The 55,878-nt window shown below is 59.8% G+C and carries 57 protein-coding genes (2 of these 57 running past the window's edge); 29 read left to right on the top strand and 28 right to left on the bottom strand.

Annotated features, from left to right (window positions below; genetic code table 11):
• The 3 genes from M9827_RS15450 to M9827_RS15460 all read left to right on the top strand — a co-directional run.
• Window positions 1-1,417 carry the 3' portion of an MltF family protein gene (locus tag M9827_RS15450; RefSeq protein WP_250606075.1) on the top strand. Its footprint begins 5 nt before the window's first position, so 1,417 of the gene's 1,422 nt are visible here — the last part of the coding sequence; its start codon lies off the left edge, out of view; the stop codon is at window positions 1,415-1,417.
• Between the two features lie 112 nt (window positions 1,418-1,529).
• Window positions 1,530-1,964 carry a DoxX family protein gene (locus M9827_RS15455; RefSeq protein WP_158959291.1) on the top strand — a complete coding sequence of 145 codons (435 nt, stop codon included), beginning with the start codon at window positions 1,530-1,532 and terminating at the stop codon, window positions 1,962-1,964.
• A 248-nt stretch (window positions 1,965-2,212) separates the two neighbouring features.
• Window positions 2,213-2,521: a class I SAM-dependent methyltransferase gene (locus M9827_RS15460; protein WP_250606076.1), complete on the top strand. Its 309-nt coding sequence runs from the start codon at window positions 2,213-2,215 to the stop codon at window positions 2,519-2,521.
• Window positions 2,522-2,527: 6 nt separating this feature from the next.
• Here M9827_RS15460 and greB read toward each other — a convergent pair whose 3' ends face one another.
• The 3 genes from greB to M9827_RS15475 are packed head-to-tail and all read right to left on the bottom strand — an operon-like array spanning window position 2,528 to window position 6,247.
• Window positions 2,528-3,025, bottom strand: a complete 498-nt coding sequence (greB, locus tag M9827_RS15465; protein WP_003226818.1) for a transcription elongation factor GreB — start codon at window positions 3,023-3,025, stop codon at window positions 2,528-2,530.
• 34 nt (window positions 3,026-3,059) lie between these two features.
• Window positions 3,060-5,564 (bottom strand): ABC transporter permease, encoded by a 2,505-nt coding sequence (locus M9827_RS15470; protein WP_250606077.1) that lies wholly within the window; start codon window positions 5,562-5,564, stop codon window positions 3,060-3,062.
• Window positions 5,564-6,247, bottom strand: coding sequence for an ABC transporter ATP-binding protein (locus M9827_RS15475; protein WP_007908572.1), 684 nt, complete (start codon window positions 6,245-6,247; stop codon window positions 5,564-5,566). Before M9827_RS15475 ends, M9827_RS15470 begins: the two co-directional genes overlap by 1 nt.
• Window positions 6,248-6,257: 10 nt before the next feature.
• Between M9827_RS15475 and M9827_RS15480 the strand changes: the two genes are divergently transcribed.
• From M9827_RS15480 to M9827_RS15490, 3 genes are all read left to right on the top strand, one after another.
• Window positions 6,258-6,863, top strand: coding sequence for an arylesterase (locus M9827_RS15480; RefSeq protein WP_250606078.1), 606 nt, complete (start codon window positions 6,258-6,260; stop codon window positions 6,861-6,863).
• A 57-nt stretch (window positions 6,864-6,920) separates the two neighbouring features.
• A complete protein-coding gene (locus M9827_RS15485) occupies window positions 6,921-7,214 on the top strand; it encodes a hypothetical protein (RefSeq protein WP_003226812.1) in 294 nt (97 codons plus the stop codon).
• A gap of 136 nt (window positions 7,215-7,350) precedes the next feature.
• Window positions 7,351-8,322: a L,D-transpeptidase family protein gene (locus M9827_RS15490; protein WP_194934000.1), complete on the top strand. Its 972-nt coding sequence runs from the start codon at window positions 7,351-7,353 to the stop codon at window positions 8,320-8,322.
• A gap of 126 nt (window positions 8,323-8,448) precedes the next feature.
• Here M9827_RS15490 and oprI read toward each other — a convergent pair whose 3' ends face one another.
• The gene (gene oprI / locus M9827_RS15495) at window positions 8,449-8,700 is read right to left on the bottom strand and encodes an outer membrane lipoprotei OprI (protein ID WP_003199355.1); all 252 of its coding nucleotides are present in this window, start codon (window positions 8,698-8,700) and stop codon (window positions 8,449-8,451) included.
• A 639-nt stretch (window positions 8,701-9,339) separates the two neighbouring features.
• Between oprI and M9827_RS15500 the strand changes: the two genes are divergently transcribed.
• Complete coding sequence (locus M9827_RS15500) at window positions 9,340-9,621, top strand: GNAT family N-acetyltransferase (RefSeq protein WP_003226804.1); 282 nt, start codon at window positions 9,340-9,342, stop codon at window positions 9,619-9,621.
• A gap of 62 nt (window positions 9,622-9,683) precedes the next feature.
• On the opposite strand, the gene M9827_RS15505 is transcribed toward M9827_RS15500, so the two are convergent.
• Window positions 9,684-10,760, bottom strand: a complete 1,077-nt coding sequence (locus tag M9827_RS15505) for a 3-deoxy-7-phosphoheptulonate synthase (RefSeq protein WP_003226802.1) — start codon at window positions 10,758-10,760, stop codon at window positions 9,684-9,686.
• A gap of 143 nt (window positions 10,761-10,903) precedes the next feature.
• On the bottom strand, window positions 10,904-11,347 hold the full coding sequence (locus tag M9827_RS15510) for a PilZ domain-containing protein (RefSeq protein ID WP_250606079.1): 444 nt from the start codon (window positions 11,345-11,347) through the stop codon (window positions 10,904-10,906).
• Between M9827_RS15510 and M9827_RS15515 the strand changes: the two genes are divergently transcribed.
• The 5 genes from M9827_RS15515 (at window position 11,346) to cysB (ending at window position 15,313) form a co-directional block, all read left to right on the top strand.
• Window positions 11,346-11,732 carry a thioredoxin family protein gene (locus M9827_RS15515; protein ID WP_250606080.1) on the top strand — a complete coding sequence of 129 codons (387 nt, stop codon included), beginning with the start codon at window positions 11,346-11,348 and terminating at the stop codon, window positions 11,730-11,732. The genes M9827_RS15510 and M9827_RS15515 overlap by 2 nt on opposite strands.
• The gene (locus tag M9827_RS15520; RefSeq protein WP_250606081.1) at window positions 11,729-12,685 is read left to right on the top strand and encodes a putative 2-dehydropantoate 2-reductase; all 957 of its coding nucleotides are present in this window, start codon (window positions 11,729-11,731) and stop codon (window positions 12,683-12,685) included. Before M9827_RS15515 ends, M9827_RS15520 begins: the two co-directional genes overlap by 4 nt.
• Before the next feature lie 32 nt (window positions 12,686-12,717).
• Window positions 12,718-13,623, top strand: coding sequence for a 5'-nucleotidase (locus M9827_RS15525; RefSeq protein WP_122844743.1), 906 nt, complete (start codon window positions 12,718-12,720; stop codon window positions 13,621-13,623).
• A 98-nt stretch (window positions 13,624-13,721) separates the two neighbouring features.
• Window positions 13,722-14,225 (top strand): universal stress protein, encoded by a 504-nt coding sequence (locus tag M9827_RS15530; RefSeq protein ID WP_250606082.1) that lies wholly within the window; start codon window positions 13,722-13,724, stop codon window positions 14,223-14,225.
• 113 nt (window positions 14,226-14,338) lie between these two features.
• Complete coding sequence (gene cysB / locus M9827_RS15535) at window positions 14,339-15,313, top strand: HTH-type transcriptional regulator CysB (protein ID WP_003183769.1); 975 nt, start codon at window positions 14,339-14,341, stop codon at window positions 15,311-15,313.
• A gap of 9 nt (window positions 15,314-15,322) precedes the next feature.
• On the opposite strand, the gene M9827_RS15540 is transcribed toward cysB, so the two are convergent.
• Window positions 15,323-15,805: a GreA/GreB family elongation factor gene (locus tag M9827_RS15540; RefSeq protein ID WP_095120480.1), complete on the bottom strand. Its 483-nt coding sequence runs from the start codon at window positions 15,803-15,805 to the stop codon at window positions 15,323-15,325.
• 2 nt (window positions 15,806-15,807) lie between these two features.
• Complete coding sequence (locus M9827_RS15545; RefSeq protein ID WP_250606083.1) at window positions 15,808-16,215, bottom strand: hypothetical protein; 408 nt, start codon at window positions 16,213-16,215, stop codon at window positions 15,808-15,810.
• 124 nt (window positions 16,216-16,339) lie between these two features.
• Between M9827_RS15545 and earP the strand changes: the two genes are divergently transcribed.
• Both earP and M9827_RS15555 read left to right on the top strand, forming a co-directional pair.
• Complete coding sequence (earP, locus tag M9827_RS15550) at window positions 16,340-17,482, top strand: elongation factor P maturation arginine rhamnosyltransferase EarP (protein ID WP_250606084.1); 1,143 nt, start codon at window positions 16,340-16,342, stop codon at window positions 17,480-17,482.
• A gap of 48 nt (window positions 17,483-17,530) precedes the next feature.
• A complete protein-coding gene (locus tag M9827_RS15555; protein WP_003226785.1) occupies window positions 17,531-18,100 on the top strand; it encodes an elongation factor P in 570 nt (189 codons plus the stop codon).
• A 184-nt stretch (window positions 18,101-18,284) separates the two neighbouring features.
• Here the strand turns inward: M9827_RS15555 and M9827_RS15560 are convergent, their stop codons facing one another.
• From M9827_RS15560 to M9827_RS15575, 4 genes are all read right to left on the bottom strand, one after another.
• Window positions 18,285-19,295 carry an alpha/beta hydrolase gene (locus M9827_RS15560; RefSeq protein ID WP_250606085.1) on the bottom strand — a complete coding sequence of 337 codons (1,011 nt, stop codon included), beginning with the start codon at window positions 19,293-19,295 and terminating at the stop codon, window positions 18,285-18,287.
• 34 nt (window positions 19,296-19,329) lie between these two features.
• Window positions 19,330-19,749 (bottom strand): organic hydroperoxide resistance protein, encoded by a 420-nt coding sequence (locus tag M9827_RS15565; RefSeq protein WP_077573935.1) that lies wholly within the window; start codon window positions 19,747-19,749, stop codon window positions 19,330-19,332.
• Window positions 19,750-20,076: 327 nt separating this feature from the next.
• Window positions 20,077-20,532 (bottom strand): MarR family winged helix-turn-helix transcriptional regulator, encoded by a 456-nt coding sequence (locus M9827_RS15570; protein ID WP_250606086.1) that lies wholly within the window; start codon window positions 20,530-20,532, stop codon window positions 20,077-20,079.
• A gap of 72 nt (window positions 20,533-20,604) precedes the next feature.
• Entirely contained in the window at window positions 20,605-21,561 is a 957-nt protein-coding gene (locus tag M9827_RS15575; protein WP_250606087.1) for a LysR family transcriptional regulator, read from the bottom strand.
• 110 nt (window positions 21,562-21,671) lie between these two features.
• On the opposite strand from M9827_RS15575, the gene M9827_RS15580 reads away from it, so the two are divergent.
• On the top strand, window positions 21,672-22,421 hold the full coding sequence (locus M9827_RS15580) for a sulfite exporter TauE/SafE family protein (RefSeq protein ID WP_250606088.1): 750 nt from the start codon (window positions 21,672-21,674) through the stop codon (window positions 22,419-22,421).
• Here the strand turns inward: M9827_RS15580 and M9827_RS15585 are convergent.
• A complete protein-coding gene (locus tag M9827_RS15585) occupies window positions 22,411-23,265 on the bottom strand; it encodes a LysR substrate-binding domain-containing protein (protein WP_026000633.1) in 855 nt (284 codons plus the stop codon). The genes M9827_RS15580 and M9827_RS15585 overlap by 11 nt on opposite strands.
• 97 nt (window positions 23,266-23,362) lie before the next feature.
• Between M9827_RS15585 and M9827_RS15590 the strand changes: the two genes are divergently transcribed.
• Both M9827_RS15590 and M9827_RS15595 read left to right on the top strand, forming a co-directional pair.
• Window positions 23,363-23,584, top strand: a complete 222-nt coding sequence (locus M9827_RS15590; RefSeq protein ID WP_123453015.1) for a DUF1127 domain-containing protein — start codon at window positions 23,363-23,365, stop codon at window positions 23,582-23,584.
• Between the two features lie 64 nt (window positions 23,585-23,648).
• Window positions 23,649-24,875: a winged helix-turn-helix domain-containing protein gene (locus M9827_RS15595; RefSeq protein ID WP_250606089.1), complete on the top strand. Its 1,227-nt coding sequence runs from the start codon at window positions 23,649-23,651 to the stop codon at window positions 24,873-24,875.
• A gap of 132 nt (window positions 24,876-25,007) precedes the next feature.
• Here the strand turns inward: M9827_RS15595 and M9827_RS15600 are convergent, their stop codons facing one another.
• Window positions 25,008-26,354, bottom strand: a complete 1,347-nt coding sequence (locus tag M9827_RS15600; protein ID WP_250606090.1) for a class II 3-deoxy-7-phosphoheptulonate synthase — start codon at window positions 26,352-26,354, stop codon at window positions 25,008-25,010.
• Window positions 26,355-26,507: 153 nt separating this feature from the next.
• Between M9827_RS15600 and M9827_RS15605 the strand changes: the two genes are divergently transcribed.
• Window positions 26,508-27,263, top strand: coding sequence for a spermidine synthase (locus M9827_RS15605; protein WP_250606091.1), 756 nt, complete (start codon window positions 26,508-26,510; stop codon window positions 27,261-27,263).
• A 132-nt stretch (window positions 27,264-27,395) separates the two neighbouring features.
• On the opposite strand, the gene M9827_RS15610 is transcribed toward M9827_RS15605, so the two are convergent.
• On the bottom strand, window positions 27,396-28,187 hold the full coding sequence (locus M9827_RS15610) for a crotonase/enoyl-CoA hydratase family protein (protein ID WP_250606092.1): 792 nt from the start codon (window positions 28,185-28,187) through the stop codon (window positions 27,396-27,398).
• Window positions 28,188-28,610: 423 nt separating this feature from the next.
• Here M9827_RS15610 and M9827_RS15615 point away from each other — a divergent pair, with 423 nt between their 5' ends.
• Window positions 28,611-30,284, top strand: coding sequence for a DEAD/DEAH box helicase (locus M9827_RS15615; RefSeq protein WP_250606093.1), 1,674 nt, complete (start codon window positions 28,611-28,613; stop codon window positions 30,282-30,284).
• 166 nt (window positions 30,285-30,450) lie between these two features.
• Here M9827_RS15615 and M9827_RS15620 read toward each other — a convergent pair whose 3' ends face one another.
• Window positions 30,451-31,218 (bottom strand): DODA-type extradiol aromatic ring-opening family dioxygenase, encoded by a 768-nt coding sequence (locus tag M9827_RS15620; RefSeq protein ID WP_250606094.1) that lies wholly within the window; start codon window positions 31,216-31,218, stop codon window positions 30,451-30,453.
• 103 nt (window positions 31,219-31,321) lie between these two features.
• Here M9827_RS15620 and M9827_RS15625 point away from each other — a divergent pair, with 103 nt between their 5' ends.
• A complete protein-coding gene (locus M9827_RS15625; protein WP_250606095.1) occupies window positions 31,322-31,978 on the top strand; it encodes a thiopurine S-methyltransferase in 657 nt (218 codons plus the stop codon).
• Window positions 31,979-32,087: 109 nt separating this feature from the next.
• Here M9827_RS15625 and htpX read toward each other — a convergent pair whose 3' ends face one another.
• Together htpX and M9827_RS15635 are read right to left on the bottom strand one after the other, a co-directional pair.
• Entirely contained in the window at window positions 32,088-32,975 is an 888-nt protein-coding gene (gene htpX, locus M9827_RS15630; protein ID WP_007908619.1) for a protease HtpX, read from the bottom strand.
• A gap of 303 nt (window positions 32,976-33,278) precedes the next feature.
• Entirely contained in the window at window positions 33,279-34,490 is a 1,212-nt protein-coding gene (locus M9827_RS15635; protein ID WP_007908620.1) for a pyridoxal phosphate-dependent aminotransferase, read from the bottom strand.
• Between the two features lie 224 nt (window positions 34,491-34,714).
• On the opposite strand from M9827_RS15635, the gene msrB reads away from it, so the two are divergent.
• From msrB to M9827_RS15650, 3 genes are all read left to right on the top strand, one after another.
• Window positions 34,715-35,110, top strand: a complete 396-nt coding sequence (gene msrB / locus M9827_RS15640) for a peptide-methionine (R)-S-oxide reductase MsrB (protein ID WP_250606096.1) — start codon at window positions 34,715-34,717, stop codon at window positions 35,108-35,110.
• Between the two features lie 107 nt (window positions 35,111-35,217).
• Complete coding sequence (locus M9827_RS15645; protein ID WP_007908624.1) at window positions 35,218-35,703, top strand: glutathione peroxidase; 486 nt, start codon at window positions 35,218-35,220, stop codon at window positions 35,701-35,703.
• Window positions 35,700-36,161: a MarR family winged helix-turn-helix transcriptional regulator gene (locus M9827_RS15650; protein WP_250606097.1), complete on the top strand. Its 462-nt coding sequence runs from the start codon at window positions 35,700-35,702 to the stop codon at window positions 36,159-36,161. Before M9827_RS15645 ends, M9827_RS15650 begins: the two co-directional genes overlap by 4 nt.
• Here M9827_RS15650 and M9827_RS15655 read toward each other — a convergent pair.
• Window positions 36,145-38,466: a hybrid sensor histidine kinase/response regulator gene (locus tag M9827_RS15655; RefSeq protein ID WP_250606098.1), complete on the bottom strand. Its 2,322-nt coding sequence runs from the start codon at window positions 38,464-38,466 to the stop codon at window positions 36,145-36,147. The genes M9827_RS15650 and M9827_RS15655 overlap by 17 nt on opposite strands.
• 166 nt (window positions 38,467-38,632) lie before the next feature.
• On the opposite strand from M9827_RS15655, the gene M9827_RS15660 reads away from it, so the two are divergent.
• Both M9827_RS15660 and msrC read left to right on the top strand, forming a co-directional pair.
• Window positions 38,633-39,523: an ATP-binding protein gene (locus M9827_RS15660; RefSeq protein ID WP_250606099.1), complete on the top strand. Its 891-nt coding sequence runs from the start codon at window positions 38,633-38,635 to the stop codon at window positions 39,521-39,523.
• Window positions 39,520-40,002, top strand: coding sequence for a free L-methionine (R)-S-oxide reductase MsrC (msrC, locus tag M9827_RS15665; protein ID WP_250606100.1), 483 nt, complete (start codon window positions 39,520-39,522; stop codon window positions 40,000-40,002). The genes M9827_RS15660 and msrC overlap by 4 nt, the downstream gene beginning before the upstream one ends.
• Here the strand turns inward: msrC and M9827_RS15670 are convergent, their stop codons facing one another.
• The 8 genes from M9827_RS15670 to M9827_RS15705 all read right to left on the bottom strand — a co-directional run bounded on the left by M9827_RS15670 (window position 40,003) and on the right by M9827_RS15705 (window position 51,364).
• Window positions 40,003-42,948: an HD domain-containing phosphohydrolase gene (locus tag M9827_RS15670; RefSeq protein WP_250606101.1), complete on the bottom strand. Its 2,946-nt coding sequence runs from the start codon at window positions 42,946-42,948 to the stop codon at window positions 40,003-40,005.
• A 47-nt stretch (window positions 42,949-42,995) separates the two neighbouring features.
• The gene (locus M9827_RS15675; RefSeq protein WP_250606102.1) at window positions 42,996-46,640 is read right to left on the bottom strand and encodes a transporter substrate-binding domain-containing protein; all 3,645 of its coding nucleotides are present in this window, start codon (window positions 46,638-46,640) and stop codon (window positions 42,996-42,998) included.
• Between the two features lie 8 nt (window positions 46,641-46,648).
• Window positions 46,649-47,275, bottom strand: coding sequence for a response regulator transcription factor (locus M9827_RS15680; RefSeq protein WP_034155223.1), 627 nt, complete (start codon window positions 47,273-47,275; stop codon window positions 46,649-46,651).
• 358 nt (window positions 47,276-47,633) lie between these two features.
• Window positions 47,634-48,962 carry a deoxyguanosinetriphosphate triphosphohydrolase gene (locus M9827_RS15685; protein ID WP_250606103.1) on the bottom strand — a complete coding sequence of 443 codons (1,329 nt, stop codon included), beginning with the start codon at window positions 48,960-48,962 and terminating at the stop codon, window positions 47,634-47,636.
• Between the two features lie 76 nt (window positions 48,963-49,038).
• Window positions 49,039-50,202 (bottom strand): EAL domain-containing protein, encoded by a 1,164-nt coding sequence (locus tag M9827_RS15690; RefSeq protein WP_250606104.1) that lies wholly within the window; start codon window positions 50,200-50,202, stop codon window positions 49,039-49,041.
• A 123-nt stretch (window positions 50,203-50,325) separates the two neighbouring features.
• Complete coding sequence (locus M9827_RS15695; RefSeq protein WP_093435122.1) at window positions 50,326-50,664, bottom strand: hypothetical protein; 339 nt, start codon at window positions 50,662-50,664, stop codon at window positions 50,326-50,328.
• Window positions 50,661-51,047 carry a phage holin family protein gene (locus tag M9827_RS15700; RefSeq protein ID WP_007908652.1) on the bottom strand — a complete coding sequence of 129 codons (387 nt, stop codon included), beginning with the start codon at window positions 51,045-51,047 and terminating at the stop codon, window positions 50,661-50,663. Before M9827_RS15700 ends, M9827_RS15695 begins: the two co-directional genes overlap by 4 nt.
• 2 nt (window positions 51,048-51,049) lie before the next feature.
• Window positions 51,050-51,364 carry an ElaB/YgaM/YqjD family protein gene (locus M9827_RS15705; protein ID WP_038364228.1) on the bottom strand — a complete coding sequence of 105 codons (315 nt, stop codon included), beginning with the start codon at window positions 51,362-51,364 and terminating at the stop codon, window positions 51,050-51,052.
• Between the two features lie 305 nt (window positions 51,365-51,669).
• On the opposite strand from M9827_RS15705, the gene M9827_RS15710 reads away from it, so the two are divergent.
• On the top strand, window positions 51,670-52,878 hold the full coding sequence (locus M9827_RS15710) for an ammonium transporter (RefSeq protein WP_250606105.1): 1,209 nt from the start codon (window positions 51,670-51,672) through the stop codon (window positions 52,876-52,878).
• On the opposite strand, the gene M9827_RS15715 is transcribed toward M9827_RS15710, so the two are convergent.
• Window positions 52,875-54,587: a cation:proton antiporter gene (locus M9827_RS15715; RefSeq protein ID WP_250606106.1), complete on the bottom strand. Its 1,713-nt coding sequence runs from the start codon at window positions 54,585-54,587 to the stop codon at window positions 52,875-52,877. The two genes, M9827_RS15710 and M9827_RS15715, sit on opposite strands and share 4 nt — an antisense overlap.
• Before the next feature lie 207 nt (window positions 54,588-54,794).
• Between M9827_RS15715 and M9827_RS15720 the strand changes: the two genes are divergently transcribed.
• From M9827_RS15720 to M9827_RS15730, 3 genes are all read left to right on the top strand, one after another.
• On the top strand, window positions 54,795-55,031 hold the full coding sequence (locus tag M9827_RS15720; protein WP_250606107.1) for a glutaredoxin family protein: 237 nt from the start codon (window positions 54,795-54,797) through the stop codon (window positions 55,029-55,031).
• A 112-nt stretch (window positions 55,032-55,143) separates the two neighbouring features.
• Window positions 55,144-55,461 carry a transcriptional regulator gene (locus tag M9827_RS15725; protein ID WP_093435111.1) on the top strand — a complete coding sequence of 106 codons (318 nt, stop codon included), beginning with the start codon at window positions 55,144-55,146 and terminating at the stop codon, window positions 55,459-55,461.
• Between the two features lie 70 nt (window positions 55,462-55,531).
• Window positions 55,532-55,878, top strand: partial view of a pseudouridine synthase gene (locus tag M9827_RS15730; protein WP_250606108.1) — the 5' end (the start) only. The gene runs 544 nt beyond the window's last position; 347 of the gene's 891 nt are visible here — the first part of the coding sequence; its start codon is at window positions 55,532-55,534; its stop codon lies beyond the right edge, outside the window.

Genomic DNA, 55,878 nt, shown 5'->3' on the forward strand with positions numbered 1-55,878 from the left:
TCGTCCCTCGGTTTTGCTCCTGTTGTGTGGCTCGCTGCTATTGCCGATGACGGCGGTCGCGCGCCTGCCCGGGCCGCTGCAAGCCGTGCCAGCCGCCAAAGTGCGGGATTTATCCGAGATTCGCAGCAGCCGCGTGTTGCGCGTGCTGGTCAACCAGAGCCGCAACAGCTCCGGCGAAGTGCAGGGCCAGGCCATTGGCGTCGAATACCATCGTCTGCGCGCCTTCGAGCAATACCTCAATGGCTACGCCCGCGACGGCCAGGAAATCACCCTCAAGATCATTCCCAAAGCCAAGGATCAATTGCTCGGCGCTTTGCAGCGTGGCGAGGGTGATCTGGTCGCGCCGGGCGAACTGCTCGATCTGCAATCGGGCTACGCCGTGGCCAGTAGCGAACCGATCGCCAGCAATGTGCCGCTGGTGCTGGTCGGGATCAAGGGCGAGCGGCGCTACACCAAGGTCGAGCAGCTGTCCGGCAAAACCCTGGCGTTGCCCACTGGCAGTGCGGCGGGGGAGGCGGTCAGTCAGCTCAATCAGAAACTGGCGTTGCACAAACTGGCGCCGATCAAGATCGAATGGGTCGATCCGACCCTGGCGGTCGAAGATGTGCTGGAGATGGTGCAGGGCGGGATTTTCCACCTGACCATCGTCGAGCAACCCATTGCCGAGCGCTGGGGCAAGATCTTGCCGAAGCTGCGTTTTGACCGGCAACTGATGATCAGCGAGCCGGGCGAGGAGTACTGGTTCGTACGCCGCGACGCCTCGATGTTGCGCGCAAGCATCGACCGCTTTCTCGGCGGTTACAAGAAGCCATCCAATGAAGACGCCGCGTTTCTGCGCATCTATCGGCGTCTCTATCAAGTCCACTATCCATTGGCCAAGGCTGATCGCCAGCGCCTGGAAAAGCTGCGCCCGACCCTGCAAAAGCACGCCCAGGCGCAGAACATGGACTGGTTGAATCTGGCCGCACTGGCGTTCAAGGAATCACGCCTGCAACCCAATGCCCGCAGCGGCAGTGGTCCGACCGGGCTGATGCAGATCACCCCGTCCGCTGCTCAGCGTGTCGGCGTGAATAACATTCAGAATCTCGATTCGAATGTGCAGGCCGGGGCCAAGTACCTGGCCATGATCCGCCGCAAGTTCTTCAACAGCCCCAAGCTCAATGAACGTGAACGCATGGCGTTCACGTTGGCGGCCTACAACATCGGCCCCGAACGCGTGCAGGGCATGCGCGCTGAAGCCCGACGGCGGGGGCTGAATCCCAATCAGTGGTTCTTCCAGGTCGAGCGCATCGCCATGGAGCAGGTAGGAATGGGGCCGGTCAGCTATGTTAATAGCGTGAACAAGTATTACTTGGCGTTCGACCGGGAGCGGGAGTCGTTGGAGCCCGGGGTGCAAAAAGTCGTCTCACGGAAATGATCTAATAAACTGATTGTTATGGCGGAATATTTGCGCTTTTAACATGAAATTTACTGATTAATATAGCGGCCAACCAACACACACAACTTCTCGCAAAAACAAGGAATGCCCCATGAGCTCTCTGATCAACAAAGTACTGTTCACCCGCGCTGGCTACGGTCTGACCCTCCTGCGCATCGCCGTCGGCGTGATCTTCGCGGCCCACGGTTCGCAAAAACTTTTCGGTCTGTTCGGTGGTTATGGTCTGGCTGGCACCGCGCAATACATGGACAGCATCGGTCTGCACCCAGGCTACCTGATGGCGACGCTGGCGGGCGGAACTGAATTCTTCGCTGGCCTGGCGTTGATCATCGGCCTGCTGGTGCGCCCGGCGGCATTGGGTCTGACCTTCCTGTCGCTGGTAGCGATCTTCACCGTACACATCAGTAACGGTCTGTTTATGGCCAACAACGGTTACGAGTTCGCTCTGGCGCTGCTCGGTGGCAGCCTTGCCGTCCTGATCGAAGGCGCCGGCAAGCTCTCGGTGGATCGCGCCATCGCCGGTTGAAGGCTCTGGCTCAGGCAATAGGCCCGCATTGTGCGGGCCTTTTTTGTTGCAGCTGATTCTTGACACTGATCGGTCACGTTCTCTAGGATGTTGCCCATGCGCCGATTTAAACAGCTACTTGCGGGGCGCCAGGTGACTTCAACAGTTGCCGTCAGAAGCCGAAACGAGGCTTCGAAATACCGCTAAAGCGCTGGTTCGGTGTTGCCTCTCACCTGCCATGCAGACTTTTGAGGCAGAGACACGACACGATGAATGCACTACACCCTCCAGCACGTCCAGCGCCGATCACTGCGCATATCACTCAACGCAACCCGAAAATCCTCCTTGGCGGCAAACATCAGCCGACGCTGTTGCGTTATCTCGATGGTTGGCCACGTCGCAGCGGCGGCCCTGCCGCGTTTCTGATCCAGTTTGTCGAAGACGGCGAGTCGCTGGCACGTTTTGCCAGTGACAGTTTCGATCTGGCGGTGATTCAGGCACCGACTGCCGAAGATGCGCCGGAAATGATCAAGCAACTGACCCGCGTTGCACGTCAGGGTCTGATCACCCGCCGCTGACAGGCTTTACGGATAGTCGATGGCGACGATGTAAACGAACTGCTCACCGGTGGGTGTCTGCACCCTGACTTCTGCGTCCAGCGCCTTGCCGATCAAAGCGCGGGCCAGGGGCGAGTCGATGCTGATCAGACCCAGTTTCAGATCCAGTTCATCCGGGCCGACGATGCGGTAGCGCGATTGCTTGCCGTCTTCGTCCTCGATGGTCACCCAGGCACCGAAGTAGACCTTGTTCGGGTCGCTGGGTTTTTCGCTGACGACTTTCAGAGCTTCGAGACGTTTGGTCAGAAAGCGCACGCGACTGTCGATCTCGCGCAGCATTTTCTTGCCATAGGTGTACTCGGCGTTTTCCGAGCGATCGCCCTGCGCCGCCGCCTCACTGACTGATTGCGTCACCTGCGGGCGGCGCACATGCCACAGCTCATGGAATTCGGCGCGCATCCGCGCTTCACCTTCGGGAGTGATCAGCGCGGTGCCGGCGGTGCGGGGAGGGCGATAACGGCTCATGGCAACTTCTTGTGATTAAGACCGCTTGAGTCTATCAACCCTCGCGCAACACTGTCAGTGGGCTTGCGTTGAGTGCCCGGCGCGTACCGAACACGCCTGCACCGCCAATCAGCGCCGCGCCAATCAATGGCAGCACCAGCAGCCACGGATGCGGATGCCACGGCAGATCGAACGCGTAGCGATACAACACCAGACTCACCACTTCCGAACCGATCGCGGCGAGCAAGCCGCTGACCGCGCCGAGCAAGCCGAACTCGATGCGCCGCGCCTTGATCAGCAACTGCCGCTCCGCACCCAATGCACGCAGCAGCGCACCTTGGCGAATCCGTTCATCCAGCGTCGCCTGCAAACCGGAAAACAGCACGGCCATGCCCGCTGCCAAAACAAACAACAACACATATTCGACCGCCAAGGTGACTTGGGCGAGGATGCTGCGCAGTTGTTCCAGCAACGCCTCGACCTGAAGAATGGTCACCGCCGGGAAGGTGCGTGACAGTTCGACAATCTGCTGGTCATGACCGGGCGCCAGATAGAAGCTGGTCAGGTAAGTCGCCGGCAGATCCTTCAATGTGCCGGGCTGGAAGATCATGAAGAAGTTTGGCTGGAAGTTATCCCAGTTGATCTCGCGCAGGCTGGTGACTTTCGCTTCACGGTTGACCCCGCCGACACTGAACACCATGTGATCGCCGAGTTTGAGCTTGAGGCTTTCAGCGACTTTGCCTTCCACCGATACGCCGGGAACATCGTCGGTTGGCTGATCTTTCCACCACTCACCGGCAGTGAGCTTGTTGCCCGCCGGCAAATCCGCTGCCCAGGTCAGGCTCAAGTCGCGCTGCACGGCACGGTCGCCCGCCGAATCCTTGCTGACGATTTGCTGCACGGCTTCGCCGTTGATGCTGATCAATCGGCCGGGTACGACCGGATAAAGAGGTGCGGCTTGCGCGGAGACCTTGATCAGGTGATCGGTGAACGCCTGTTTATCTGCCGGCAGAATATTCAGGGCGAAGTAGTTCGGCGCGTTTTTCGGCAACTGGTTTTGCCAGGTGTCGAGCAGTTCGCCGCGCAGCAGGGCGATCAAGGCCATCGACAACAGAATCAGGCCGAACGCCAGCGACTGACCGGCCGCTGCCAAGGGGTGGCGCAGCAGTTGCCCCAGGCCCAAGCGCCATGGCAGCGAGGCACGGGCGAGCATCCGCCGCAGGCTTTGCAGCAGCAACAGCAACAAGCCGCCCAAAAGCAACGCGGCGACCACGCCACCGCCGAGCAGGGCGAATGTCAGCAGCAGATCGAGGCTCAGGCGCCACATGATCAGGCCGAGCGCACCCAGGGCTGCGCCATAAACCATCCAGGTGCTCGACGGTATCGGCAGCATGTCCCGGCGTAGCACGCGCAGCGGCGGCACGCGACCCAATGCGGCCAGAGGCGGCAAGGCGAAACCGGCCAATGCGACCAGTCCGGTGCCGATCCCGGCGATGGCAGGAAACAGGCCACCCGGTGGAACATCGCTCGGTAACAATTCATGCAGCAGCGCGAACAACCCCAACTGCGCCAGCCAGCCGAGCAAAGCCCCGCTGAGCGCGGCGAGCAGCCCCAGCACGGTCAGCTGCAAGCTGAACAGCACCATGGTTTCCCGACGCGACAGACCGAGGCAACGCAGCAAGGCACTGGCGTCGAAGCGGCGACTGGCGAAACGATTGGCCGACAACGCCACCGCGACACCGGCCAACAGTACGGCGACCAGACTGGCCATGTTCAGGTAGCGTTCGGCCTTACCCAATGCACCGCCAATCTGTCGGTTGCCATCGCGGGCGTCCTGAATCCGCTGGTTGGCGGCGAGCCCGGGTTTGATCAGTTGTCGATAGGTTTCCAGCGCCTGCGGTTCACCGCGCCACAGTTCGCGATAACTCACGCGGCTGCCGGGTTGCACGACGCCGGTGGCGGCGAGGTCGTCGAGGTTGATCATGACCCTCGGTGTGAGGCTGTAGAAGTTGCCGGCGCGATCCGGTTCATACGTCAGCACGCGGGTCATTTTCAATGTCTTCATGCCGACATCGATGCTGTCGCCGATCTTCAGATCCAGCGCCGTCAGCAAGCGTGCCTCGACCCAGGCTTCACCGGGTAGCGGTTCGCCGCCGGATTCTTCGGTGGCGAACGGGGCTGGCGCGCTCTTCAGTTCGCCGCGCAACGGATAGGCACGGTCGACGGCTTTGATGCTCGACAGCTGGATGCCGTTGTCGGTGGCGATGACGCTGGAAAACTCCACCACTTGCGCATGCTTCAGAAGCAACTCGGTGCCACTGCGGATCTGTTCCTCGCGAGCCGGCGAGCTGCCCTCAAGCACCAGATCGGCGCCGAGAAATTCGGTCGCGCGCAGCATCATGGCGCCGTTCAGGCGGGCGCCGAAGTAACCGATGGCGGTGCTTGCCGCCACCGCTACGACCAGCGCAAAGAACAACACGCGCAGTTCCCCGGCGCGGGCATCGCGCATCAGTTGGCGTAGCGCGAGACTGAACAGACGCAACAGCGGCAAACGTGCCATCAAGGCTCCAGGGGGGCGACCAACAGCCCGGCTTCAAGACGGATGAGGCGCCGGCAGCGATGGGCCAGGCGTTCGTCGTGGGTCACCAGCACCAGGGTGGTGCCGCGTTCCTTGTTCAGTTCGAAGAGCAAATCGCTGATGCGCTCGCCGGTGTGGCTGTCGAGGTTGCCGGTCGGTTCGTCGGCAAACAGCACGTCAGGCTCGGCAGCGAAGGCGCGGGCAATGGCCACACGTTGCTGCTCGCCACCGGAGAGCTGGCGTGGCGAGTGGGTCAGGCGCTGGCCGAGACCGACGCGCTGAAGCAATTCGGTCGCACGTTCACGGGCATCTTTGCGGCCGTCGAGTTCCAGCGGCAGCATGACGTTTTCCAGCGCATTGAGGCTGTCGAGCAACTGGAACGACTGGAAGACGAAACCGACATGCTCGGCACGAATGCGTGCACGCTGGTCTTCATCAAGATTACTCAGGCCCTGGCCGGCGAGAATGACTTCGCCACTGCTCGGCAAATCGAGACCGGCGAGCAGGCCGAGGAGGGTGGATTTGCCGGAACCGGACGCGCCGACGATGGCCAGGCTGTCGCCCTTGTTCAGTTCCAGGCTGAGTTCGTGCAGGATAGTCAGTTCACCTTCCGCGCTGGGAACCACTTTGCTGAGGTTCTTCGCGGTGAGAATGCTTGCGCCCATGGAGAATCCGATGCGTGTGTGGTTTTTGAGTGCTGGCCTGGCCTTGATGTGCATGGCCCAGAACGCAGCGGCGGGTACTGTCCTGATCGTTGGCGATAGTATCAGCGCCGGTTTCGGCCTGGATACCCGCTTGGGGTGGGTGTCGTTGCTCGAACAACGGCTCAAAGAAGAGGGTTTCGACGACAAAGTGGTCAATGCCTCGATCAGTGGCGACACCAGTGCCGGAGGCCAGGCACGGCTGCCGGCGCTGCTTGCAGAGCATAAACCTGAGCTGGTGATCCTCGAACTGGGCGGCAACGACGGCTTACGCGGAATGCCGCCAACTCAATTGCAACAAAATCTTGCCTCGATGATCGACAGTTCGCGTCAGAGCGGGGCCAAGGTGTTGTTGCTCGGCATGCAACTGCCGCCCAATTACGGCAAGCGCTACACCGACGCCTTCGCCGAGGTCTACGGTAAACTTGCCGACGATAAAAAGATCCCGCTGGTGCCGTTTTTCCTCGACGGCGTCGGTGGTCATCCGGACCTGATGCAGGCTGATGGTCTGCACCCGGCGGCCGGGGCTCAGGGCAAGTTGCTGGAAAATGTCTGGCCGACGCTAAAACCGCTGTTATGAGGCTTTTCTAGTGGCAGGCTTTCGGCTAATGTGGCGCCCCCTTATTTGGAGCCCCCGATGCCGCGTCCTGCCTGGTCCCTGTTTGCCTACCAACTGATCGAGCCTGACGAACAGCTGGATCTGTTCGCCTGCCAGGAAGTGCGGGTGCATCTGGTGACGCGTCAGCTCGAACTCGGTGGCTCGGCCGATCGCACCCTGTGCGGCAGTCTGCTCCCGGCGCAACCGCGTTGGTCGAGCGTTGATCGCCGGGTGTTTCAGGATCAGCGCCTGTGTTCGCTGTGCCGGGCGATTCTTGAATCGCAGAAGCGCGGCACCTCGCCGATCTGGCCGGAGCTGCGTTTCGAGCTCTAGGGGCAGAACATCGCAGCTTGCGTCAGCTCCTGTATGAAGACTTTTGTCTGCCTATCGGCGCGTCTCCCCGAATATTCAAAGTGCGGTGTACAATCGCGCCCTTATACCCTTGTTGATCATGCGAAGGATTTTCCGGATGTTGCCGCGCTTTCCTGCCGTCACCCGCTGCCTGTCACTTGCCGCCCTGTGTGTGGCCGGTCCCGTTGCTGCATTGGAGTTTCCCCTGCCACCACCCGGTGAAGACATCATCGGCCAGGTGCAGGTGATCAAAGCCAAGTACGAAGACACCTTCGCCGACCTGGGCACGAAGTACGATCTGGGCTACTCGGAGATGGTCGCGGCCAACCCTGGCGTCGATGCCTGGTTGCCGGGTGCCGGCACCGAAATCGTCTTGCCGACCCGTTTCATTCTGCCGCCGGGCCCGCGCGAAGGTATCGTCATCAACCTGGCCGAATACCGCCTCTACTATTTCCCGAAAGGCCGCAACGTGGTGTACACGTTCCCGCTGGGTATCGGTCGTGAGGGTTGGGGTTCGCCGATCGCGCATACTTCGATCATTGCCAAGACGCCAAACCCGACATGGACGCCTCCTGCGTCGATCAAGGCTGAACACGCCGCGGATGGTGATCCGCTGCCAAACGTCGTGCCGGCCGGCCCTGACAACCCATTGGGCCCGTTCAAGTTCACTCTGGGCACGCCGGGCTACCTGATCCACGGTTCGAACAAGAAGTTCGGTATCGGCATGCGCACCAGCCATGGCTGCTTCCGCATGTTCAACAACAACGTGCTGGAAATGGCCAGCATGGTGCCGGTAGGCACGTCGGTGCGTATCCTCAACGATGCCTACAAGTTCGGCAGCAGTGGCGGCAAGGTTTATCTGGAAGCGCACACGCCGATCGACGACAAGGGCAACCCGTCTGTGGTCGATAAGCACACTGCGGTGATCAACGCGATGCTCAAGCGTGAAGACGTCACCAGCAATCTGCGCGTGAACTGGGATGTGGTGCGTGACGTGGTCGCGGCCGAAGATGGCCTGCCAACGGAAATCGGCACGCCGACTACCTCGGCCCCTATGGTTTCGAGTACACCGATCGACTTGCAGCAGTAAGTCGAGGTTAAAGGCCCGTCGATGCGTACAGCGTCGGCGGGTTTTTTATTGCCCGGGGAAAAGCTTCAGGCATAAAAAAGCCGACCCGAAAAATCGGGTCGGCTCGATAACAACCCCGAAGGATTATTACTTGCGGCTAGCTTTGTCCAGCATGCGCAGAGCACGCTCGTTAGCTTCGTCAGCAGTCTGTTGTGCTTTTTGAGCAGCAGCCAGAGCTTCATCAGCTTTACGGTAAGCTTCGTCTGCACGAGCCTGGGAGCGAGCAGCTGCGTCTTCAGTAGCGGTCAGACGTGCTTCGGTTTCTTTCGATGCGCTGCTGCAACCGGTAGCCAGAACTGCGGCCAGAGCCAGAGCAGAGAATTTCAGAACGTTGTTCATCGTGTTCCCCTTCAAGGACTTTCAAATTAAGTGGCTGTCTCCTCACGATTGAGGAAATAGCCGGCGTACATACTACCCATTACTTGTAGTAAGTAAACTGACGTAAGGCAAGAAGCAAAAAAAATTGTAGGCGTTGATTCTTTTTCGAGCAACTTTTAACTGCGCTGTTTAAAAAATGTTCAGCTGCAAGCCCCGAGCTGAGCGAGTTAATGAGAAAAAGTTCCCGTTGCCCCGTGCTGTTTTTGCAGTCTTGGCTAAAGTCTGTCTAGATGAATACGTCCATACTTTTGTTCCGATTCTGCGCACTGCTTCGCGTATCTTTCTGCATGTTGAGGTGACTTTATAAAAGGCTGCACGTCTTAAGTCTCAACATCCGGCAATGTTCAGGTGAGCCGCCCGGGAAGATCTTCTCCCGGGCCCACCCTGCGTCCATCGGAGCAACCCCCGTCAACTCGCTTGATGACGAGCGCACCTTGAGCATTTTTGCCAATGGTGCCTACTATTTATCAGGTGTCAGGTTGCGCGAGATCGGTGTGGCTCTTCTCGGTGTCCAGCAGGCACGGGGTGGCGTAGATGTTCCTTCGCCGGAAAAACATCGGTAAGGTAGGGGTCAGAATTCAAGACCCGCGAGGAGTAGTGATGAGCGAGGCGTTGTCCATCCACCATGACCAGGCTGGTCATCAGTTCGAGACCAATGTGGACGGTCATCGTGCCTACCTGACCTATATGGATCTGGGGAAACAGACCCTGGATATCTATCGCACCTTCGTGCCCAACGCCCTGCGTGGCCGTGGCATTGCCGCAGCGCTGACCGAAAGCGCGCTGCAGTACGCTGAAGAAATGGGCTACACGGTGATCCCGTCGTGCTCCTACGTCGAGCGCTACATGGAACGCCATCAGCGTCGCGCCGCCAAGATCTGAATCGCACACACACAAAAACGCCGGGCATTGCCCGGCGTTTTTTTATGCCTGTAAAACGCGAATCAGCTGCGCTGGCGTTTCGGCAGAACATCCTTGAGCTTGGCGTGCATGCTGCGCAAGGTATTCTCGGTGGCAGACCAGTCGATGCAGGCATCAGTGATCGACACGCCGTATTGCAGGTCGGCGAGGTCTTTCGGAATCGCCTGGCAACCCCAGTTCAGGTGACTTTCGACCATCAGGCCGATGATCGACTGGTTGCCTTCGAGGATCTGGTTGGCGACGTTCTCCATCACCAGCGGTTGCAGGGCCGGATCCTTGTTGGAGTTGGCGTGGCTGCAATCGACCATGATGTTCGGCTTGATCTTCGCTTTGTTCAGCGCCTGTTCGCACAGGGCAACGCTGACCGAATCGTAGTTCGGCTTGCCATTACCACCGCGCAGCACCACGTGACCGTAGGCATTGCCCTTGGTGGTGACGATCGACACGCCACCTTCCTGGTTGATGCCGAGGAAACGGTGCGGACTGGACACCGACTGCAAGGCGTTGATCGCCACAGTCAGACCGCCGTCGGTGCCGTTCTTGAAGCCAACCGCCGAGGACAGGCCAGAAGCCATTTCCCGGTGCGTCTGCGATTCGGTGGTGCGTGCGCCGATGGCCGACCAGCTGATCAGGTCCTGCAGATACTGCGGGGAGATCGGGTCGAGGGCTTCAGTCGCGGTCGGCAGGCCTTTTTCGGCCAGATCCAGCAGCAACTGACGACCAATGTGCAGACCGTCCTGGATCTTGAACGAGTCGTCCAGGTACGGGTCGTTGATCAGGCCTTTCCAGCCGACGGTGGTCCGTGGCTTCTCGAAATACACACGCATGACCAGATACAGGGTGTCGGAGACTTCCTCCGCCAGCACCTTCAGGCGATCAGCGTATTCGTGGGCAGCCTTGATATCGTGGATCGAGCACGGGCCGATCACTACGAACAGACGGTGGTCGGTGCCATCAAGAATGTTGCGAATGACTTCGCGGCCCTTGGTGACGGTGCGCAGGGCAGCATCGCTCAGAGGGATATCACGCTTGAGCTGATCGGGAGTGATCAGGGTCTCGTTAGAGGCGACGTTTAGGTCGTTGATCGGTAAATCAGCCATCGTTTACTCGTCAGGTCACGGGTGCCGGCCGCCAGCGATCCCCGCGCGGCGGAGCACAGCAGATTTAAGCGCGTCGGGGAGCGGAACCTTAGCGCGTAAAGCGCCTGCTCGACAATGGGCAAGTAACGGTTTGAAGAAGAGCGTCAGTCCAGCACTGGCTGGGCGAAAGCCTTGCGCACGCTGTCGTGGGAGAACTCGTCGGCGTGCTGCTCGACCCATTGCAGGGCCAGCGCCTGAATATCCTGCAGATCATCGTGGGTTTCGTTCATGCGACAGTAACGCTCGATCTGACACACTTGCTCACCCATTCGCGCACTGAACAGGGTCTGCTCATCGGTGAAGGCGATCCCCACCAGATAGCCTTTTTTGCGCCGCAGGCACCACGCCACATAGCCCGGATAACAGATGTCGGCGTTGAGTGTCGGCATGCGCACTTGCAGCGCCGTGCCATGGCGCCAGGCACGGTGGTAATTGCAAGCGATGCCGCCGAGGCTGATAGTGTGCAGCTGTTGCCTGGAAATACACTCAGGCTTGAGCAAGGTTAATTCAACCGGCACCTCGTCCGGATGAGGAATGAAACGTCCCATGAGCACAGACTCCCTGTGTCGGCCATTTGACATTGTTTCCCCCAGTATAGTGGTCGAATCCGAACTGACCGATTTCGACGCCGATCAACGGCTGTTGGCGATGAGCGGCGTTTCGCTGGTGATTTTCACTAGCGTCGGCTGCGCCAGTTGCCGTTATGCCCGCGAGGTCTTGCCTGGACTCGATCTGGCAATCGATCAGTTGTGCTGGATCGATGCCGGCGACAACGGCGGGTTGGTGCAGCGCTATCAGGTCTTTCATTTGCCGGCGCTGTTTGTGGTGCGCGACGGCGAGTTCTTTGGGGCATTGCACACGCGCCTGACGGCCGATGCGCTGAATGCCGCGCTGGCGCAGGCACTGGGTCGAATTGCAGAGGAGTTGCCATGATGGGGGCAGTGATTAAACCGGTAGTGGGGATTATTGGCACCGGCGCAATTGGTGGTTTCTACGGTGTGATGCTGGCGCGTGCCGGCTTCGATGTGCACTTTCTGTTGCGCAGCGAGTTTTCGGCTGTTGCCGAGCGCGGTTTGCAGATCAACAGCGCGGTGCATGGCCCGCTGACGCTGAATCCGGCACAGGCCTATTCTGCTGCCGAAGACATGCCCAAGTGCGACTGGCTGTTGGTGGGAGCGAAAACCACCAGCAACGTCGGTCTGGCACCGTCGATCATTCAAGCGGCCAAACCCGATGCGAAAGTGCTGGTGCTGCAAAACGGTCTCGACGTCGAGGACAGCTTGCGTGACGTGCTCCCCGATTCCCTGCATCTGTTGGGCGGCTTGTGCCTGATCTGCGTGCATCGCGATGGGCCTGGACAAGTAACCCACCAAGCCTTGGGCGCGGTCAATATTGGCTATCACAGCGGCCCGACCATGGATGATGGCGTACGCATGGCGATTGTCGAGGAGGGTGCCGGGCTGTTCCACGCCGCCGGAATCGATTCCCAGGCGATGCCGAAACTGCACCAGGCGCGCTGGCAGAAACTGGTCTGGAACATCCCCTACAACGGACTCTCGGTACTGCTCGGCGCCAGCACCACGCCGCTGATGGCGGATGCCGATAGCCGCGTGTTGATCCAGGCGTTGATGGCCGAAGTGGTGCAGGGCGCCAAGGCCTGCGGCCAGGAGATACCGCCGGGATACGCCGACTATCTGTTCATGATGACCGAGAAAATGCCCGACTACTGGCCGAGCATGTACCACGACTTTTTACATAAACGACCGCTGGAGCTGGAAGCAATCTACGCTCGGCCATTGGCGGCAGCGAAAGCGGCGGGCTGTGAGCTGCCACGCATTGAAGCGCTGTATCGCAATCTGCGTTTTATCGACCGACGCAACGTTTAGGTCGGTTTTTTTTGTGAAGGGCGGGGGAACGCATGGCCAAGAACATCGATGACAAACTGGTGCTGGCGATTTCGTCGCGCGCCTTGTTCGACCTGAGCGAGAGCCACAAGGTCTACCTGTCGAGCGGCGTTGAAGCCTATCGGCAATATCAGATCGAACACGAAGACGAGATTCTGGCCCCCGGCGATGCCTTCCCGCTGGTGGAAAAACTCCTGAGCCTGAACAGTCGTCTCGGCCGTGCGCGGGTCGAGGTGATTCTGGTCTCGCGCAACAGCGCCGATACCGGGCTGCGCGTATTCAACTCGATTCACCATTACGGTCTGGCGATTTCCCGCGCGGCGTTTGTTGGCGGGCGCAGTCCGTATCCGTATCTGAAAGCCTTTGGTTGCGACCTGTTTCTTTCGACCCATGCCGAAGATGTACGCGCGGCGCTCGACGCCGGTTTCGCTGCGGCGACGATTCTGTCCGGTGGCGCCAGCCGTGCGGCCAGCGACGAATTGCGCATCGCCTTCGACGGTGACGCGGTGATTTTTTCCGACGAGTCGGAGCGCGTCTATCAATCCGGCGGGCTGGAAGCGTTCCAGGCCAAAGAGCGTGAATCGGCCCGCGAGCCGTTACGCGGTGGGCCGTTCAAGGGCTTTCTGGCGGCGCTCAATCTGTTGCAGCGTGAGTTTCCCGATGACGATTGCCCGATCCGTACGGCGCTGGTCACTGCGCGCTCGGCACCGGCCCATGAGCGGGTGATCCGTACCTTGCGCGAGTGGGACATTCGCCTTGACGAATCACTGTTCCTCGGCGGCCTGACCAAATCGGCGTTCCTCGAAGCGTTTGCCGCCGACGTGTTTTTCGACGATCAGGCCGGCCACTGCGAACTCGCCCGCGAAGTCGTTGCCACTGGCCACGTGCCGCATGGCATCAGCAACGAACCGTCGGTCTAAAGCCCTTTGGTTCAAGACGTTGCGTCGCACCGTCGTACTCGCCAAGGCACTGCTAAGCTGAATCAAATCTCCGCCATGTTGGCACGCGAGGAGGTCATATGATTCGTTCGATGCTGTATGCCACTGACCTCGGTCTGTACGCACCGTTAGTGATGCAGCATGCCCTGGCGTTGGCGCGAACGTTCGATGCCGATCTGTACGTGGTGCACGCGGTGGAGCCGATGGGGCTGTTTGCCGAATCGGTGTTGCAGAGCTATCTCGACGAGCAGGCATTGAACGAATTTCACAGCCAGGGTCTGAAAACTGTCATCGCCAATATCGAGCAGCGGGTACTGGAAAGTTTTCGCGAAGAACTGGGAGACGAAGGCGAGCAGGATCTGCAGCGCATTCGCGCGGTGCGCGTGCTGCAGGGCGATCCGTCGCAGGTGATTCTCGACCAGGTGCAGAAACTCTCTGTCGATCTGCTGATCGTAGGCAGTCACAGTCACGGGGTGGGCGCGGAAACGCCGTTGGGACGCACGGCGGCGCGGGTCCTGCAATTGGCCAAGGTGCCGGTTTATCTGGTGCCGTTAGTGGAGCGTCGGCGGCGGGGGGATCGCTGAAGCAGGAATAATGGCGCTTTGATAAAAAAGTTCTAGATTTATTATTCAAACCATTAATATAGTTATATACCGTCGCTGATGCCCGTGGCGTCTACCTGCTTTGAGGGATACATATGAAGCTTCAACAATTGCGCTACATCTGGGAAGTGGCGCACCACGACCTCAACGTTTCCGCTACAGCCCAAAGCCTTTACACCTCGCAACCGGGCATCAGTAAACAAATCCGCCTGCTGGAAGACGAACTCGGTGTAGAAGTGTTTGCCCGCAGCGGCAAGCATCTGACCCGCGTGACCCCAGCCGGCGAGCGCATCATCACCACTGCCGGTGAGATTCTGCGCAAGGTCGAAAGCATCAAGCAGATCGCCCAGGAATTCTCCAACGAGAAAAAAGGCACCCTGTCGATCGCCACCACCCACACTCAGGCACGTTATGCGTTGCCGCCGGTGATCAGCAATTTCATCAAGCAATACCCGGACGTTGCGCTGCACATGCACCAGGGTTCGCCGATGCAGATCGCCGAAATGGCCGCTGACGGCACGGTGGATTTTGCCATCGCCACTGAAGCGCTGGAGCTGTTCGGCGATCTGGTGATGATGCCGTGCTACCGCTGGAACCGTTGCGTGGTCGTGCCGCAGGGGCACCCGCTGACCAAACTGCCGAAGCTGACCCTGGAAGCGTTGGCCGAATACCCGATCGTGACTTACGTGTTCGGTTTCACCGGCCGTTCGAAACTCGACGAAGCCTTCAGCCATCGCGGTCTGACGCCGAAAGTGGTATTCACCGCCGCCGACGCCGACGTGATCAAGACTTACGTGCGTCTGGGGTTGGGCGTGGGCATCGTCGCTAAAATGGCGGTCGACACCAAGCTCGACAACGACCTGGTGGTGCTGGACGCCAGCGAACTGTTCGAATCGAGCGTGACCAAGATCGGTTTCCGTCGCGGCACTTTCCTGCGCGGTTTCATGTGCGACTTCATCGAGAAGTTCGCCCCGCACCTGACTCGTGAAGTCATGGCCAAAGCCATTCAGTGCCACAACAAGCAGGAACTGGAAGAGCTGTTCGACGGCGTCGAGCTACCCGTTCACTGATCAGTTGCCTCAAAGCACCTCGGTGACAGCAAACTGTTGCCGGGTGCCCGCCACCAGAATCTCCACCTCATCACCTTCACACTTGCCCAGCAGACTTTTGCCCAGCGGCGAGCGCGGAGTGATGACGGTAATCGGTTGACCGACCACATCGACTTTCAGCCCTGCCGCATCCGGCGCCAGAAACAGCCATTGCTCGCGACCCTTTTCGTCTTCCAGACCGAGCAGGGCGCCGACCTCGATGCCACGATTTTCATCGTAGGCACGCAGCGTCAGGTTCTGGCACAGCGCCAGTGACTGACGGATTTCCTCGACCCGTTTCGCTTGCCCGGCCGCCAGATACGACGCTTCCAGACCCAGCGTGTCGTACTTGTTTTCGGCGATGTTCTCTTCGTGTGTCGCGGTTTCGTAGGCGGTTTGCGCGGCGCGTTCGGCGATGTCGAGGTCGATGCGCAGTTTGTCGAGAATCAGTTGGTGGACGATGTGCTTGTTCATGATCAATCGCAGAATTGCAAAACGTTGGCGCGGCTTTTCTCGCTGGGAGCTGTCTGATCCTGCTGTAGCCAGAACTGGCACTTCGGATTGGACAGGTTACGCGTGCTGCCGCGTGCCTGATCCAGACGCGCCTGTTGTTCGTTCTTGCGCAGGTTTTCTTCGTACTGCTGGAACTGCGGGCTCGGCGGCGGAATGTCCGGTTGCACCTGCACGGCCGGTGGATTGGCCAGTTGCTGCACCGCTTGCGCAACCGGTGCCAATTGCTCCTTGAACAGAAAGTGCGACAGCAGCCAGCAGGTCAGCGCAATGGCGACAAAGCCCAGCCACAGACCCAAGGCAATGCTGCCGGTCAAATGCAGCGCGCTAAGCTGAACAGGCAACGGGCGACGCGGATTGGGGCGATAGGGCATGGCTGCCTCCTGGCGGATGATTGCGGGCAAGTGGCGATTGTCGCACGAAGATTAATCGCCGTCGGCTCTTCTGCGCGAGGTGATTTATGCGGACAATCGCTTCTTTTGCCAACGGGAGTCTTGAATGTCGGAGTTGAAACCCCGCTGGGATATTTTCTGCACCGTGGTCGACAATTTTGGCGACATCGGCGTGACCTGGCGTCTGGCCCGGCAATTGGCCGCCGAGCACGGTTTGACGGTGCGCTTGTGGGTCGATGATCTGCGCGCCTTCGAACGCATTTGCCCCGAGATCGATAGCAGCGCCGCACAGCAATGGCAACAAAGCGTCGAAGTGCGGCATTGGCCGGCCGAGTGGTTGCACACAGAGGCGGCGGATGTGGTGATCGCCGCGTTTGCCTGTCAGTTGCCCAGTGATTACATGGACGCAATGGCCGCGCGGGAACAGCCGCCGCTGTGGATGAACCTCGACTATCTCAGCGCCGAAGACTGGGTCACTGGCTGTCACGGCTTGCCGTCGGTCAAATACAAATCGGTGCAGAAGTTCTTTTTCTTTCCCGGATTCCAGTCAGGCACCGGCGGGCTGTTGCGTGAGCGCGGCTTGCTTGAGCAGCGTCGGCAGTTTCAACAGGATGCCGAGGCGCAACGGCAATTCCTGCAAGGTCTCGGGGTTGATCGCGCAGCGGATGCGCAGCTGATTTCGTTGTTCGCCTACGAGAACGCCGGGCTCGCCAGTTGGCTGGATGTACTGGCTGCCGACGAGGCGCCAACCCACCTGTTGGTGCCGGAAGGGCGGATTCTCGGTGATGTGGCGCGCTGGCTCGGAGTAGAAGCCCTGACGGTGGGCGAGATCAATGTGCGGCAGTCATTGACTGTGCAGGTGTTGCCGTTCGTCCGTCAGGATCAATACGACCATTTGCTCTGGTGCTGCGATTTCAACGCGGTGCGCGGTGAAGACTCGTTCGTAAGGGCGCAGTGGGCGGGGCGGCCGATGCTCTGGCACATCTATCAGCAGGACGAAGACATCCATCTGGACAAGCTCGACGCCTTCCTCGCGCTCTACACAAAAGGCCTGTCACCGGCTGCTGCCGAGGCGATCAACGGTCTTTGGCGAGCCTGGAGCGCCGGCCAGCCGATCGGCGAACACTGGCTTGCAGCCCGCAATCATTGGCCGGAACTGCAGGAAAATGCCGAAGCGTGGTGTCTGGAACAAGGCTTGCAGGCCGATCTTGCCGCAGCGCTGGTACAGTTTTACCTAAATTGGATATGATACGCGGCCTAGATTTTTGTAAATCCCATCCAAATTCGGATATTCGCAATGAAAACTGGTAAAGAACTCAAACCCGGTACCGTGATCCGTATCGACAACGATCCTTGGCTGGTTCAGAAAGCTGAATTCACCAAGTCGGGCCGTAACAGCGCGATCATGAAGACCAAGCTGAAGAACCTGCTGACCGGTTACAAGACCGAAACCGTTTACGGTGCGGACGACAAACTGGACGACGTGATCCTGGATCGTAAAGAAGCCACCCTGTCGTTCATCAGCGGTGACACCTACACGTTCATGGACACCACTGACTACACCATGTACGAGCTGAACGCCGAAGACATCGAAAGCGTTCTGCCTTTCGTTGAAGAAGGCATGACCGACGTTTGCGAAGCCGTGTTCTTCGAAGAGCGTCTGGTTTCCGTAGAGCTGCCGACCACTATCGTGCGTCAGGTTGACTACACCGAAGGTTCCGCTCGCGGTGACACTTCCGGCAAGGTGATGAAGCCTGCCAAACTGAAGAACGGTACCGAACTGTCGGTTGCTGACTTCATCGAAATCGGCGACATGATCGAGATCGATACCCGCGAAGGCGGTTCGTACAAAGGCCGTGCTAAATAAGCATCGGTTTTTGCGCAAAGAAAAAGCCCGACCATTGAGTCGGGCTTTTTTGTGCCTGCGATTTGAGTTTCACACCTATCCCCTGTGGGAGCGAGCCTGCTCGCGAATGCGTTCTGTCAGCCAGCACTTCACCGGATGACACACCGCTTTCGCGAGCAGGCTCGCTCCCACAATGGGATTGTGGTTACTTCAAGTGTTGCTTCAGTTCTTCAGACGCCTGCAGCATCGCCGAACGCACCGCCGGCACCTGACTGACCACGTTGAGCAAACCGTAGTCGTGAATCATGCCGTTGTAGCGAACTGACGTTACCGGCACTCCGGCCTCGTCGAGTTTGCGTGCGTAAGCTTCACCTTCATCGCGCAACACATCGGCGCCGGCGGTCTGCACCAGCGCGGGCGGCAGGCCCTTCAGTTGCGCAGTGGTTGCCCGCAGTGGCGAGGCGTAGATCTCGTTGCGCTGTTTGGCGTCGGTGGTGTAGTTGTCCCAGAACCACTGCATCATGTTGCGCGTGAGGAAATGCCCTTCGGCGTACTGGTTGTAGGAACCGGTATCAAAGTTGGCATCGGTCACCGGCCACAGCAGCAGCTGGAATTTGATCGCCGGGGTGCCTTTGTCTTTGGCCATCAGCGCGACAACCGCGGCCATGTTACCGCCGACGCTGTTGCCGGCGACGGCCAAGCGTTTGCCGTCGACATTGATCTCTTTACCGTGCTCTGCCACCCATTTGGTCGCAGCGTAGGCCTGGTTGATCGCCACCGGGTAATGCGCTTCCGGGGAAGGCGTGTAGTTGACGAACACCGCCGCCGCCCCTGAACCGACCACCAGATCACGCACCAGTCGTTCGTGAGTCGGGAAATCGCCCAAGACCCAGCCGCCGCCGTGGAAGAACATGAACACCGGCAGCTCGCTCTTGACCCCGGCCGGCCGGACGATGGTCAGGCTCAACGGTTGGCCATCGACCTGAATGGTCTTCTCGCTGACGTCGGCTTTGGGCAGCGTCAGCTTGACCCCGGACTGCGCGCCGACCAGCACGGCGCGGGCATCTTTCGGCGACAGCTGCTCAATCGGCTTGCCGCTGCCGGCATTCAGCACATCGAGAAAAGCCTGCGTGTTGTGTTCGACATCACCGGCGAAAGCGCTGTGGATGGACAGGGCGAGAAGGGTACCGGTCAAGACTTTGCTGAAAGTGTTCATGTTCATTTCCTGTTCGGGCCTGGGGCGTCAGTGGTTAGACGGTGACGTGCAGACGCACATCGACGTTGCCACGGGTGGCGTTGGAGTACGGGCAGACCTGGTGAGCCGCATCGACCAGCGCTTGCGCATCGGCTTGTTCCAGACCCGGCAGGCTGATGTGCAGGTCGATGTCCAGACCGAAGCCGCCAGGGATCTGGCCGATACCGACGTGGGCGGTGATCGAGGCGTCGTCAGGGATTTTGCGTTTGGTCTGGCTGGCGACAAATTTCAGCGCGCCGATGAAGCAGGCCGAGTAGCCGGCAGCGAACAACTGCTCAGGGTTGGTCGCCGCGCCACCGGCACCGCCGAGTTCTTTCGGGGTAGCGAGTTTGACGTCGAGAACGTTGTCGCTGGAGATCGCACGACCGTCACGGCCGCCAGTGGAAGTTGCGATTGCGGTGTAGAGAGTTTGCATGGTGTGAGCCTCTTTGAGTGTGTCTGTTTGCGCTAATTGTTTGCGCGCTAAGTAAGTGCGAAGTGAATGTATCGCGCAAATATTTAGTGCGCAAGATAAATTTTTGAAGAAACAGCTTTTTTGCGAAGGAGCGGCTATGAGAAGGGGACTGTAAGGCCTGAGCTAGAGCGGATTGCGCGGTAGATCAGGCGTTGAAAATATTTTGCTGGTGATGACATCAATGTGGGAGCGAGCCTGCTCGCGAATGGGATGTCTCACTCAACCAGCAGGTTGGCTGACAGATCGCATTCGCGAGCAGACTCGCTCCCACAGGGAACTATGTGGAGGTCAGATCAGGCTGTCCTGCAGATGGCTACGCAGCGCCTGCAACTCCGCTTGCAGCTTCTGCAGACGTTCCAGAGAAAAACCGCTGGCGCCAAGGATGCATTGGGGAACGGTCTGGGCTTTTTCTTTCAACGCTCGGCCTTGTTCGGTCAACTCGACAATCACCACACGCTCATCCTCGCGGCTGCGGGTGCGGCTAAGCAAGCCTTCGCCTTCCAGGCGTTTGAGCAGTGGCGTCAGCGATCCCGGATCGGTCAGTAGTCGAGTGCTGATTTCTCCGACGGTCAAACCATCCTTCTCCCACAACACCATCATCGCCAGATACTGTGGATAGGTCAGGTTCAAGGCTTGCAGCAGCGGCTTGTAGACCTTGGTCATCATCAGCGAGGTGGAGTGCAGGGCGAAGCAGGCCTGATTATCCAGCAGCAGGTCGTCGCAGGTGTCGCGTTCGGAAGTCATGTCAAAGCCTTGTTCGGTGATGGTCATGAATCTAGCGCTCGAATCTTTAATGCGCCAGATAATTCTCCGGATCTAATGCCGACCCAGATCCCGTTGCAGCGCCAGATCCCACGGCGGCACCGGACTGAAACGAGTCTTGAGGTATTCAAGCAACAAGCGGCTGCGCGAGTTGGTTTGCTGTTCCATGCGTAGCGCGTAGATGCCGGTGGATTCCGGTGCCGGCAGGCCGTTGTCGCAGAACAGCGGGACCAGCTCCCCGCGCAGCAGGTATTCGCTCGCCAGCCAGGTCGGCAAGTGCGCAACCCCTAATCCCGCCAAAGCCCCGAAGACCAAGGCTTCGGCATTGTTGGCGCTCATGCGGATGCGTGCCGGGCGGTGCAAGTGCATCTGGCCGTCTTGCTCGAACCGCCAGGCGAAGGGCGGGGCGAGGCCCTCCCAGTCCAGGCCGTCATGTTCGCCAAGTTGCGCCGGACTGCCGGGCACGCCCCGGCGTTTGAGATAGTCAGGACTGGCGCAGGCAATGCGCACCATACTCGCCAAAGGCGTGGCCACCAGTCGCGTGTCAGCCATTTGCCCGGCCCGCAGCACCAGATCGACTTTGCCCAGGTTCGAGCCGCCCATGTCGACGAAACTGTCGATCAAGTGCAATTGCACATCCAATCCCGGGTAGAGGACGAGAAAGTCCGCGATCACCGGCGCCAGATGCCGGCGCCCGAACGCGGCGGGTGCATCAATGCGGATCAAGCCTTCCGGCGCGCTACTCAGGGACACGGCTTCAGCCCGCGCCAGTTGCAACTCGGCGACTATGCGCCGGGCACGTTCGGCAAACGCCAGACCGGCGGGTGTTGCTCGTACAGCGTGGGTACTGCGTATAAACAACTGGCTGCCGACGGCGCTTTCCAGGCTGTCGATGCGTCGCGCGACGGCCGAAGGTGTCAACGGATGACGGCGCGAGGCGGCGGAAAAACTGCCACTCTCCAGCACATCGAGAAAAAGTCCGAGTTGCTCGGTTAATTGATTGGGATTCATATCGGCTCAACGCTTGTGCGAAATCGGCATAGCCATTGTGCGTTGCTGTGCGTTTCCCCGCCAGCCACGACTGCGTAGGATGAAGCGCCTGACGCGAGAGGAATTCGGCTGTGATGGAGTTTTTGTTGTACCTGCTGTTCGGCGCCGCCCTTGGCACACTCGGCGGCATATTCGGCATAGGTGGCGGTTTGATTGCTATCCCGTTGCTCGGTGTCTGGTTTGGCCTCGATCAGCAGATTGCCCAAGGCACGGCGCTGGTCATGGTGGTACCCAACGTGATGCTGGCGCTGTGGCGCTATCACCAACGCAATCGCATCGAACTGCGGCATGCGCTGCCCCTGGCGGTGATGGGCTTTTGTTTTGCGTGGATCGGTTCGATCTGGGCGGTGGGCATTGATGCGCAAACCATGCGCATCGGCTTTGTCGCGTTTCTGGTGGCGCTCTCGGCGTACAACTTGCTGAAGATGTTCGGCAAGCCACCTGCTGCGACTTCCGAAATGCGTTATTCCTGGCCATGGCTCGGCGTGCTTGGCGCGGCGTCCGGGACCATGGGCGGATTGTTCGGTGTCGGCGGTGCGGTGGTCGCGACGCCGGTGCTGACCAGCCTGTTCGGCACCACGCAAGTGGTCGCTCAGGGCTTGTCGCTGGCGCTGGCTTTGCCCAGCACCGGCGTGACCTTGGTCACCTACGCGGTGCATCACGAAGTGGACTGGATGATCGGCCTGCCGTTGGCCATCGGTGGTCTGGCGAGCATCAGTTGGGGGGTGAAAGTCGCCCACGCCATGCCGGAAAAACGCCTGCGCTGGCTGTTCTGCGGTTTCCTGGTGCTGTGTGCGGTGATGCTCGCGTTTAAAGTTTGAAGCCTTCGACGATGTGCTCGGCCAGGCACTCGGTGATCGGCGACGGATTGTTCAGGTTGCGGATCAGCATGATGCTGGCCTCGGGCAGCAGCGGCAAATCTTCGGCGGCGCCGAGAATGCGCATGTCCGGGGTGATCAGGCTTTCCAGTTGCGCAGTGATCGCCAGACCCGCGCTCACCACCGCCATCAGCGCCGAGAGGCTGGTGCTGTTGTAGGCAATGCGGTAATCGCGACCCATCGCATCCAGCGCGTTACACGCCCACAAACGGCAGAAACAATCACTGTTGAACATCGCCAGAGGCAGTGGCGTTTGTTCGTGGGCGCTGAAATTCTGCGCCTCGGCCCAGACAAAACGCTCCTTGCGCAGCAACTGGCCGATCTCGTTGCCCGGCTCGCGGGTGACGATCGACAAATCCAGATCAGTGCGCTGCAACAGTTGTTTGGTCGATTCGCAATGCACTTCGATCTGGATCAGCGGATAGAACTGCGCGAACCGCGACAGGATCCCCGGCAGAAAACGCATCACGTAGTCATCCGGCGTGCCGATGCGCACGGTGCCGACCATGTGCGGCTCGCGCAAGGTGTTGAACACTTCACTGTGCAGCTTGAGGATGCGCCGCGCGTATCCGAGCAGCACCTGGCCTTCAGCGGTCAGGCGCACCTGGCGTCCGTCGCGCTCGAACAACTGCCGCTGCAACACGTCCTCTTCCAGACGCTTCATCTGCATGCTCACCGCCGACTGTGTGCGGTTGACCATTTCGCCGGCGCGGGTGAAACCGCCCTGATCAGCGATGGCGACGAAGGTGCGCAGGACATCGGTATCGATACTGGGGTAGGCCGACAATTGATGAATCTCCGTGATGCATGCCATCAGAAACATTCGTTGGATTGATCTTAGCGCCGGCGCGAGACTTGAGCCATCCACAAAAGGAGGCAACACGATGAAAGGTCAAAGAGAGTATGTAGATGACGCAAAATTTTCCGGCCACGGCCATATCGTTTCCGACCTGCTGCACAAGTTTAGCCGCTGGTACGAACTGCACCGTGAACGCGAGTTGCTCGCCAGTCTGAGCGACGAGGCGTTGAAGGACATCGGCGTCAGTCGTGCCGACGTCGAGCACGAGGCCGTGCGGCCGTTCTGGGATGACCCGATGCATAAATGATGAGCAGAGCGCTACACAAACCAACTTCCGGTGAGGTAGGTTGCGAGCAGACAAGGAGATGCTCATGCCCGCGACTCTGGCCTTTTCCCTCAAACAGGCGCGACGACTGGCGCTGGCTGCCCAAGGGTTCAACGGGCGCCAGCCGCCAACCGTCAAGGCGCCGCACGTCAACCGGCTGATCGAACGGCTGGGCCTGCTGCAAATTGACTCTGTCAACGCTGTGGTGCGCTCGCACTACCTGCCGCTGTTTTCCCGCTTGGGTTCCTATCCCTCTGAATTGCTCGACCAGGCTGCCTGGAGTTCGGGGAGTCGTCGCACGCTGTTCGAATACTGGGGGCACGAAGCCTCGTTGCTACCGATGTCGATGTATCCGTTGCTGGGCTGGCGCATGCAACGGGCCAGGCGTGGCGAGGATATTTACCAGCAGCTGGCCAGATTCGGTCGCGAGCAGCAGGACGTGGTGCGTCGGGTCTTGAGTTCCGTTGAAGAGCAGGGTGCGTTGGGCGCCGGCAGCCTCTCGACCCGTGAAGACAAGGCTGGGCCATGGTGGGACTGGAGCGCGGAAAAGCATGCGTTGGAGTGGCTGTTCGCGGCAGGCGAAGTGACGGTGGCCGGGCGGCGTGGTTTTGAGCGTTTGTATGATTTGCCTGAGCGGGTGATTCCCTCCTCGATTCTGCAACAAGCGTTGCCGGATGAGGCCGAAGCGCAGCGTGGCTTGCTGCTGCACGCGGCACAGGCCTTGGGTGTCGGTACTGAAAAAGACCTGCGTGATTACTTTCGCCTGAACCCGGCGGATGCACGGCCACGTCTGGCGGAACTGGTCGAGGCCGGGCAGTTGCAGATGTGCGAAGTCGCCGGTTGGCGGCAAATAGCTTATTGCCTGCCGGCGCCGAGCGTCCCGCGCAAGGTCATGGCCAGTGCGCTGTTGTCGCCATTCGATTCGTTGATCTGGGAGCGCAATCGCACCGAGCGTTTATTCGATTTCCGTTACCGGCTGGAGATTTATACGCCCCAGGACAAACGGGTTTACGGCTATTACGTGTTGCCGTTCTTGCACAACGAGCGGATTGCCGCGCGGGTCGATTTGCGCGCCGAACGGGCGGCAGGGCGGTTGGCGGTGCATGCGCTGCATGAGGAAGAGCCGGGGCTGGATGAGCAGGGGATGCTGGCGCTGGCGCTGAATTTGCGGCAGATGGCGGACTGGTTGGGGCTTGCGCGGGTGCAGTTGAATTGTCAGCGCGAGAGTGCGGCGCGGTTGCGGGTGGCATTGGCGCAGATTGGGGGCGACTGACCTGACGCCATCGCTGGCAAGCCAGGCTCCCACAGTGTGTGCGTCGTACATATATTTTGTGATCGACGCGATCACTGTGGGAGCCTGGCTTGCCAGCGATGAGACCAGTTAAAGCGATAAAGATGTCGAATCTTAGCGGCGAACCTGCTTCAGGGTTTCGGCAATCAGAAACGCCAGCTCCAGCGACTGATCGGCATTCATCCGTGGATCACAATGCGTGTGATAGCGGTCCGACAACCCGTCTTCAGTAATCGGCCGCGCGCCACCGATGCACTCAGTGACATTCTGCCCGGTCATCTCGATGTGAATGCCGCCGGCATAACTGCCTTCTGCTTCATGCACCTGGAAGAACTGCTTCACCTCGCCAAGGATCTGTGCAAAGTCGCGGGTCTTGTAGCCGCTGCTCGCCTTGATGGTGTTGCCGTGCATCGGGTCGGAGCTCCACAGCACTTGCTTGCCTTCGCGCTGCACCGCGCGGATCAGCGCCGGCAGGTGATCGCCGACCTTGTTTGCGCCCATCCGCGCAATCAGGTTGAGGCGCCCCGGATCGTTGTCCGGGTTGAGTACGTCGATCAGGCGGATCAGGTCATCGGGGTCCATGCTCGGGCCGACTTTCACGCCAATCGGGTTGTTTACCCCGCGCAGGAATTCGACATGCGCGCCGTCGAGCTGACGAGTGCGGTCGCCGATCCACAGCATGTGCGCCGAGCAATCGTAGTAATCGTTGGTCAGGCTGTCGCGACGCACGAAGGCTTCTTCGTAGTTCAGCAGCAGCGCTTCGTGGGCGGTGAAGAAACTGGTTTCGCGCAGTTGCGGCGAGCTGTCCATGCCGCAGGCGCGCATGAACGCCAGGGTTTCATCGATGCGGTCGGCGAGATGACTGTATTTTTCTGCCAGCGCCGAGTTGGCGATGAAGTCCAGGTTCCACTTGTGCACCTGATGCAGGTCGGCAAAACCGCCTTGGGCGAAGGCGCGCAGCAGGTTCAGCGTCGCGGTGGACTGGTGATAGGACTGCAGCAGGCGCTCCGGATCCGGCGCGCGGCTCTTTTCGTCGAAGCCGATGCCGTTGACGATGTCGCCCCGGTAGGCCGGCAGCGTCACGCCACCGATGGTTTCATCGTTGGCCGAGCGTGGCTTGGCGAACTGACCGGCCATGCGCCCGACCTTGACCACCGGGCAGCCGGCGGCGAAGGTCATGACGATCGCCATTTGCAGCAACACTTTGAAGGTGTCGCGAATCTTTGCCGCAGAGAATTCGGCAAAGCTTTCCGCGCAATCGCCGCCCTGCAGCAGGAATGCCCGGCCCTGGGTCACTTCGGCAAACTGCCGGCGCAGCTCGCGCGCCTCACCGGCAAACACCAGTGGCGGATAACTGGCCAGGGTTTGCTCGACCTGGCGCAGATGCGCAGCGTCAGGGTATTGGGGTTGTTGCTGGATCGGCAGGGCGCGCCAGCTGTCAGGGCTCCACGGTTGGCTCATCACGGTCTCTAATTGGTTCTACGCACGGGAAGCCCATGGTAGCAGCAATTAGTGCGTGACCTGCTCCTGCCCCATCGCCGACAATCGCCGCTTTGCCACGGCGCTACAGCGGTGCCATCGCGTCACCGCGCCCGGTGACCATCAGGAGACGAAATGACTGAGGAGCGCGTCGAGCATCTGCTCGCCGAAGTACAGGATGAGTTCGGCGTGATTCGCGTGCTGGAAGTGGCCGATTACCGCTTTCTGGAGTTCGGCGATGCGATCGAGCAGAGCTGCGTGTTCACCGCAGACCCGAGCTGGCTCGAATACGATTACACGCGGGCGATGCTGATCGGTGCGTTGTGCCATGAGCAGCCGGAAAGCGCGCTGTTTCTCGGGCTCGGCGCCGGTACATTGACCCAGGCCTGCCTCAAGTTTCTGTCGCTGGAAGACGTCGAGGCCATTGAACTGCGTCCGGATGTGCCGCGTTTGGCCATCGAATACCTTGGGCTGGACGATGATCCACGGCTATACATCCGTGTTGGCGATGCGCTGGAGTTGCTGCCGACGGCGGAGCCGGCGGATCTGATTTTTGTCGACCTGTATACCGATGTCGGTCCGGGCGTCGGGCATCTGGCCTGGAGTTTTCTCGGCGACTGCCAGAAGCGTTTGAATCCGGGGGGCTGGCTGGTGATCAATCAGTGGGCCACCGATGACGGCAAACCGTTGGGGGCCGCGTTGTTGCGAGGGCTCTATCATCGGCATTACTGGGAGCTGCCGGTGAAGGAGGGCAATGTGATTCTGATTGTGCCGGCGGACCTCGATCAGGCGCTGGACATGCAGGCGCTGACCGCCCGGGCCGAGGCACTGGCGCCACGGTTGGGGTATTCGTTGCAGTCGTTGATCAACAGCATTCGCCCGGCGACCTGAGGCATCTGTGATGGCCCCTTCGCTGGCAAGCCAGCTCCCACAGGGTTCGTGCCGTACGCAAAATGTCTGAACGACTCGGTCATTGTGGGAGCTGGCTTGCCAGCGATGGCGCCCCGACAGGCGCCATAATTCTCAGATCCCCTTGAATATGCCAGGCCGCCGCTCCACCAACGAGCGCACCCCTTCCTTGGCATCCTCACTGGCCAGTAACTTCTTCACCAGCGCCGGTAGTCCCTGCGCTGCCGCTGTCTCACCCTCATACCGCGCCTGCCGCGCCGACATCAACGTCGCCTGCACCCCCAGCGGCGCCTGTCGGGCAATCCGTTCGGCCAATTCGATCGCCCTTGGCAACAGGTCTTCACTGGCCATCACTTCCTGCACCAACCCCAGATGCAATGCATCGTGGGCATCAAACTCATCGCCGGTGAGCAACCAGCGCATCGCATTGCCCCATCCCGCCACCTGATGAAAACGTAAAGTCGCGCCCCCAAAAGGAAAGATCCCACGCTGCACTTCCATTTGTGCGAAGCGGGTATTGCTCGCACACAGGTTGATATCCGCTGCCAGCATCAGCTCGATGCCAATGGTCAGGCAATAGCCCTGCGCGGCGACAATCACCGGTTTGCTCACCCGTGGCCCGACGAAAACACCCCACGGATCGCAACCGCCGGTCGGAACCTGCCAGCCTTCGGCTAGGGCGGTGCTGGCATTCACCAGATCCAGACCGGCGGTGAAGTGTTCGCCGTGGCCGAACACCACCGCCACCCGCGCCTCGCTGTCCGCCTCGAACTCGCCGTAGGCCAGGCTCAGCTCGTTGAGCAGGTCGAGGTCGAACGCATTGCGTTTGGCCGCTCGATCGAGACCAATCAAGTGGACATGACCGCGACGTTCATGGCTGACGCGGCCGGGGCAGGGCTGATTCATGGCGAAATCCTCGGGCGGGAAGGGCGGGTGCAGCGACGGTATGCCGCACGTCGATGAATCGTTTTAGCGTCATCGCCCGCAGGGCCGGGCCTTTGAAAAATAGACCTTGGCGCGATTATCCGCAAAACCCCGTTACACAGCGGTGACACAGGTATTTTGACGATAAAAAAAGCTCCCTTTTTGGGCAAAATCCGGTATAGTGCGCGCCGGCCTTTAACCGGGCCGCGTTTAGGTAGCGCAATTTCCCGAAGTCAGCTTCGGCTGCACGTCCGCATAGCGGGCTCTTCCCGGACGATTCTTTTTTTCATTCATTCGTTTTCGCAAATCCCCGCCGACAAAGCTGCCAGGGCGACTCTTGAGTCTCAACACGGCATGCGCAGCTTTGGAGCATGGGTCTTTGCGGATGCACTTAGAGGCAGACCCATGACCCAGGAAACCGGCGGATTCGCCGCTTTTAATCTTAACCCGAATATTCTTGCAGCCGTCGCAGCGACCGGCTACGAAGAGCCTTCGGCGATTCAGCAGCAATCGATCCCGATCATCATGGCCGGCCAGGACATGATTGGCCAAGCGCAAACCGGTACCGGTAAAACCGCCGCGTTCGCACTGCCTATTCTGCACCGCATCGATCCTGCCAAGCGCGAACCGCAAGCCCTGATCCTGGCGCCAACTCGTGAGTTGGCGCTGCAAGTAGCAACCGCTTTCGAAACCTACGCCAAGCAAATGCCGGGCGTTACCGTTGTGGCCGTTTACGGCGGCGCGCCTATGGGCCCACAACTGAAAGCAATCCGTAATGGCGCACAGATCGTTGTCGCCACTCCGGGCCGTCTGTGCGACCACCTGCGTCGCGACGAAAAAGTTCTGTCGACCGTGAACCATCTGGTTCTCGACGAAGCTGACGAAATGTTGAAGCTGGGCTTCATGGATGACCTGGAAGTCATCTTCAAGGCTCTGCCAGCGACCCGTCAGACTGTTTTGTTCTCGGCTACCCTGCCGCAGTCGATCCGCGCCATTGCCGAACGCCACCTGCGCGATCCGCAACACGTGAAGATCCAGACCAAGACCCAGACCGTTACCGCGATCGAACAGGCTCACCTGTTGGTTCACGCTGACCAGAAGACTTCGGCCGTTCTCAGCTTGCTGGAAGTGGAAGACTTCGACGCTCTGATCATGTTCGTGCGCACCAAGCAAGCGACCCTGGATCTGGCCAGCGCCCTCGACGCCAAAGGCTACAAAGCCGCGGCGCTGAACGGTGACATCGCCCAGAACCAGCGTGAGCGCGTTATCGATTCGCTGAAAGATGGCCGTCTGGACATCGTTGTTGCGACCGACGTTGCTGCCCGTGGTCTGGACGTTCCGCGCATCACTCACGTGTTCAACGTTGACATGCCGTACGATCCGGAATCCTACGTTCACCGTATCGGCCGTACCGGCCGTGCCGGTCGCGAAGGCCGTGCACTGCTGCTGGTGACTCCACGTGAGCGCCGCATGCTGCAAGTGATCGAGCGTGTCACCGGTCAGAAAGTCGCTGAAGTCCGTCTGCCGGACGCTCAGGCCGTTCTCGATGCGCGCATCAAGAAACTGACCAACAGCCTGTCGCCGCTGGTCGCTGATGCCGAATCGACTCACGGTGAGCTGCTCGATCGTCTGACTGCGGACATCGGTTGCACCCCGCGTGCTCTGGCTGCTGCGCTGCTGCGCAAAGCCACCAACGGTCAAGCGCTGAACCTGGCGGCGATCGAGAAGGAACGTCCACTGGTGCCGAACAACGCACCGCGTGGCGACCGTCCTGAGCGTTCCGGTGATCGTCCTGATCGTGGTGACCGCGAGCGTCGCGCGCCAATGCCTTTGGGCGAAGGCCGTGCTCGTTGCCGTACCGCGCTGGGCGCGCGTGATGGTATCGCTGCGAAGAACCTGCTGGGCGCCATCCTCAACGAAGGCGGTCTGGCCCGTGAAGCGATCGGTCGCATCCAGGTGCGTGACAGCTTCAGCCTCGTCGAGCTGCCGGAAGATGGTCTGGACAAACTCCTGACCAAACTGAAGGACACTCGCGTTGCCGGTAAGCAGCTGAAACTGCGTCGCTACCGCGAAGATTGATCTGCCCTTGGGCTGATTGATCGAACATAAAAAAATCCCCGACTGGTTCGGGGATTTTTTTGCCTGCTTTTCAAGATCAAAAGATCGCAGCCTGCGGCAGCTCCTACATGTTGGAATCTGTTCACCTGCAGGAGCTGCCGAAGGCTGCGATCTTTTGCTTTTGCTTCTAGCCGAAGCGATAAATATCCATACCCAGCGCACCCATCGTGAAACCCTGATGCGCCACGCTGAACTCACCGCCCGCACCCCGGGCAAAATACAGCGGCAACAAATGCTCATCACTCGGATGGCTGCGCAGCGCATTCGGCGCCTGCCGGCGATAGTCATGCAGCGCCGCCTCATCGTCGGCCGCCAGTTTCTCGATCACCCAGTCACGGAAATCCCGCGCCCACGGCTCAACAATTTCAGGGCCAGCGTGCCAATCCAGTTCGCGCAGGTTGTGGGTGATGCTGCCGGAGCCGATCAGCAAAATGCCCTGATCGCGCAAATTCGCCAGCGCTTGCCCGACACGGGTTTGCAGCGCCGGGCCGCCGCGACTCGGCAGTGAGACTTGCACCACCGGAATATCCGCCTGCGGATACATCAGCGACAACGGCACCCAAACACCATGATCGAAGGGACGTTGCGGGTCGAGATGTGCCGGCAAATGCGCGGCTTGCAACAATTCGGCGATTTCGGCAGCCAGTTGCGGAGCACCTGGCGCCGGGTATTGCACTTCAAACAGCGCCCGGGGGAACCCGCCGAAGTCGTGCCACGTTTCCGGTTGCGCATGGCTGCTGACCAGCAGTTCGTGGCTTTCCCAGTGCGCGGAGACGATGACAATGGCTTTGGGTTTCGGTAATTCGGCGGCCAGGCGTGCCAGTGCCGGGCCGCTGGCGCCGGGCTCCAGTGCCAGCATGGGTGAACCATGGGAAATGAACAGGCTGGGCAACATGATGGGTTCCTGAGCGTTAAGATGGCTTCATCTTCGGTCAGATTATTGATCTAAATCTAATATAAGTTTTAACGCTTTTTGATCGAATTATTGGGAGTGATGCATGCAGCCGGAGTTTTGGCACAAAAAGTGGGCTTCGGGGCAGATTGGTTTCCATCTGCCTGAGGTAAACCCGAATTTACAGCGGCATTGGCCCGGGTTGGGGCTGCCGACAACCGCGCGGGTGCTCGTGCCTCTGTGCGGGAAAAGTCTTGATCTGGCGTGGCTGGCCGGGTGCGGTCATCAGGTGCTCGGTATCGAGCTATCGGAAAAGGCCATCGAGGACTTTTTCAGTGAGCATCAGATTCAGCCGCAGATCAGTGAGAGGGGCGCATTCAAGGTTTACCGTGGTGACACCATCGAATTGTGGTGCGGCGATTTCTTTGCGCTGACGGCCAGCGATGTGGCCGCTTGCGCCGCTTTTTATGACCGCGCCGCGCTGATCGCCTTGCCGGCGCCGATGCGTGAGCGCTATGCGGCGCATCTTCAGCAGATTCTGCCGCAGGGTATGCACGGGTTGTTGATTACGCTGGATTACGATCAGGCGCAGATGCCGGGGCCGCCGTTCGCGGTGGGGGATGATGAGGTGCAGCGGTTGCTGAGTGGTGCCTGGCAGGTGCAGGTGCTGGAACAGCAGGATGTGCTGGGGGAGAGCTGGAAATTCTTGCAGGCGGGTGTGACGCGCCTTGAGGAGCGGGTTTACCGGGTTTCCAGCCAATAGTTCTGTGCCAATAGTGCCAGCGATGGGGGCATCAGGAACAACCAATTAATCAAGGCAAAAAAAGGCCCCGCATCACTGCAGGGCCTTTTTCATGATTACGCCGGTTGTATCAACCGCGACGACGCAGGGCGTCGATACGCTCTTCCAGCGGCGGGTGGCTCATGAACATGCGGGCAAAGCCTTGTTTGATGCCACCGTTGATGCCAAAGGCGTTGAGGGTGTCCGGCATGTGCACCGGCAGGCCCTGTTCGGCGCGCAGACGTTGCAGTGCGCCGATCATCGCGCTGGTGCCAGCCAGGCGGGCGCCGGCTTCGTCGGCACGGAATTCGCGCTTGCGCGAGAACCACATGACGATCGCACTGGCCAGGATGCCCAGTACCAGTTCAGCGAAGATGGTCGCCACGTAGTAGGCGATGCCCTGGCCTTCTTCGTTCTTGAAAATGACCTTGTCGACGAAGTTGCCGATGATCCGCGCAAAGAACATCACGAAGGTGTTCACCACGCCCTGAATCAGCGCCAGCGTGACCATGTCGCCGTTGGCGACGTGACCGATTTCGTGGGCCAGCACGGCTTTCACTTCATCGGGCGAAAAACGCTCGAGCAGGCCCTGACTGACCGCGACCAGCGCGTCGTTCTTGTTCCAGCCGGTGGCGAAGGCGTTTGCTTCGTAGGCCGGGAAAATACCGACTTCGGGCATCTTGATCCCGGCTTCGCGGGACAGTTGCTCGACGGTTTGCAGCAGCCATTGCTCATGCCGGGTACGTGGCTGGCTGATGATCTGGGTGCCAGTGCTCATCTTCGCCATCCACTTGGAGATGAACAGCGAGAACAGCGAGCCGGCGAAACCAAAGACTGCACAGAAAACCAGCAGCTGACTAAGGTCGAGATCAACCCCGTTGGCCGCCATGAACCCGTTGAAGCCGAAAAGGCTCAGGGTGATGCTGGCTATCAGCACGACCGCCAGGTTAGTGGCCAAAAACAGCAGGATGCGCATCATGGTTGTAGAAATCTCCTCAAGCTAAAGATGTAGCGTACTGCGGGGTATATAAGGTGCCGCACCGGGCTATTCAACTGAGTGACTATTTCAAACTGTGTCCTACAGCGGATTCTTCGGTGCCCGGCACATTTCCCACGACAGATAACGATAGGGATGACGACCAGCCGCGACCCGTCGCCATTACGCTGGACGCAGGTAAACGGTACGAATCGCAAGTGTAGAAGGCGTGCGCGGACGCGGAACGCAGAAGTGTTGCTGAATCAGACAGTGCGCAACGTTTGGCCGTTGCGCACTGCTGGCCAGTTACTGGCGGTAGGACTTGAGGAAGTTGCCAATACGGCCGATGGCCATTTCCAGATCGTCGACGCGGGGCAGGGTGACCACGCGGAAGTGATCCGGCCAGGGCCAGTTGAACGCCGTGCCCTGGACGACCAGCAGCTTCTCGGAGAGCAGCAGGTCGAGGACAAATTTCTCGTCGTTGTGGATCGGGCAGACCTTCGGATCGATTTTCGGGAACGCATACAGCGCGCCCATCGGCTTGACGCAGCTCACGCCCGGAATGTCGTTGAGCAATTCCCAGGTGCGGTTGCGTTGTTCCAGCAGACGACCCTGTGGCAGCACCAGGTCGTTGATGCTCTGGTAGCCGCCCAATGCGGTCTGGATCGCATGCTGGCTCGGCACGTTGGCGCACAGGCGCATGTTGGCCAGCATGTCGATGCCTTCGATGTAGCTCTGGGCATTGTGCTTGGGCCCGGAAATGGCGATCCAGCCGGAGCGGAAACCCGCCACACGGTACGACTTCGACAGGCCGTTGAAGGTCAGGCACAGCAGGTCCGGGGCCAGTGACGCGGTGCAGATGTGCACGGCATCGTCGTACAGGATCTTGTCGTAGATTTCGTCGGAGAACACCACCAGGTTGTGCGCACGGGCGATTTCCAGCATGCCCAGCAACACTTCCTTCGAATACACCGCGCCGGTCGGGTTGTTCGGGTTGATGATCACCATCGCTTTGGTGTTCGGGGTGATCTTGGCCTTGATGTCGGCCAGATCGGGGAACCAGTCGGCCCCTTCGTCGCACAGGTAATGCACGGCGTTACCGCCGGCGAGGCTGACAGCAGCAGTCCACAGCGGATAGTCCGGGGCCGGCACGAGCACTTCGTCGCCGTTGTTGAGCAGCGCCTGTAGCGACATCACGATCAGTTCGGAAACGCCGTTGCCCAGGTAGATGTCTTCGATGCCGACACCTTCAACATTCTTCTGCTGGTAGTACTGCATCACCGCCTTGCGCGCGCTGAACAGGCCTTTGGAGTCGCTGTAGCCTTGCGCGGTCGGCAGGTTGCGGATCACATCCTGAAGAATTTCGTCCGGTGCTTCGAAACCAAACGGCGCCGGGTTGCCGATGTTCAGCTTGAGGATGCGCTGGCCTTCCTCTTCCAGTCGTTTGGCGTGCTTGAGCACCGGGCCGCGAATGTCGTAGCAGACGTTGGCGAGCTTGTTCGATTTGCTGAACTGCATGGCGATGTGATCCCGAAAATGAACGATCCAGGCGGCGGGTGGACAACCGTACTGGGATTCCTGCGTCTTCACACAGGCGGACGTCTTGAGCCGTGGCTCCCATAATCCGTTTGAATGCGCCCGGTCTGGCTGCCAGACTGGTGCGTGACGAGGCGCAATCATACGTGCCGCCCGATCCGTGGAAAAGGTACAGATCGGGCTTTTTCAGCCGCTGAGGTGTGATGATGGAAAAGTTGGAAAAAACCCTGGAAGAATGGCGGGCGATGCTCGACCCCGAGCAATACAACGTTTGTCGTCTGAGTGCGACCGAGCGCCCGTTCTCCGGCAAATACAACGACACCAAGACCGCCGGTGTCTACCACTGCGTCTGCTGTAATGAGCCGCTGTTCGATTCCACGACCAAATTCGACTCCGGCTGCGGCTGGCCGAGCTTCTACGCGCCAATTGGTGAAAGCGCGATGACTGAAATCCGTGACACCAGCCACGGCATGATCCGTACGGAAGTGAAGTGCGCGCGCTGTGATGCGCATCTGGGTCACGTATTCCCCGACGGCCCGCCGCCGACCGGCCTGCGCTATTGCATCAATTCGGTGTGCCTGGACCTGGTTCCACGCGCATAAACGAATGAAGGCGACCTTCGGGTCGCCTTGTTTTTCAAAAATTAAATTGCACGCAATTCAATTGCTCGCTATGTTTTTCTCTTCTTCCTGATTTCAGAGTGCCGACCATGAGCGACAACCTGCTGAATATCCCATGCACCACGATCAAAGGTGAGCAAAAGACCCTGGCCGATTTCGCCGGCAAAGCGGTGCTGGTGGTCAACACCGCCAGCAAATGCGGTTTCACCCCGCAATACAAAGGACTCGAAGAACTGTGGCAGACCTACAAGGATCAGGGCCTGGTGGTTCTGGGCTTCCCGTGCAATCAGTTCGGCAAGCAGGAGCCGGGTAACGAAGGGGCAATCAGTGAGTTCTGCGAGCTGAACTTCGGTGTCAGCTTCCCTCTGTTCAAGAAGATCGACGTTAACGGTGCCGATGCGCATCCGCTATTCGTACAGCTGAAAAAACGCGCGCCGGGCCTGCTTGGCTCCCAGGGCATCAAGTGGAACTTCACCAAGTTCCTGATTGGCAAGGACGGAAAACTGGTCAAGCGTTTTGCCCCGACCACCAAGCCGCAGGAGCTGAGCGGCGAGATCGAAGCCCTGCTCAAATGAACAGCTTGCCGGTCGATTCGCTGAAGCTCGACAACCAGTTGTGCTTCAAGCTCTACGCCGCCTCCCGGGCGGTGATTCGTGCCTACAAGCCGATGCTCGATCAGCTCGGCCTGACGTACCCGCAATATCTGGCGATGCTGGTGTTGTGGGAATGGCAGGACTCAGCGCCGGAGCATCCGACGGTCAAGGCGTTGGGCGAGCGCCTGGCACTCGACTCTGGCACGCTGACACCGTTGCTCAAGCGCCTGGAGCAGTTGCAATGGGTGCAGCGCCAGCGTTCAACGCGTGACGAGCGCGAAGTGCACCTGAGCCTGACATCGGCAGGCCAGGCCTTGCGCGAGCAGGTCGGGCCGCTCAAGGCCCGACTGCTGTGCGACAGCGGGGTGGATCTGGATCGCCTCAATGAATTGCGTGACGGCCTTGATCATTTGTTGGGGCAGATCAAGGCGCTGTCGTAGTCGGGATCCACTGATCGAGCAAGGCCGCCAGTTCTTCGCGGCGGAACGGCTTGGCCAGATAGTCGCTCATGCCGGCTGCGCGGCAGCGTTCGCGCTCCTCGGACATCGCATTGGCGGTCAGGGCGACAATCGGCAGCTGCGGCCAGCGCCCGCTCTGACGGATCTGCCGGCTGGCTTCGTAACCGTCCATCACCGGCATGTTGCAGTCCATCAGCACCAGATCGAATTCGTGATACTCCAACTGATCCAGCGCTTCGGCACCATGGGCGGCGACGATGACTTCGCAGCCCAGTTTGCCGAGCATGCCTTTGGCCACCAGTTGATTGACCGGATTGTCCTCGACCAGCAACACCCGCCCGCGCCTTACCGAGGGGGATGTTTCGAGCTGTGCATCGTTAATGGCGACCACATCCGGTTGCAGGGTGCGCCGCAGGTTCTGGTAGAGCGCATTACGCGCCAACGGTCGTGCCTGTTGCTGCAAGGGCGCCAGCGCGGCCGCTTCTTCGCTGGGCAGGAAACTGCCGTAGGCGGTCACCAGCAAAATCGGCGCACCGAGGGTCGGGCGCAAGCCGAACAGACACTCCGGACAATCGGTGATCACCACGTCCGGCGTCAGGCCCAGCAGCGAGTCGTCGATGGTGCGCTGCTCATACGTCAGTCCCCAGACCGGCAGCAGGCTCTGCAACAGTTCCGCCAGTCCACTGCTGGCAGCGGTGATGGCGAGGATTTTGCCGGGCAGCGGTGCCGGCACCAGTGCGCGGGTATGACACGGCAGTGGCAGCTCGGCACAGAACTGACTGCCGAACCCGGTCTCGGAACTGATGGTCAGGCGCCCCTGCATGGCTTCGCAAAGGTTGTAGGTCAGCGCCAGCCCCAGTCCGGTGCCGCCGTACTGACGAGTAATGCCGGCGCCCGCCTGAGTGAACGGCTGGAAGATCTTCAACTGCGCATCCTGGGCGATGCCGATGCCGGTGTCGCAGACCTCAATGCGCACGCCTTCCTTGTAGGTCGACAAGCGCACATCCACCCGACCGAACCGGGTGAACTTCAGGGCGTTGGACAACAGGTTGCTGACGATCTGCCGCACGCGGGTGGGATCGCCCAGCACCAAAGCCGGGAAGTGCGGATCGATCAGGCAGGTCAGCTCGACGCTCGGCGCGGCGTTCTGCGACAGCAGGTTGGCGGTGTCTTCGATCAACGAGCCCAGGTCGAACGGAATGTGCTCAAGCTCCAGTTGCCCCGCATCGAATTTCGACAGGTCGAGAATATCGTTGAGCAATTCGACCAGCACTTTGCCCGAGTCGTGGGCGATCGACAGTTGTTGCTGCTGTTCGGCATTCAACGGGCCGTCGAGTGACAGCGCGATCATCCCTAACAAGCCGTTGAGCGGCGTGCGGATCTCGTGGCTCATGTTGGCGAGGAACGCCGAGCGGGCCTCGGCCATTTCCAGGGCGGTGCTGCGCGCGACTTCGAGTTCCTGGTTGGACTGACTGAGCCGGGCGTTGATTGCCTTGAGTTCGGCAGTGCGCGCCGAGACGATGTTTTCCAGTTGCCCGAGGTAGTCGGTCAGGCGGTTTTCGGCGTTGCGTCGCTGCTGGATCTCGGTGGCAATGTTCTCGAATTGTTGATTGGCGACTTTGACCAGCACGCCGATTTCATCATTGCCATGGCCGGACGGGCATTCCAGCGTGGTTGGCTCGGCGCTGCGCGGGTCGCGCCCGCTGAGTTCGCGGATCACCCGCACCAGCGGTTTGGTCAGCATCACGTAGAACAGCGCCAACAGGATGCCGGTGAGAATCAGGCTGCGCGCGAACCCGTTGAGCAGGGTCACCTCGGCGCGGCGCAGGAAGCGGCTGCCGAAGGCATAGGTGTCGACCTCGAGGCTTAACACGCCCAGCGATTCATTGGGCAGATGATCCAGATACAGACGGTCTTCGAATTGGCGCTTGGCGCCGAACAGGAAGTCGCTGATCACTCGATAGCCGCTTTGCAGTTCCGGACGTTTGACGCTGGCCAGCACCGTATTGTTGTTGTCGATCAGTTGCGCAGAAATGATCGCCGGTGAGCGCAACAGGCCCAGAGTCAGTTCCTGCGCCAGTTCGGCGTCGATGTTGTAGGCGATCCGTGAGGCCGGGTTATGGCTGATTTCCAGCAATGACAGGATTTCACGGTTGATGGAGGCGTCTTCACTGGCATAATCGATGCCGATTTGCAGCAGGCTGAGCAGCGTGCCCAGAATGAACCCGACCAGCACGGTAAGCCTGGCTTGCTTGTAAGACAGCCGGTGGGTGAATTTGATATCCATGGGGTGTTGAACCACTTCCGTTTCCCTTCGCTGCTCAAGCATAGTCGATCATGTATGGATACCGAGGTTCCCGAATCGCCTTGTAACAAGGCTTGGTAGGGTGATTTTTATCTGTGTGTCGTCGCAGTATCGCCATCATCACTGTGAACGTGCCCGAGGAGAAGACGTGGATTCCCGATTGAATGCTTTTCTTGAACGCGCCGAGTCGGTTCTGGCGCGGATTGAACCGTTGTTGCCGGCACCACGGCCGGCGATCGACTGGGGCACTTGTCTGGCGGCGCGTTGGCAGCGCGACGGGCGCAGCGGCTATCTGCTGCCGCTGGAAGTCAGCCTCGACATGCGCCTGTCTGACCTGATCGGTGTTGACCGTCAGCTCGAACAACTGGGGCGCAACACCCAACAGTTTCTTGATGGCATGCCGGCCAACCACGCGTTGCTCTGGGGTTCGCGCGGTACCGGCAAGTCTTCGCTGGTGCGGGCCTTGCTGGCGGAACACGCCGCCGCCGGCCTGCGCCTGATCGAGATCGAGCGCGATCATCTGGCGGATCTGCCACGGGTGGTCGAGCAGATCGGCAAACTGCCACAACGCTTCGTGCTGTTTTGCGATGACTTGTCGTTCGAATCCGGTGAAGGCGATTATCGCGTCCTCAAAAGCGTACTCGACGGCTCGCTCGAGCAGGCCCCGGACAACGTCTTGCTGTACGCCACCTCCAACCGCCGCCACCTGGTGCCGGAAAAGGAGAGCGATAACGAAAACTGGAAACGCGTCGACGGCGAACTGCACCCCAGCGAAGCCGTTGAAGACAAGATCGCGCTGTCGGACCGTTTCGGTCTGTGGCTGTCGTTCTACCCGTTTACTCAAGAACACTTCCTTAACGTCGTCGAGCACTGGATCGGCCAATTGGCGGCCAAGGCCGGTCTGAGCTGGCAGCGTGACGAAGAACTGGACATCCTCGCCGTGCGTTGGGCCACCGGCCGCGGTAATCGCAATGGACGTTGCGCGTACCAATTCGCCCGTTATTGGGTGGGACTGAAATTGTTGGAGCACAAGGCATGATTGATTTGCAACAAAGCGGCCAGGGCCTCGAAGGCTACGGCATGTTGGCCGCACAACTGGAATCGCTGCTGGCGGACGAGCGCGATTTCATCGCCAACGCCGCGCAGTTTTCGGCATTCCTGTTTAACCAGCTCGAGGACCTGAACTGGGCGGGTTTTTACCTCAATCGTAACGAAGAGCTGGTGCTTGGTCCGTTCCAGGGGCAGATCGCCTGCGTGCGTATTCCGTTTGGCCGTGGTGTGTGCGGTGCGGCGGCGGCCACTCTGCAAACCCAGCGGGTTGAAGACGTGCACACGTTCCCGGGGCATATCGCCTGTGACAGCGCCTCGAACAGCGAGCTGGTCGTGCCGTTGGTCAAGGACGGTCGCCTGATCGGTGTACTCGACCTCGACAGCCCGAAACTTTCGCGTTTCGGCGTGCAGGATCAGGCCGGTATCGAGCAACTGGCGGCGATTTTCCTGCGTCTGACCGACTGCTGATCACGCAGTGAGGCCAGCCTTTTGCAACAGGCTGGCCGGATCCACGCTGTCGATCTGCACAGGATCGAGAAAGCGCTCGGCGTACTGCAGGTAAACGCCTTCGTTGATGAACAATCCAAACAGCGGCGCATCGATGTGCGACTCGCGGCACATGGTGGCCATGATCGCCAGGGCCTCGCTCAGGGTTTTGGCTTTCTTGTACGGGCGATCGGCCGCAGTCAGCGCCTCAAAGATATCGGCAATCGCCATCATCCGCGCCGGCAGGCTCATCTCCTCACGCTTCAGGCGTTTCGGGTAACCGGTGCCGTCCATTTTTTCATGATGACCGCCGGCGATTTCGGCAATGCTGTCGAGGTGGCCGGGGAAGGGCAGGTGGCTGAGCATCATGATCGTCTGCACCATGTGGTGGTTGATCACGTAACGCTCCTCGCGGGTCAGGGTGCCACGGCTGATGCTCAGGTTGTACAGCTCGCCGCGATTGTATTTGTGGCGCGGCACATCCAGTTTGAAGCCCCATGGATTGTCTTCGGGGATCAACTCGTTCGGGTCGCGTTCGAGCAGGTGTTCGGGCTTGTCCGCCAATAGCTTTTCACTGATCGGCAAACTCGGCGCCGGCGTGCGCGCCTGACGCCGGTTCTCTTCCCAGGATACGCCCAGGCGGTCATCAAGGGTGCGCAGCCAGGTCCGTTGCGCCAGATGATCAAGCCGTCGCAAATCCGCTTCAGCCATCGCTTCACTGCCCAGATTGCAGCGCGCGACGAACGCAAAATCGTCGTCCAGCGCCGTCAGTGTGGCGTCGCGCAGTTCGGCCAATGCTGTCTCATCGCCCCCCAAGGCGCGCGCCTGCCAATAGCTGATCCAGGCATCACGCTTGAGCACTTCGAAACGCGTGCGGATCTCGTGGATGCGGTCGTTGATGGTTTCCAGTTTGGTCGCCTTATCGACCACGTATTCCGGCGTCGTCACCTTGCCGCAGTCGTGCAGCCACGCCGCGATATGCAGGGCTTCCCATTCATCCTCGCTCGGTTGGTAGGCACTGAACGCCGGTGCCTGACTGGCCGCTGCCGCCTGGGCGAGCATCAGCGTCAGCTCTGGCACGCGCTGACAATGGCCGCCGGTGTACGGGCTCTTGGCGTCAATCGCGCCGGCGAGCAATTGAATGAAGGCATCGAGCAATTGCTTCTGGCGGGCTTGCAGGCGCTGGCTCTCGATGCTCACCGCCGCCGCACCGGAGACGGCTTGCAGGAACGCGATGCGATCAGGGCGCAGCTTTTCCAGATCGGCCGCCGTGCCGCTGTCGTTCACCAGCAGAATCAGCAGGCCGATGGTTTCGTCGTGGCGGTTGTGCAGGCGGATGCCGATCAGGTGGACACGCGGTGATTGCATCGCCAGCAGGACTTTCTGCAGATCGCCGGCCTGCTCGAAGCCGAAGTTGCTCACCACGTTGTTGGCGCTGACCAGCTGTCTGAACCATGCCGGACCTTTGCTCTGTTGCAGGTCGTGGCCCTGAATGTCGAACGCCTTCAGGGTCTGTGGCGCGCCATCGATCACCAGTCCGTAAGGCTCCATGCGGCTGCTGTCGCTTTCACGCAGATAGATCAGCCCCGCCTGTGCCTGAGCAATCTGCACCGTTTCGAACAGCACCCGCTGCAGCAGGGAGCCGAAACGGGTTTCGGCGCCGAGGGTGTCAGTGATCCGGAAGAAACTCGCCAGGGTGTCTTTCATCCGTGCCATCGACACGCTCAACTGGTCGACCTCAAGCACCGGCGAACGGCGTGCCAGCGGAAAATTGAAATCGAAGCTGCGAATCGCGTCGGCTTCCTTGACCAGCGCATGCAGCGGCTTGACCAGCACCCGCGAGATTACCCAGCCCAGCGGCAGGCACAGCAACAGGGTCGCGAGGGTGATCAGCGCGCCTTGCCAGCGCAGGCGGTAGGCATCGACCAATAACTCGTCTTCCGGCACCAGCAGCGCCAATTGCAAGCCATTCGGCCCTCCTTCCTGAATGCTGCTGCGGGCGACAATCCACTGCCGCCCCTCGGCTTTCAGGCGATTGCCGGTGTTCGGGCCTGACAGCAGCGCGTGCAAGCCCGGACTCAGATCCGCCGCTTTGGCCAGGTGCGTGGTGCTGCCGTCGACGATCAGGCGCTGGCTGTCGGGGTAGGCCACGGCATTGCCTTCGGCATCGAACAGGGCGATGTCGGTGGACGGTGTGACGACATGTTTGCTCAGCGCGGCGGACAGGGCGACCAGCGTCAGGTCCGCGCCGATCACGGCGTTCTCGCCACTGCGGCGAGCCAGCGTCGTGCCGACATTGTGCGTGGAGAAAAACACGTAGGGCTCGGTGGTGATCTGTTCGTCTTGTTGACGGGCATCGTTGAACCACGCACGGCTACGCGGATCGTAACTGTCGTCGGGGTTGTCCTGACGGCTGATCAGCGTCAGAGCCTGATCGAAGAACAGCGATTGCGAGTGCAGCGTGCCCTGCGGGTCATGCTCGATACTCCAGACCTGGTACGCCGCCGCTTCAGGGGCCTTGAGCAGTGTCTTGAGCGCCGCGCTGCGCAGCGGGCGCACCATGAAAAAGTCGCCATTGGCATAACCCAGGTACAGCGACGCGAGGTTGGGATTGTCGCTGAGCGACTGGCTGAACGGCCGGAGCAAGGGCAGGCGTTGTTCAAGGCGTGTGCCCTGAGTGGCGGGGTTGTCCGCCAGCAAACTCAGCAGGTGGCGGATTGGCTGATAGGTCGCGGACATGTCCAGCCGCACGTCCTGTTCGATCCGTTCGAACAGCTTTTCGCTGCTCGAGAGGATGATCTGCGTGGTCTGATGGTAATTGAACAGCCCGAGCACGACCCCGGTGAGCAGCAACAGGAAGGTGAACATGACGCTGATGTGCACATGCAGCGGAAACCGGCGTTGCTCCGGGCGCAGTGGGCTGGGCATTTCGGGCTCTCCATGATGGTTAACTCACTGCTCAGCGCCAAGCATAGTTAAGGCAAGCTCATTGTGCTTCGATCCGACACCGCCAATTGTTGCTGTAATGCCTGCTCCAGTTCGAGCATCGCCCGGCTGCTCGCCTCGCAACGACGAGCGACTTCGTCGGTCGCCATGGCCTCGGTGCAGGCCTGTTCGAGGGCATCGCAACATTCGATCACGCGCGATGCCTGAGCGATACGCGCCGCGCCTTTGATCTTGTGAGCGACCACCGCCAGCGCCGCGCGATCCTGTTCAGGCGACAGCGCGAGCAGTTCCTCTCGGTCGAGACGGCTACTTTTGAGCAGTTCAGCCAGCAGGCGGCGATTCTGTGCAGGATTGCCACCGGTCAGCATATTCATGTTTTGCAGGTTGAATAACGGCGCTGCTGACGTCGGCGTGATGCCATCGACCCACTGGCTGAGCAGGCTCAGACTCAGGGGTTTGAACAGGCAGTCGTTCATGCCGGCCTGTTTGCAGCGCTGGATTTCCTCGGGCTGCGCATTGGCCGTGAAACCCAGCACGATGCACGGCGGGCAGCGCGCCTGCAGTTCCTGCTGACGAATGGCGCGGGTCAGTTCATAGCCATTCATCAACGGCATGTTGCAGTCGGCAATCACCAGATCGAAGTGGCCGGCTTTCCACAGTTCCAGGCCGCTGCAGCCGTTCTCGGCAATGCTGAAGTGATGGCCGAGAAACTCCAATTGCTGACACATCAACAAACGGTTGGCTGGATGGTCATCCACCACCAGCACGCGCAAAGGCGTCTGTGAGGTCTTGATCGCGGGTTCACTTTTGACCGTGCTGACCTGTATCGGCAGGGTTTCCAGTGCCAGCGAGACGCAGACCTGGGTGCCGATGCCGGGCTGGCTGCTCAATTGCAGTTGCCCGCCCATCATTTCGCACAGGTTACGGCTGATCACCAATCCCAGACCGGCCCCGCCTCTGCCTTGCTGGCTGCTGTTTTCCGCTTGGGCAAAGGGTTCGAACAAGCGTTGCTGATCCTCGGCACTGATACCGACGCCGCTGTCCTGTACGGTCAGCTGCATCAGGGCGCGTGCAGGTACATCGGTGTTCATGAGGTCGAGGGTGATCCGCACATGTCCCTGCTCGGTGAATTTGATCGCATTGCTGATCAGATTCGACAGCACCTGCTTGAACCGCAGTGGGTCCAGATGCACATCGACCGCCAGATCCGGTGGGTTGAAGATGACTTGCAGGGAGAGGTTTTTCTGCCGGGCGAGGCCGTCGAAGATCCTGGCGACTGACGCCACGGTATCGGCCAGATTGACCCGTTCCGGGCAAAGGCTCAGGCGCCCGGATTCGATTCGCGCGATGTCGAGAATGTCGCCGATCAAACCCAGTAGGTCCTTGGCTGAATGGTAGGCGGTGTCGATGGATGAGCGATCCGGATGCTGCAGATCCATGCGCTTGAGCGTCAATTCGAGCATGCCGATCACCGCGTTCATCGGCGTGCGGATCTCGTGGCTCATGGTCGCCAGAAAGGTACTTTTCGCCCGGTTTGCCTCATCTGCGCGTTCTTTGGCCGTACGTAATTCGTCGAACAGCTGACGGCGCTCGCTGATGTCGATCCAGCCGCCGATGATGCCTTTCACCTCGCCGCAGGAGTCGCGGTACGGCAGTATCCAGTGATAGATCGTCAGGCGCCGGTTGCCGATGTGCAGAGGCCGGTCGACGACCATCGGCGTGCCTTCGGCGACGACGCGCTGGTAATCGGCTTGAAAGGCCTTGGCTTCGAAGGCGTTGCTCAGGGAACCCTCGATGACGCTTTTGCCGATGACGTCCTCGCGCCGGGCGTTGAATACTTCGAGATAGCTCTCGTTGCAACTTTGCAACAGGCCCTGGCGGTCGCGCACGTAGATCGGATGGGGAGTGCCGTCGACCAGCGAACGCATGAATTCGAACTGGTCGTTCAGCGCACGCTCGGCGGCCTGGCGTTGTTTGATCTGATGGCGCATATAGGCGTTCCACGCCAACAGCAACAGCAGTAACAGGCAGGCGCCGATGATCACTTGATAGAACAGGCGTTGGTAGTTGTGCCAGATGTTCTGCGAGACAGTGGAGTAACCGCGCCAGCGCCCATTGATCACCCCCAGTTCGTCGGGTGCGATGCTCAACAACGCCTTGTTGATGATCGACGTCAGTTCCGTGTTGTCCCGCGCGGTCGCCAGGGAAAACGCCGCCTGGCCCGTGCCGATGGTGGTGGTGATCTGCAGCGCCTGATTGAAGATTCGCGAGGAAATGAAGTAGTTGGCAATCACCAGCGAGTTAACAGCACCGTCGACATGGCCCTCAGCGAGCTGCGACACCGCGCTGAATGTATCGGCCGTTTCGATCAAGTGAATGCGCGGGTAATCCCGACGCAGATACTCCACCATCGGATTGCCCTGGGCAATCGCCAGCCGCTTGTCTTTGAGCTGGCCCAGGTTGGTCGGGCCATCGGCGCTTTTGCGAGTCAACAGAACGTAGGAGTTTTCAAGGTAAGGACGACTGAAACTGAGGGTTTTTTCGCGCTCATCCGTCGGCAGTAATGCAGCGATCAGATCGGCTTGATGGCGGTCGATCTGCTGGATCATTTCCGCGTCGTTACGGCTGCGGCGAATCTCGAAACGCAAGCCGGTGCGCAGGCGGATCAGCTCGAGCAGGTCGGCACTGATACCGCGAAAATTGCCGTAGTTGTCAAAGAATGTCAGCGGCGCGAACGCTTCATTCACCACCACGCTGACGACCGGATGCTGTTTGAGCCACGCTTCTTCGCGCTGGCTCAGTTGCAGTTTCCGGTCGGTGAGCAGCAGATCGCTGCCAGCGCTCCAGCGCTTGGCAATGTTGTCACGCTCAATGGCCGGCACAGCCTTGAGCACGCTGTCGACGATGGTCAACAGTTGCGGGTTGTTGCGGTTCACGGCGAAGCTGAACCCCTGGGCTTCCTGCTTGCCGAAATTGGCCATGCGCACGTTGTTCAGGTAACCCTTGTTGATCATGTAGTGAGTTGAAAGGGTGTCGCCGAGGAACACATCGGCCTGATCGAACGCCACGGCGTTGATTGCATTCTGATAGGAGGGGTAGCAGGTGATGAGCGCCTTGGGGTACAGCGCCTTGACTTCGGGCAATGGCAAGTAGTGATAGACCATGCTCAACCGCAGCCCGGCGAGGCCGTCGGTGAGCGAGCGGGTTTCATCTTCGCGGGTGACCAGCACCGGCAGGTCAATGGCATAGGGTGTCGACAGCGCCAGGTTCTCGTTGCCCGCTTCAAACCCGTTTGCGGTGCCGAGCAGGTCGATCTGACCGTCGATCAGTGCGCGAATCGCCGCGTCCCGAGAGGGAAAGCGCTGCACCCGGATCGGCACACCGGTGGCCTGGCCGATGAGTCCGGCGTAGTCGGCCGTCAGGCCTTCGTAATCCTTGCCACTGGTGGTCATGTCAAAAGGCGGGTAGTCGGGCGCGGAGGTACCCAGAACCAGTTCGTTACGTGTCAGCAGCCACTGCCGTTGGGAGTGTTCGAGCGTGACCGGCACCGGTTCGTCCGCCGACCGGCTGAGCAAGGCATAGTCTGGTGAGGTGCCGGGCATGGCAAACACGTTGGCGCTCAGGTAAAGACCTGCGCTCAACGCAATTAAATAGTCCTTTAAACGGCTGGGCATGCGGGCTCTCACACGAGTGCGTTTCGTTTGGCCATCTCGATAAGTTCTACAAGGGACTTGGCTTTGAGTTTTTGCATCAGGCGTTTTTTGTAGGTGCTGACAGTTTTATTGCTGAGAAACATGCCCTTGGCGATTTCCTTGTTAGTGCGCCCTTGGGCAAACAGTTGCAAGACCATCAATTCGCGATCATTAACGGATTTGAACAGTTCCAGCTCGGCAAAACGAACGTCGTCACTACGCACCGGGTTTAATGCCTGGCTGGGGAAATAGTTGTAACCGGACAGTACCGCTTTGATTGCACTGACCAGTTCGCTCAAGTCTTCCTGTTTGCAGACATAACCCGATGCGCCGGATTGCATGCAGCGAATGCCGAAGAGCGTCGGACACTGCGCCGTCAGGATCAGGATCTTCAGCGGAGAACCCATGGCGTTGAAGCGGGCCAGGACTTCCAGGCCGTCGAGCTTGGGGATACTCACATCGAGAATGACCAGGTCAGGCATGCACTCACGCACCATTTGCATGGCATCGACCCCGTTATCGGTTTCACCGACGACCTTGTAACCTTCATGCTCCAGCAACATTCGAACAGCGAGACGGATGACCGGGTGATCGTCGACAATAAAAACGGAGTTCATAATCAAATCCCATGCAAGCACGAATAAAGCGCGCACCTTAGCTCAGTTGAATGAGCACTCGCATGAAGTGACGTGGCTCCAGTCACCTTATCGGATTATTCCTACAATTAATGAGGAAACGGACTACTACCAAACTAGGTTTGACGTAAGGAAGTGCGGGATTCGAGCGGGCTTATAGTTTGCCTTGATTGATTTGCAAGTACTGGCTGTCAATGGCTTTTTATAAATGTTTAAAGTTGCTGACTGCTCAATGGGTAACAATGGTCATGTCAGTCGTTTATTAACGGCTCGCCGGGCAACTTTGACCGAGGGAATGCAGGCGGGCGACCAACGTCATGACCGCCTGCCTGCGACGGGATCAGTGACTTGAACGGCCGGTCATTTCCAGCGCCATGTCGCTGGCATAGCTGTCGGTCATGCCGGCAATGAAATCGATCATGCGCAAAAACGACGCGTGTAACGAACCTTGAGGATCCGGTGCGTTATTGCCCAGCAGATCGAGAATACGTCGGCTTTTGAACGACGGCGTACGACCGTTGTGCTGTTCCAGTGCTGCACCGCAGAACGAGTTGAGCAGAATCTCAAGCGTCGTATAGGCGCCGATTTCATGCAGGGTTTTGCGTTTGTCCTGAAAGATTTTCTTGCGCGCGATGTCCTTGGCATTCAGCACGCAACGCTTGGCCGGGCCGTGCATATGCTCGACCAGATCGCCGGGCAGTGTGCCGGCAAGCAGTGCGTCCTGTTGCTCGACAAAAGCCCGTGCGGCGGCGTTGGTCAAATGTTCGATGGCCTTGCCGCGCAAAATCGCCAGTTTGCGCCGCCGCGAATCCTGCGGGCCGAGCTGACGATAGGTCTCCGGCAGATCATCGCCGACCAGCCCGAGCAGCAGCGATTCGACTTCGGCGTACTCCAGCAACTCCATTTCGAGGCCGTCTTCGAGATCGATCAGCGCGTAGCAGATGTCGTCAGCCGCCTCCATCAGGTACACCAGCGGGTGACGCGCCCAGCGCTGGTCTTCGATTTGCGGCAGGCCGAGTTTATGGGCGATCTGCTCAAGCAACGGCAGTTCGCTCTGATAGCAACCGAATTTGTGTTTCTTGTAGCCCAGTGAATCTGCGTGGCGTGCGGTCCAGGGGTATTTCAGATAGGTGCCAAGGGTCGCGTAGGTCAGCCGTGTGCCGCCATCGAACTGATGGTATTCAAGCTGAGTCAGTACGCGGAAGCCCTGGGCATTGCCTTCGAAGTTGAGGAAGTCCGCGCGTTCGGCTTCGCTCATGCCGTCGAGCCAGCCACGCCCGGCTGCCTGCTGGAACCAGTGGCGAATGGCATCTTCACCGGAATGACCGAATGGCGGATTGCCAATGTCGTGGGCCAGACAAGCCGATTGCACCACCATGCCGAGGTCGGCCGGGTCGCACCATTCGGGCAAGGCACTGCGCAGGGTTTCACCCACCCGCATGCCCAACGAGCGGCCGACGCAACTGACCTCCAGCGAATGGGTCAGGCGCGTGTGAATGTGGTCGTTGCTGGTGACCGGGTGCACTTGAGTCTTGCGCCCGAGACGGCGGAAGGCGCCGGAGAAAATGATGCGGTCATGGTCTTTGTGGAAAGGGCTGCGGCCAAGTTCTTGCGGGCTGTGCAGCGGCTTGCCGAGGCGTTCGCGGTTGAGCAGGGTGTGCCAATCCAAGGCTGGTTCTCTCCGTCAGGTGACTGGGGGCGTTGGCCCCTAGCTTCCCGGTTCACGCCCGCCCCTGCAAGCGGAACTACAGCCCCGCCGCGTCAATGTCGATCAACAGCAAACGCTCACCGTTGTCGAAAAACTGCCCGGCCGTCAGGCAATACTGATTGCTGGTGGCATCGCGGTAGGTATTGGAGAGCGTTAACCGCCGCTCCTCCCAACCTTCGGAGAGTAAATGATAGAAGTACGGGCGCCACGACCAGTTGTGCCCCAGATAACGGTTGTCGGCGACCCAGCCGTGCTGCCGCCATTCCAGGTTGGGCGTCAACTGCGTGCCGTGGCGATCGCATTGATAAAACCGCAGCAGCCAGGGGAAGGCGTCCAGTTGCGGCAATGCGCTCAACGGTGCGTGTGACTGAGCCCAGGCTTGCAGGATCGACATCAGGTCAGCGAGTTGCTGACGCATCTGCATCAGCCGCCCGCGCTCAGCGAGTTTCTGCCGGACATAGCGCTGGCGCAGTTCGGCGAAGCGTTGCACAAACGCGTCAGTGGGGAAAAATGCCTCCTGTGCCCGCGCGAACAGGAATCCCTGCACATAGCGCGATCCGCATTCCAGGGCGAAATTCAACTGCGCTTCGGTCTCGACGCCTTCGGCAATGATCCAGCAGCCGGTCTTCTCGGCCATCTGCGCGAGGGCCTTGACCACGTCGCTACTCGGCCCACCCAGTGCCGCAGCCTGGAACAGGCGCATATCGAGTTTGAGAATGTCCGGTTGCAGCGCCAGCACTCGGTCCAGCTGCGAGTAGCCGGCGCCAAAGTCGTCGATGGCGATTCTTGCTCCGGCCTCGCGATAGCGCGCGACGACTTCGGCCAGACGTTGACCGTTGCCACCCAGTTCGGTGATCTCGAAGACGATGCGTTGCGGATCGATACCATAGCGCGCCAATTGTTTGAGGCTGGGCAGGGCTTGATCGGCGCGCAGGCGACTGATCCAGCGCGGCGACATGTTCAGGCTGAGAAACCAGTCTGCCGGCGCTTCATGCAGGCGGCTCAGGGCGTTATCGCGGATCTGCCGATCAAGGCGGCGCAGGGCAATGGCGGGTGTGCGCGGGTCGGCGAACAATGGCCCGACCGAGTTCAGTTGGCCGTCGGCCTGGCGCAGGCGCCCCAGCGCTTCGACGCCGGCAATGCGTCCCGTGGCGGTATCGATGAAAGGCTGAAAGCAGGCGAGCGGTTGCCCGTCGATCACGGGGCCTCCTTAGTGGTTCTTGTTCTGATGAACCCCGCCAACCGGGTAGGCGAGCGGGATTGAACCTCTGGATCAAGAGGTTCATCCCGCCGACAGTGCAAGAATGTAGCCAGATGTATCTATTCAGCGTTTCGCCGAGCTCTGCATCACCAGTTTGATCAGCGGCCCGAGGCTGGTGCCGAGGCGGATCAAGCGGGTCAGACCACCGACACCGCCGCTTTTCGCGCCTTTGCCGGTGATGAAACCCAATAGCGTCACGGCAGCCACGCCCCACAAAGGCGCGTGTTTGATGCCGAAACCGCCTTGCAGGTTTTGCGACATACCGCGCATGCGCTGCAGAGGCTGCAGCACTTGCCCGGCTTCATGGCGGATTTCCTGGCGATGCATTTCCATGCGCAGACGGATCAACGCCTTGCGCATTTCCCGACGCGAGCTGTTGTGTGGCAGTTCAGGCAGGCTCATGGCAGCAGGCGCTCCCGGTCGTTGGCCAGCTCTTCGAGCGTGCCGTGGAAAGGCGAGGACTCATCGAAAATCGCCGCCTTGAGGCGCAGCGCACAGAATATCGACGCCAGGGTATAGAACACGCACAGGCCGATGATCGCAGCGAGGCGATAGGTATCCCAGAACACGATCATCACCAATGTCGATAACCCCACCAGCAGCAACAGGGCAAAGACCAGGGCCAGGCCTGCGAACAGCAACAGGCTGACCGTGCGTGATTTCTGCTCCTGCAATTCGATGCCGAACAATTCGACATGGCTGTGCAGCAGACCGAGAACGGCGGCGCCCAGGCGTCGCGTGGAAGAGGCGGTGCCCGCAGTCGGGCCGGATTCACCGATCGACATAATCAGCGCCGGGTAGCCAGCAGGCCGATCAGGAAGCCGACACCGGCAGCAATACCGACGGACTGCCATGGGTTGGCCGACACGTAATCCTCGGTGGCGGTGACTGCCGCCTGACCGCGATCACGCAGGGTTTCTTCGGTCAATTTCAGGGTCTCGCGGGCGCGCAGCAGGCTGTCGTGAATCTGCCCGCGCAGCTCATCGGCCTGATCGCCGGCCAGGGTAGCGGTGTGCTCGAGCAAGCGTTCGGTGTCGGCGACCAAAGTCTGGAAGTCGTTCATCAGGATTTCTTGAGCAGTCTTTGCCTTGATGCTGGCCATGGGTGGATCTCCGTAAGTGACGTCTGAAGCGTTCGAGTATGAGCCTTGCGCGAAGGTTCAGTACAAATGACTGGTACAACTTTTGCTGTGTCGTGGTGCGTTGCCCGGCTGTTGTGCGCTGTTGCCGGGCGTGCGCCTTGAGAAACCTTATCCCAAACAAGCCCGGTTCGTGTCAGGACATCGACCTTGTGCGCCAAAGCAGTTCGCCGGACCTTGGGTTCCGTGACTGGGCGGTCGCAACTTGGTGCATGAAATGTGCGCATGAACCGCTTTGGTGCCTTTTTCGCCTTTAGGTCTGCCTGCTCATGGAAAATCTGCAAAGCGCTGTGGACACGCTGGTTCACAGCTCCAATACCTTGTTCATTCTGATCGGTGCGGTGATGGTGCTGGCGATGCATGCCGGTTTCGCCTTTCTCGAAGTCGGTACTGTTCGCCAGAAAAACCAGGTCAACGCGCTGTCGAAAATTCTCAGTGATTTCGCTGTCTCGACCCTGGCCTATTTCTTTATAGGCTATTGGATCTCCTACGGCGTGACGTTCATGCAGCCGGCGGCGGTGTTGAGTGCCGATCACGGTTATGGACTGGTGAAGTTTTTCTTCCTGCTGACTTTTGCTGCCGCGATCCCGGCGATCATCTCCGGCGGTATTGCCGAGCGCGCGCGTTTCGTGCCGCAGTTGTGCGCCACGGCGCTGATCGTAGCGTTCATCTATCCGTTTTTCGAAGGCATGGTCTGGAACGGCAACTTCGGTTTGCAAGCGTGGCTGACGGCGCAGTTCGGTGCCGCGTTCCATGACTTTGCCGGGTCCGTGGTGGTGCATGCCATGGGCGGGTGGCTGGCGCTGGCGGCGGTATTGCTGCTGGGGCCACGTAATGGTCGTTACCGCGAGGGGCGTCTGGTGGCGTTTGCACCGTCGAGCATTCCCTTTCTGGCGTTGGGGTCGTGGATTCTGATTGTCGGCTGGTTCGGCTTCAACGTGATGAGCGCGCAGACGCTGCAAGGCGTCAGCGGTCTGGTGGCGGTCAACTCGTTGATGGCGATGGTCGGCGGCACCATGGCGGCGCTGATTGTCGGGCGCAATGACCCAGGCTTTCTGCACAACGGTCCATTGGCCGGCTTGGTGGCGATCTGTGCCGGGTCGGATCTGATGCATCCGGTCGGCGCGCTGGTGACTGGCGCGATCGCCGGCGCACTGTTTGTCTGGTGCTTCACCGCTGCGCAGGTGAAATGGCGCATCGACGATGTCTTGGGTGTGTGGCCATTGCATGGTTTGTGCGGCGTGTGGGGCGGGATTGCCTGCGGGATTTTCGGCCAGACTGCGCTCGGCGGTATTGGCGGCGTCAGCTTGATCAGCCAGTTGATCGGCACCACGCTGGGTGTTGCCGTGGCGCTGATCGGTGGCTTCGCGGTGTACGGCGTAATCAAGGCGCTGCACGGGCTGCGCCTGAGTCAGGAACAAGAGTATTACGGCGCCGACCTGTCGCTGCACAAGATCGGCGCGGTGAGCCAGGATTAAGTCTCGGCATCGTCGCTACCGGGATAAAAGCCGTGGAGCAGGCGATAGCGGTCGATGCGCACCTGATCGACTTTTTCCTGCACCTTATGCGCCGGCAGACCGAGCATGATCAAGGCGTGAGAGGCGAGCATCAGGCTCGATTCCAATAGCTCCGGCACCACTTCGGTGGCGCCGGCAGCTTTCAGTTCGGCCCATTGGCTGTCGTCGCGGGTGCGTACCAGTATCGGTACGTGGGCGTTGAGCCGACGTGCTTCCTTGAGGATCCGCAGGGCAATGTCACTCTGATCCACGGCCACCACCAGCAATCTGGCGCGCAGCAGGCCAACGGCAGTCAGCAGATCGCCGCGCGACGAGTCGCCGTAGTGCACTTCGCTTTCTCCACTGGCGGCTTCCTGTACCCGCACCGGGTCGTTGTCCAGCGCGATAAAAGGCTGCTTGGCGTTGCGCATGAAACGACCGATGGATTGGCCGACGCGGCCGTAGCCGCAAATCACCACGTGCTGATTGAGGTCGGCGTTGAGGGCGCTGATCTCTTCGATCTGCGCCTCCTGATTGGGTTTACGGTGCAGGACTGCCGCGATGCGTGGTGCGCCGCGCAATAGCAGTGGTGTCAGCAGCATCGAGCAGAATGTCGCCGCGAGCAGCAGGTCGCCCAGCGCTTCGGGCATCATGCTGTGTTGCTGCATCTGTGCCATCAGGGCGAAGCAGAACTCGCCGCCCTGGGCCAGCGCCAGACCGCTGCGCCATGCCGTTTCGCTGTCACTGCCGCGCCACTTCACCAGCAAGGCCACGACAATGCCCTTGATCACCATCAAGCCGACGGTGAGCCCGAGGATCAGCAGGCTGTGACTGACGAACAGTTGCAGGTCGATGAGCATGCCGATGCTGACGAAAAACACTCCAAGCAGGATGTCGCGGAACGGCCGGATATCCGCCTCGATCTGGTGTCGATAATGGCTTTCGCCGAGCAACATGCCGGCGAGGAACGCACCGAGGGCAGGGGACAGACCCAACAGGTGGGTCAGCCAGGCGGTCAACAGCACAATCACCAGCGCCAGTAGCACAAACAATTCTGCCGAGCGTGATGCGGCCACTTCATGAAACAGCCGCGGCAGCAACCAGCGACTGGCCAGCAGCAGACCGACAAACAGCACCACGGTTTTTGCCAGCGTCAGTGGCAACGCCCAGTACCAGACTTGTTCGCTGCTCCCGGCAAACACCGGCACCAACGTCAGCAGCAATACCGCGATAACGTCCTGAAACAGCAAAACGCCGACAGCATTCTGGCCATGACTGCTGAACACCTCGCCGAGGCTGCCCAACTCTTTGGTCACGATGGCCGTTGATGACAGCGAAAGCCCGGCGCCGAGCAATAGCGCCGGCGTCATCGGCATGCCCAACAGCATCAGCAGCAGACCCAGCAGCGCAGTGCTGATCAGCACCTGCTGGCTGCCGAGACGGAACACCACTTGGCGCAGGGCGATCATCTTCGACAGGGAGAACTCCAGGCCCAGTGAAAACAACAGAAACACCACGCCCAATTCGGCCACATCAGGCAGATGTTGGCTCTCGTTGACCCAGTCGAAGGCACTCGGCCCGACCAGCAATCCCACGCACAGATAACCCAGAACCGGTGGCAATCGCAGGCGACGGAACAGGGCAATCACCACGAGGGACGAGGCGAGGATGATCAACAGATTGGCAAACACTGGACACTCCGAGGTCAGATCAGGCTTTTCAAGCGTAGAGGCAAAAAGACCGGGAGGATCGCGTAATTGGTTTTTGTGCGGACTGATTTGCGTCAGGGTTTTGCCTGTGAACCTTTGTTGGGGCGCTGGAGCCTTTGGGCGGCGCTGGCTCGACGGGTTTTCAGGTGCGGCCTAGAATAGGTCCACTCATTTTTTGGTTGATCAATCATGCCTCCTGAATGTCAGTTGTTCGGCACCCTTGGATGCCACTTGTGTGAAGTCGCCGAGGCCGAGCTGATGCCTCTTGTCGAGCATGGTTTGTTGGTCGAACTGGTCGATATTGCTGAGGATGAAGCTTGGTATGCGGCTTACAGCCTGCGAATCCCGGTGTTGCGCCGCATCGACACCGGGGCTGAGCTGGGCTGGCCATTCAGCGCTGATGAAGTCGTCGCGTTTCTGGGTTAATCCGCATTTTCCGGTTTATCCCGCCGGTCGCCGCTGCCATCCATTCCTTGGCATTTTGCGCTTTGTTCGGTTACTGTATGTTCATACAGTAAATGCGTCAGAGGGATGAACCGTGGTCAATGTCGAACAGTTGAAGAACAGCGTGAACCGGATGTCGGTTGACGTGGTGCGCGAGGCGGTTCTCGAATTGCGCCTGGACGGGCTGGTCACGGAAGGCAAGACGCCCTTCAACAAACTGCATTTCAATACCTGCTTTGCCGAAATCGAGGCCTTGTTTCAGCGTGCCGGTTATCACAAGCAACTGGATGTGGTCGGTTATCAGGGGCTGCTCTACGCCTTGTACGATCCGGGCCGCTGGGAAGCAGTCGATGTATTGCGCTGGCTCAAGGAATTCACTGACGCCGCAGCGCTGAAAACAATTCCGGCCTGAACATTCTGCGCTAGGTTGGTTTCCCTCAGTGCTGGATAATGCCTCCCTGCATTGAGGGTCCGATTTTCGTATGTCCACATCTACATTTTCTGCTGCTCAGAATCAGGCGAGCACACTTTATCTGCCGCCCGGTAAATGGCTGACCGTACTCGATTGTCTGTGCGAGCATTTCAGCGCCATTGACCGCGAGCAATGGCTGGACCGCATCGCTCGGGGGCGCGTGCTGGACGGCCATGGCCAGCCGATCCCGGTGGATCTGCCTTACAAGGAAGGTCTGCGGATTCATTATTTTCGCGAAGTGCCGGACGAGAAGCCGATCCCGGTGGTGGAGTCGATTCTGTATGCAGACGAACATCTGGTGGTGGCCGACAAACCGCATTTTCTGCCGGTGACGCCCGCCGGCGAATACGTTGAGCA

The sequence above is a fragment of the Pseudomonas sp. AKS31 genome (genome assembly GCF_023634765.1).
In the GTDB taxonomy this organism is placed as follows: Bacteria; Pseudomonadota; Gammaproteobacteria; order Pseudomonadales; family Pseudomonadaceae; genus Aquipseudomonas.

Coding starts and splice junctions, on each gene's coding strand:
- M9827_RS15670 (WP_250606101.1), bottom strand. CDS start 42,948: ATGCCCAGCCCACTGCGCCCGGAGCAACGCCGGTTTCCGCTGCATGTG.
- M9827_RS15480 (WP_250606078.1), top strand. CDS start 6,258: ATGCGTGTGTGGTTTTTGAGTGCTGGCCTGGCCTTGATGTGCATGGCC.
- M9827_RS15695 (WP_093435122.1), bottom strand. CDS start 50,664: ATGAGCCTGCCTGAACTGCCACACAACAGCTCGCGTCGGGAAATGCGC.
- msrB (WP_250606096.1), top strand. CDS start 34,715: ATGGAAAAGTTGGAAAAAACCCTGGAAGAATGGCGGGCGATGCTCGAC.
- greB (WP_003226818.1), bottom strand. CDS start 3,025: ATGAGCCGTTATCGCCCTCCCCGCACCGCCGGCACCGCGCTGATCACT.
- htpX (WP_007908619.1), bottom strand. CDS start 32,975: ATGATGCGCATCCTGCTGTTTTTGGCCACTAACCTGGCGGTCGTGCTG.
- M9827_RS15525 (WP_122844743.1), top strand. CDS start 12,718: ATGGCCAAGAACATCGATGACAAACTGGTGCTGGCGATTTCGTCGCGC.
- M9827_RS15610 (WP_250606092.1), bottom strand. CDS start 28,187: ATGAATCAGCCCTGCCCCGGCCGCGTCAGCCATGAACGTCGCGGTCAT.
- M9827_RS15575 (WP_250606087.1), bottom strand. CDS start 21,561: ATGAATCCCAATCAATTAACCGAGCAACTCGGACTTTTTCTCGATGTG.
- cysB (WP_003183769.1), top strand. CDS start 14,339: ATGAAGCTTCAACAATTGCGCTACATCTGGGAAGTGGCGCACCACGAC.
- M9827_RS15600 (WP_250606090.1), bottom strand. CDS start 26,354: ATGAGCCAACCGTGGAGCCCTGACAGCTGGCGCGCCCTGCCGATCCAG.
- M9827_RS15605 (WP_250606091.1), top strand. CDS start 26,508: ATGACTGAGGAGCGCGTCGAGCATCTGCTCGCCGAAGTACAGGATGAG.
- M9827_RS15675 (WP_250606102.1), bottom strand. CDS start 46,640: ATGCCCAGCCGTTTAAAGGACTATTTAATTGCGTTGAGCGCAGGTCTT.
- M9827_RS15655 (WP_250606098.1), bottom strand. CDS start 38,466: ATGGATATCAAATTCACCCACCGGCTGTCTTACAAGCAAGCCAGGCTT.
- M9827_RS15710 (WP_250606105.1), top strand. CDS start 51,670: ATGGAAAATCTGCAAAGCGCTGTGGACACGCTGGTTCACAGCTCCAAT.
- M9827_RS15615 (WP_250606093.1), top strand. CDS start 28,611: ATGACCCAGGAAACCGGCGGATTCGCCGCTTTTAATCTTAACCCGAAT.
- M9827_RS15680 (WP_034155223.1), bottom strand. CDS start 47,275: ATGAACTCCGTTTTTATTGTCGACGATCACCCGGTCATCCGTCTCGCT.
- M9827_RS15540 (WP_095120480.1), bottom strand. CDS start 15,805: ATGAACAAGCACATCGTCCACCAACTGATTCTCGACAAACTGCGCATC.
- M9827_RS15720 (WP_250606107.1), top strand. CDS start 54,795: ATGCCTCCTGAATGTCAGTTGTTCGGCACCCTTGGATGCCACTTGTGT.
- M9827_RS15560 (WP_250606085.1), bottom strand. CDS start 19,295: ATGAACACTTTCAGCAAAGTCTTGACCGGTACCCTTCTCGCCCTGTCC.
- M9827_RS15565 (WP_077573935.1), bottom strand. CDS start 19,749: ATGCAAACTCTCTACACCGCAATCGCAACTTCCACTGGCGGCCGTGAC.
- M9827_RS15595 (WP_250606089.1), top strand. CDS start 23,649: ATGCCCGCGACTCTGGCCTTTTCCCTCAAACAGGCGCGACGACTGGCG.
- M9827_RS15470 (WP_250606077.1), bottom strand. CDS start 5,564: ATGGCACGTTTGCCGCTGTTGCGTCTGTTCAGTCTCGCGCTACGCCAA.
- M9827_RS15490 (WP_194934000.1), top strand. CDS start 7,351: ATGTTGCCGCGCTTTCCTGCCGTCACCCGCTGCCTGTCACTTGCCGCC.
- M9827_RS15650 (WP_250606097.1), top strand. CDS start 35,700: ATGAACAGCTTGCCGGTCGATTCGCTGAAGCTCGACAACCAGTTGTGC.
- earP (WP_250606084.1), top strand. CDS start 16,340: ATGTCGGAGTTGAAACCCCGCTGGGATATTTTCTGCACCGTGGTCGAC.
- M9827_RS15635 (WP_007908620.1), bottom strand. CDS start 34,490: ATGCAGTTCAGCAAATCGAACAAGCTCGCCAACGTCTGCTACGACATT.
- M9827_RS15500 (WP_003226804.1), top strand. CDS start 9,340: ATGAGCGAGGCGTTGTCCATCCACCATGACCAGGCTGGTCATCAGTTC.
- M9827_RS15620 (WP_250606094.1), bottom strand. CDS start 31,218: ATGTTGCCCAGCCTGTTCATTTCCCATGGTTCACCCATGCTGGCACTG.
- M9827_RS15555 (WP_003226785.1), top strand. CDS start 17,531: ATGAAAACTGGTAAAGAACTCAAACCCGGTACCGTGATCCGTATCGAC.
- M9827_RS15700 (WP_007908652.1), bottom strand. CDS start 51,047: ATGTCGATCGGTGAATCCGGCCCGACTGCGGGCACCGCCTCTTCCACG.
- M9827_RS15625 (WP_250606095.1), top strand. CDS start 31,322: ATGCAGCCGGAGTTTTGGCACAAAAAGTGGGCTTCGGGGCAGATTGGT.
- M9827_RS15530 (WP_250606082.1), top strand. CDS start 13,722: ATGATTCGTTCGATGCTGTATGCCACTGACCTCGGTCTGTACGCACCG.
- M9827_RS15645 (WP_007908624.1), top strand. CDS start 35,218: ATGAGCGACAACCTGCTGAATATCCCATGCACCACGATCAAAGGTGAG.
- M9827_RS15705 (WP_038364228.1), bottom strand. CDS start 51,364: ATGGCCAGCATCAAGGCAAAGACTGCTCAAGAAATCCTGATGAACGAC.
- M9827_RS15570 (WP_250606086.1), bottom strand. CDS start 20,532: ATGACTTCCGAACGCGACACCTGCGACGACCTGCTGCTGGATAATCAG.
- oprI (WP_003199355.1), bottom strand. CDS start 8,700: ATGAACAACGTTCTGAAATTCTCTGCTCTGGCTCTGGCCGCAGTTCTG.
- M9827_RS15460 (WP_250606076.1), top strand. CDS start 2,213: ATGAATGCACTACACCCTCCAGCACGTCCAGCGCCGATCACTGCGCAT.
- M9827_RS15505 (WP_003226802.1), bottom strand. CDS start 10,760: ATGGCTGATTTACCGATCAACGACCTAAACGTCGCCTCTAACGAGACC.
- M9827_RS15515 (WP_250606080.1), top strand. CDS start 11,346: ATGAGCACAGACTCCCTGTGTCGGCCATTTGACATTGTTTCCCCCAGT.
- M9827_RS15510 (WP_250606079.1), bottom strand. CDS start 11,347: ATGGGACGTTTCATTCCTCATCCGGACGAGGTGCCGGTTGAATTAACC.
- M9827_RS15485 (WP_003226812.1), top strand. CDS start 6,921: ATGCCGCGTCCTGCCTGGTCCCTGTTTGCCTACCAACTGATCGAGCCT.
- M9827_RS15475 (WP_007908572.1), bottom strand. CDS start 6,247: ATGGGCGCAAGCATTCTCACCGCGAAGAACCTCAGCAAAGTGGTTCCC.
- M9827_RS15455 (WP_158959291.1), top strand. CDS start 1,530: ATGAGCTCTCTGATCAACAAAGTACTGTTCACCCGCGCTGGCTACGGT.
- M9827_RS15545 (WP_250606083.1), bottom strand. CDS start 16,215: ATGCCCTATCGCCCCAATCCGCGTCGCCCGTTGCCTGTTCAGCTTAGC.
- msrC (WP_250606100.1), top strand. CDS start 39,520: ATGATTGATTTGCAACAAAGCGGCCAGGGCCTCGAAGGCTACGGCATG.
- M9827_RS15520 (WP_250606081.1), top strand. CDS start 11,729: ATGATGGGGGCAGTGATTAAACCGGTAGTGGGGATTATTGGCACCGGC.
- M9827_RS15590 (WP_123453015.1), top strand. CDS start 23,363: ATGAAAGGTCAAAGAGAGTATGTAGATGACGCAAAATTTTCCGGCCAC.